Source organism: Stutzerimonas decontaminans (genome assembly GCF_000661915.1).
GTDB lineage: Bacteria > Pseudomonadota > Gammaproteobacteria > Pseudomonadales > Pseudomonadaceae > Stutzerimonas > Stutzerimonas decontaminans.
The window spans coordinates 454,134-511,047 of record NZ_CP007509.1 but is presented as its reverse complement, the minus strand read 5'-3'; the positions used below and the strand labels follow the sequence as shown (position 1 = coordinate 511,047).

At 63.6% G+C, this 56,914-nt stretch carries 52 protein-coding genes and 1 riboswitch (2 of these 53 only partly in view); of the genes, 18 read left to right on the top strand and 34 right to left on the bottom strand.

Going from position 1 to position 56,914, the window contains the following annotated elements; translation table 11 throughout:
* From lipB to UIB01_RS02265, 11 genes are all read right to left on the bottom strand, one after another.
* A protein-coding gene (gene lipB / locus UIB01_RS02315) for a lipoyl(octanoyl) transferase LipB (protein ID WP_038656499.1) crosses the window boundary here: on the bottom strand, nt 1-606 show its 5' portion. It extends 51 nt beyond the left edge of the window; 606 of the gene's 657 nt are visible here — the first part of the coding sequence; its start codon is at nt 604-606; its stop codon lies beyond the left edge, outside the window.
* A complete protein-coding gene (locus UIB01_RS02310) occupies nt 606-884 on the bottom strand; it encodes a DUF493 domain-containing protein (protein ID WP_038656497.1) in 279 nt (92 codons plus the stop codon). The genes lipB and UIB01_RS02310 overlap by 1 nt, the downstream gene beginning before the upstream one ends.
* 66 nt (nt 885-950) lie before the next feature.
* Nucleotides 951-2,108, bottom strand: coding sequence for a D-alanyl-D-alanine carboxypeptidase family protein (locus UIB01_RS02305; protein ID WP_038656495.1), 1,158 nt, complete (start codon nt 2,106-2,108; stop codon nt 951-953).
* Between the two features lie 47 nt (nt 2,109-2,155).
* Nucleotides 2,156-3,148: a septal ring lytic transglycosylase RlpA family protein gene (locus tag UIB01_RS02300; RefSeq protein WP_038656493.1), complete on the bottom strand. Its 993-nt coding sequence runs from the start codon at nt 3,146-3,148 to the stop codon at nt 2,156-2,158.
* Nucleotides 3,145-4,122 carry a lytic murein transglycosylase B gene (gene mltB, locus UIB01_RS02295; RefSeq protein WP_038656491.1) on the bottom strand — a complete coding sequence of 326 codons (978 nt, stop codon included), beginning with the start codon at nt 4,120-4,122 and terminating at the stop codon, nt 3,145-3,147. The genes UIB01_RS02300 and mltB overlap by 4 nt, the downstream gene beginning before the upstream one ends.
* A gap of 47 nt (nt 4,123-4,169) precedes the next feature.
* On the bottom strand, nt 4,170-5,315 hold the full coding sequence (gene rodA / locus UIB01_RS02290; protein ID WP_038656489.1) for a rod shape-determining protein RodA: 1,146 nt from the start codon (nt 5,313-5,315) through the stop codon (nt 4,170-4,172).
* Nucleotides 5,312-7,201 carry a penicillin-binding protein 2 gene (gene mrdA, locus UIB01_RS02285; RefSeq protein ID WP_038656487.1) on the bottom strand — a complete coding sequence of 630 codons (1,890 nt, stop codon included), beginning with the start codon at nt 7,199-7,201 and terminating at the stop codon, nt 5,312-5,314. The genes rodA and mrdA overlap by 4 nt, the downstream gene beginning before the upstream one ends.
* Nucleotides 7,202-7,210: 9 nt before the next feature.
* Entirely contained in the window at nt 7,211-7,678 is a 468-nt protein-coding gene (gene rlmH, locus UIB01_RS02280) for a 23S rRNA (pseudouridine(1915)-N(3))-methyltransferase RlmH (protein WP_014818954.1), read from the bottom strand.
* A gap of 3 nt (nt 7,679-7,681) precedes the next feature.
* Entirely contained in the window at nt 7,682-8,041 is a 360-nt protein-coding gene (gene rsfS / locus UIB01_RS02275; protein WP_038656484.1) for a ribosome silencing factor, read from the bottom strand.
* Nucleotides 8,042-8,056: 15 nt separating this feature from the next.
* Nucleotides 8,057-8,716 (bottom strand): nicotinate-nucleotide adenylyltransferase, encoded by a 660-nt coding sequence (gene nadD, locus UIB01_RS02270; protein ID WP_038656482.1) that lies wholly within the window; start codon nt 8,714-8,716, stop codon nt 8,057-8,059.
* Nucleotides 8,716-9,981 (bottom strand): glutamate-5-semialdehyde dehydrogenase, encoded by a 1,266-nt coding sequence (locus UIB01_RS02265; protein ID WP_038656480.1) that lies wholly within the window; start codon nt 9,979-9,981, stop codon nt 8,716-8,718. The genes nadD and UIB01_RS02265 overlap by 1 nt, the downstream gene beginning before the upstream one ends.
* Nucleotides 9,982-10,192: 211 nt before the next feature.
* On the opposite strand from UIB01_RS02265, the gene UIB01_RS02260 reads away from it, so the two are divergent.
* Nucleotides 10,193-11,512 (top strand): bifunctional DedA family/phosphatase PAP2 family protein, encoded by a 1,320-nt coding sequence (locus tag UIB01_RS02260; protein WP_038656478.1) that lies wholly within the window; start codon nt 10,193-10,195, stop codon nt 11,510-11,512.
* A 31-nt stretch (nt 11,513-11,543) separates the two neighbouring features.
* On the opposite strand, the gene UIB01_RS02255 is transcribed toward UIB01_RS02260, so the two are convergent.
* Genes UIB01_RS02255 through UIB01_RS02245 form a run of 3 tightly spaced genes read right to left on the bottom strand, consistent with a single transcriptional unit; the run spans nt 11,544 to nt 13,217 of the window.
* Complete coding sequence (locus UIB01_RS02255; protein ID WP_038656476.1) at nt 11,544-12,128, bottom strand: LON peptidase substrate-binding domain-containing protein; 585 nt, start codon at nt 12,126-12,128, stop codon at nt 11,544-11,546.
* Nucleotides 12,129-12,138: 10 nt separating this feature from the next.
* Nucleotides 12,139-12,858, bottom strand: a complete 720-nt coding sequence (locus UIB01_RS02250; RefSeq protein WP_080695037.1) for an LrgB family protein — start codon at nt 12,856-12,858, stop codon at nt 12,139-12,141.
* A complete protein-coding gene (locus tag UIB01_RS02245) occupies nt 12,855-13,217 on the bottom strand; it encodes a CidA/LrgA family protein (protein ID WP_038656472.1) in 363 nt (120 codons plus the stop codon). Before UIB01_RS02245 ends, UIB01_RS02250 begins: the two co-directional genes overlap by 4 nt.
* Nucleotides 13,218-13,446: 229 nt before the next feature.
* Between UIB01_RS02245 and UIB01_RS02240 the strand changes: the two genes are divergently transcribed.
* From UIB01_RS02240 to UIB01_RS02230, 3 genes are all read left to right on the top strand, one after another.
* Nucleotides 13,447-13,902, top strand: coding sequence for a MaoC family dehydratase (locus UIB01_RS02240; protein ID WP_038656470.1), 456 nt, complete (start codon nt 13,447-13,449; stop codon nt 13,900-13,902).
* 77 nt (nt 13,903-13,979) lie between these two features.
* Nucleotides 13,980-15,653 (top strand): C13 family peptidase, encoded by a 1,674-nt coding sequence (locus UIB01_RS02235; protein ID WP_038656468.1) that lies wholly within the window; start codon nt 13,980-13,982, stop codon nt 15,651-15,653.
* Nucleotides 15,654-15,672: 19 nt separating this feature from the next.
* The gene (locus UIB01_RS02230; protein ID WP_038656466.1) at nt 15,673-16,314 is read left to right on the top strand and encodes an oxidoreductase; all 642 of its coding nucleotides are present in this window, start codon (nt 15,673-15,675) and stop codon (nt 16,312-16,314) included.
* A gap of 184 nt (nt 16,315-16,498) precedes the next feature.
* Here the strand turns inward: UIB01_RS02230 and orn are convergent, their stop codons facing one another.
* Complete coding sequence (orn, locus tag UIB01_RS02225; RefSeq protein WP_038656464.1) at nt 16,499-17,041, bottom strand: oligoribonuclease; 543 nt, start codon at nt 17,039-17,041, stop codon at nt 16,499-16,501.
* 28 nt (nt 17,042-17,069) lie between these two features.
* The gene (locus tag UIB01_RS02220; RefSeq protein WP_038656462.1) at nt 17,070-17,876 is read right to left on the bottom strand and encodes a class I SAM-dependent methyltransferase; all 807 of its coding nucleotides are present in this window, start codon (nt 17,874-17,876) and stop codon (nt 17,070-17,072) included.
* A 120-nt stretch (nt 17,877-17,996) separates the two neighbouring features.
* On the opposite strand from UIB01_RS02220, the gene rsgA reads away from it, so the two are divergent.
* Entirely contained in the window at nt 17,997-19,028 is a 1,032-nt protein-coding gene (rsgA, locus tag UIB01_RS02215) for a small ribosomal subunit biogenesis GTPase RsgA (protein ID WP_038656460.1), read from the top strand.
* Between the two features lie 9 nt (nt 19,029-19,037).
* Here rsgA and motB read toward each other — a convergent pair whose 3' ends face one another.
* Together motB and motA are read right to left on the bottom strand one after the other, a co-directional pair.
* Nucleotides 19,038-20,015: a flagellar motor protein MotB gene (motB, locus tag UIB01_RS02210; protein ID WP_038656458.1), complete on the bottom strand. Its 978-nt coding sequence runs from the start codon at nt 20,013-20,015 to the stop codon at nt 19,038-19,040.
* Between the two features lie 9 nt (nt 20,016-20,024).
* Nucleotides 20,025-20,876: a flagellar motor stator protein MotA gene (gene motA, locus UIB01_RS02205; protein WP_038656457.1), complete on the bottom strand. Its 852-nt coding sequence runs from the start codon at nt 20,874-20,876 to the stop codon at nt 20,025-20,027.
* A gap of 165 nt (nt 20,877-21,041) precedes the next feature.
* Between motA and UIB01_RS02200 the strand changes: the two genes are divergently transcribed.
* The 6 genes from UIB01_RS02200 (at nt 21,042) to UIB01_RS02175 (ending at nt 29,680) form a co-directional block, all read left to right on the top strand.
* Nucleotides 21,042-22,556, top strand: coding sequence for an HDOD domain-containing protein (locus UIB01_RS02200; protein WP_038656455.1), 1,515 nt, complete (start codon nt 21,042-21,044; stop codon nt 22,554-22,556).
* 47 nt (nt 22,557-22,603) lie between these two features.
* The gene (locus tag UIB01_RS02195) at nt 22,604-23,419 is read left to right on the top strand and encodes a rhodanese-like domain-containing protein (RefSeq protein WP_038656453.1); all 816 of its coding nucleotides are present in this window, start codon (nt 22,604-22,606) and stop codon (nt 23,417-23,419) included.
* 11 nt (nt 23,420-23,430) lie between these two features.
* Complete coding sequence (asd, locus tag UIB01_RS02190; protein ID WP_038656451.1) at nt 23,431-24,348, top strand: archaetidylserine decarboxylase; 918 nt, start codon at nt 23,431-23,433, stop codon at nt 24,346-24,348.
* 144 nt (nt 24,349-24,492) lie between these two features.
* Complete coding sequence (locus tag UIB01_RS02185) at nt 24,493-26,334, top strand: cyclic-di-GMP receptor FimW-related protein (protein ID WP_038656449.1); 1,842 nt, start codon at nt 24,493-24,495, stop codon at nt 26,332-26,334.
* A gap of 61 nt (nt 26,335-26,395) precedes the next feature.
* Nucleotides 26,396-28,462 (top strand): GGDEF/EAL domain-containing response regulator, encoded by a 2,067-nt coding sequence (locus tag UIB01_RS02180; protein WP_038656447.1) that lies wholly within the window; start codon nt 26,396-26,398, stop codon nt 28,460-28,462.
* 144 nt (nt 28,463-28,606) lie between these two features.
* Nucleotides 28,607-29,680 carry an NAD(P)-dependent alcohol dehydrogenase gene (locus UIB01_RS02175; RefSeq protein WP_038656445.1) on the top strand — a complete coding sequence of 358 codons (1,074 nt, stop codon included), beginning with the start codon at nt 28,607-28,609 and terminating at the stop codon, nt 29,678-29,680.
* Between the two features lie 96 nt (nt 29,681-29,776).
* On the opposite strand, the gene serB is transcribed toward UIB01_RS02175, so the two are convergent.
* Nucleotides 29,777-30,991: a phosphoserine phosphatase SerB gene (gene serB / locus UIB01_RS02170; protein ID WP_038665322.1), complete on the bottom strand. Its 1,215-nt coding sequence runs from the start codon at nt 30,989-30,991 to the stop codon at nt 29,777-29,779.
* Nucleotides 30,992-31,192: 201 nt separating this feature from the next.
* Here serB and UIB01_RS02160 point away from each other — a divergent pair, with 201 nt between their 5' ends.
* Nucleotides 31,193-32,728 (top strand): AhpA/YtjB family protein, encoded by a 1,536-nt coding sequence (locus UIB01_RS02160; protein ID WP_038656442.1) that lies wholly within the window; start codon nt 31,193-31,195, stop codon nt 32,726-32,728.
* Nucleotides 32,729-32,912: 184 nt separating this feature from the next.
* Here the strand turns inward: UIB01_RS02160 and UIB01_RS02155 are convergent, their stop codons facing one another.
* The 9 genes from UIB01_RS02155 to UIB01_RS02115 all read right to left on the bottom strand — a co-directional run bounded on the left by UIB01_RS02155 (nt 32,913) and on the right by UIB01_RS02115 (nt 42,402).
* Nucleotides 32,913-33,620, bottom strand: coding sequence for a PqiC family protein (locus UIB01_RS02155; RefSeq protein ID WP_038656440.1), 708 nt, complete (start codon nt 33,618-33,620; stop codon nt 32,913-32,915).
* A gap of 182 nt (nt 33,621-33,802) precedes the next feature.
* Nucleotides 33,803-36,055: a DNA topoisomerase IV subunit A gene (parC, locus tag UIB01_RS02150; protein WP_038656438.1), complete on the bottom strand. Its 2,253-nt coding sequence runs from the start codon at nt 36,053-36,055 to the stop codon at nt 33,803-33,805.
* A complete protein-coding gene (locus tag UIB01_RS02145; RefSeq protein ID WP_038656436.1) occupies nt 36,052-36,579 on the bottom strand; it encodes a retropepsin-like aspartic protease family protein in 528 nt (175 codons plus the stop codon). The genes parC and UIB01_RS02145 overlap by 4 nt, the downstream gene beginning before the upstream one ends.
* The gene (locus UIB01_RS23625) at nt 36,576-37,559 is read right to left on the bottom strand and encodes an esterase-like activity of phytase family protein (protein ID WP_038656434.1); all 984 of its coding nucleotides are present in this window, start codon (nt 37,557-37,559) and stop codon (nt 36,576-36,578) included. Before UIB01_RS23625 ends, UIB01_RS02145 begins: the two co-directional genes overlap by 4 nt.
* On the bottom strand, nt 37,556-39,442 hold the full coding sequence (parE, locus tag UIB01_RS02135) for a DNA topoisomerase IV subunit B (RefSeq protein ID WP_038656433.1): 1,887 nt from the start codon (nt 39,440-39,442) through the stop codon (nt 37,556-37,558). Before parE ends, UIB01_RS23625 begins: the two co-directional genes overlap by 4 nt.
* 161 nt (nt 39,443-39,603) lie before the next feature.
* Nucleotides 39,604-40,209, bottom strand: coding sequence for a YqiA/YcfP family alpha/beta fold hydrolase (locus UIB01_RS02130; RefSeq protein ID WP_038656431.1), 606 nt, complete (start codon nt 40,207-40,209; stop codon nt 39,604-39,606).
* A 167-nt stretch (nt 40,210-40,376) separates the two neighbouring features.
* On the bottom strand, nt 40,377-41,189 hold the full coding sequence (cpdA, locus tag UIB01_RS02125; protein WP_038656429.1) for a 3',5'-cyclic-AMP phosphodiesterase: 813 nt from the start codon (nt 41,187-41,189) through the stop codon (nt 40,377-40,379).
* Nucleotides 41,190-41,341: 152 nt separating this feature from the next.
* Nucleotides 41,342-41,788 carry a DUF1249 domain-containing protein gene (locus UIB01_RS02120; protein ID WP_038656427.1) on the bottom strand — a complete coding sequence of 149 codons (447 nt, stop codon included), beginning with the start codon at nt 41,786-41,788 and terminating at the stop codon, nt 41,342-41,344.
* Nucleotides 41,785-42,402: an NUDIX domain-containing protein gene (locus tag UIB01_RS02115; protein ID WP_038656425.1), complete on the bottom strand. Its 618-nt coding sequence runs from the start codon at nt 42,400-42,402 to the stop codon at nt 41,785-41,787. The genes UIB01_RS02120 and UIB01_RS02115 overlap by 4 nt, the downstream gene beginning before the upstream one ends.
* A 214-nt stretch (nt 42,403-42,616) precedes the next feature.
* Between UIB01_RS02115 and UIB01_RS02110 the strand changes: the two genes are divergently transcribed.
* Nucleotides 42,617-43,354, top strand: a complete 738-nt coding sequence (locus UIB01_RS02110; protein WP_038656423.1) for an RsiV family protein — start codon at nt 42,617-42,619, stop codon at nt 43,352-43,354.
* A gap of 57 nt (nt 43,355-43,411) precedes the next feature.
* Here UIB01_RS02110 and thiC read toward each other — a convergent pair whose 3' ends face one another.
* Nucleotides 43,412-45,292: a phosphomethylpyrimidine synthase ThiC gene (gene thiC / locus UIB01_RS02105; protein ID WP_038656421.1), complete on the bottom strand. Its 1,881-nt coding sequence runs from the start codon at nt 45,290-45,292 to the stop codon at nt 43,412-43,414.
* Between the two features lie 100 nt (nt 45,293-45,392).
* A riboswitch (TPP riboswitch) is annotated at nt 45,393-45,499 on the bottom strand.
* Nucleotides 45,500-45,674: 175 nt separating this feature from the next.
* Between thiC and UIB01_RS02100 the strand changes: the two genes are divergently transcribed.
* Nucleotides 45,675-47,129 (top strand): TolC family outer membrane protein, encoded by a 1,455-nt coding sequence (locus UIB01_RS02100; RefSeq protein ID WP_038656419.1) that lies wholly within the window; start codon nt 45,675-45,677, stop codon nt 47,127-47,129.
* A 173-nt stretch (nt 47,130-47,302) separates the two neighbouring features.
* Here UIB01_RS02100 and waaA read toward each other — a convergent pair whose 3' ends face one another.
* A complete protein-coding gene (gene waaA, locus UIB01_RS02095) occupies nt 47,303-48,571 on the bottom strand; it encodes a lipid IV(A) 3-deoxy-D-manno-octulosonic acid transferase (protein ID WP_038656417.1) in 1,269 nt (422 codons plus the stop codon).
* A 118-nt stretch (nt 48,572-48,689) separates the two neighbouring features.
* On the opposite strand from waaA, the gene UIB01_RS02090 reads away from it, so the two are divergent.
* The 4 genes from UIB01_RS02090 (at nt 48,690) to UIB01_RS02075 (ending at nt 52,042) form a co-directional block, all read left to right on the top strand.
* A complete protein-coding gene (locus UIB01_RS02090; protein WP_038656415.1) occupies nt 48,690-49,022 on the top strand; it encodes a DMT family transporter in 333 nt (110 codons plus the stop codon).
* 60 nt (nt 49,023-49,082) lie between these two features.
* Complete coding sequence (locus UIB01_RS02085) at nt 49,083-50,258, top strand: NAD(P)/FAD-dependent oxidoreductase (protein WP_038656413.1); 1,176 nt, start codon at nt 49,083-49,085, stop codon at nt 50,256-50,258.
* The gene (locus UIB01_RS02080; protein WP_038656411.1) at nt 50,255-51,064 is read left to right on the top strand and encodes an aldo/keto reductase; all 810 of its coding nucleotides are present in this window, start codon (nt 50,255-50,257) and stop codon (nt 51,062-51,064) included. The genes UIB01_RS02085 and UIB01_RS02080 overlap by 4 nt, the downstream gene beginning before the upstream one ends.
* A gap of 90 nt (nt 51,065-51,154) precedes the next feature.
* Nucleotides 51,155-52,042 (top strand): hypothetical protein, encoded by an 888-nt coding sequence (locus UIB01_RS02075; protein WP_038656409.1) that lies wholly within the window; start codon nt 51,155-51,157, stop codon nt 52,040-52,042.
* Nucleotides 52,043-52,111: 69 nt separating this feature from the next.
* Here the strand turns inward: UIB01_RS02075 and hldE are convergent, their stop codons facing one another.
* The 4 genes from hldE to msbA all read right to left on the bottom strand — a co-directional run.
* Nucleotides 52,112-53,533 carry a bifunctional D-glycero-beta-D-manno-heptose-7-phosphate kinase/D-glycero-beta-D-manno-heptose 1-phosphate adenylyltransferase HldE gene (gene hldE, locus UIB01_RS02070; protein WP_038656408.1) on the bottom strand — a complete coding sequence of 474 codons (1,422 nt, stop codon included), beginning with the start codon at nt 53,531-53,533 and terminating at the stop codon, nt 52,112-52,114.
* 81 nt (nt 53,534-53,614) lie between these two features.
* A complete protein-coding gene (locus tag UIB01_RS02065; RefSeq protein WP_038656406.1) occupies nt 53,615-55,009 on the bottom strand; it encodes a PIG-L deacetylase family protein in 1,395 nt (464 codons plus the stop codon).
* Nucleotides 55,010-55,012: 3 nt separating this feature from the next.
* Nucleotides 55,013-55,909: a GNAT family N-acetyltransferase gene (locus tag UIB01_RS02060; protein ID WP_038656404.1), complete on the bottom strand. Its 897-nt coding sequence runs from the start codon at nt 55,907-55,909 to the stop codon at nt 55,013-55,015.
* Nucleotides 55,909-56,914, bottom strand: the 3' portion of a protein-coding gene (gene msbA / locus UIB01_RS02055) for a lipid A export permease/ATP-binding protein MsbA (RefSeq protein ID WP_038656402.1). It continues 812 nt past the right edge of the window; the window shows 1,006 of its 1,818 coding nt (coding positions 813-1,818); its start codon lies beyond the right edge, outside the window; the stop codon is at nt 55,909-55,911. The genes UIB01_RS02060 and msbA overlap by 1 nt, the downstream gene beginning before the upstream one ends.

Sequence of the window (56,914 nt, the reverse complement as noted above, 5' to 3'; positions counted from 1 at the left end):
GAGCTGCCGGACCAGTTGTTCGCGCAGTCTATCGGCCACTTGGCAGATGTCGATCGGGCCGATCAAGTCACGCATCTGGGTCATGGGCAGCCCTGCATAACCGCAGGGATTGATGCGCCGGAAAGGTTCGAGATCCATGTCCACGTTCAGCGCCAGGCCGTGGAAGGAACGGCCGTTGCGGATGCGCAGGCCCAACGACGCAATCTTCGCGCCGTTGACATAGACACCGGGTGCATCCGGTTTGGCTGTCGCCTCGACACCGTAGCCGGCGAGCAGATCGATCAGGCTGCGCTCAATGCGACTTACCAGTTCGCGCACGCCAATTCCGAGGCGACGGACATCGAGCAACAGATAGCCAACCAGCTGGCCGGGGCCGTGATAGGTCACTTGGCCACCGCGATCCACCTGCACCACTGGAATATCGCCTGGGAACAGCAGGTGTTCGGCCTTTCCGGCCTGCCCCTGGGTGAACACCGGCGGATGCTGCAGCAGCCAGATCTCGTCGCCGCTGTCTGCATCACGCGTGTTGGTGAACTGCTGCATGGCCTGCCAGGCAGACCGATATTCGATCAGACCGAGCTCACGCACACCCACTTCGTGGGCCATCACAGCACCATGTGAACACGGCCAGTGGCCCGCAGATCGACATGGATGGCCTGCAGCTGTTCGACGCCGGTGGCGGTGATCAGCACCTGCAGTGAAAGAAAGCGACCGTTACGACTGTCACGGGTGACAACGGTGGTCTCGTCGAAATCCGGCGCGTGGCGCTGAATGACGTCGATAACGACCTCACGGAAACCCTCGCCGGCGTCGCCGATCACCTTGATCGGGTATCGCTCGCAAGGGAAGTCAATCTTGGGTGCAGCATCTTGGTTATCGGTCATGGGGTAACGGACTCGTGATCCGCACGTGCGCCGCGGCGGGATCAGCCAGGGCGCACTCGAGCGTGGTCAGTTGAACAAGCTGTAGAAGAACAGGCGAATGCTATCCCAAAAACGACGGAACAGCCCACCCTCTTCGATGGTTTCCAGCGCCACCAGATCCGTGCTGCGCACCACCTTGTCATCCAGCTTGACCTCTACCTTTCCGATCACGTCGCCCTGCTGGATCGGCGCGGTGAGCGTACCGTTGAAGCTCATGACCGCCTGCAGTTTCTCTACCTGGCCACGCGGCAGGGTCATGGTCAGATCCTGCGCCAGACCGGCCTTGAGCTTGTCCTGCTGGCCTTTCCAGACCTGCGCCTGAGCCAGCTCGGTGCCTTTCTGGTAGAAGGTGCGGGTCTCGAAGAAGCGGAAGCCATAGGTCAGCAGTTTCTGGGTTTCCGCGGCACGGGCCTGCTCGCTGTCGGTGCCGAACACCACCGAGATCAGACGCATGTTGTCGCGCACTGCGGACGCCACCAGGCAGTAGCCAGCTTCTTCGGTATGGCCGGTTTTCAGGCCATCGACGGTCTTGTCGCGCCACAACAGCAGGTTGCGGTTGGGCTGCTTGATGTTGTTCCAGAAGAACTCTTTCTGCGCGTAGATGGCGTAGTGCGCCGGATCTTCGTAGATGATCGCCCGCGCCAGCTTGGCCATATCGCTAGCCGAGGAGTAGTGATCCGGGTCCGGCAGGCCGGTGGCATTCATGAAATGGGTATTGGTCATGCCCAGACGCTGGGCGGAGCTGTTCATCAGATCGGCGAAGGCTTCTTCGCTGCCTGCGATGTGCTCGGCCATCGCCACGCTGGCGTCATTGCCCGACTGAATGATGATGCCGTGCAGCAGATCGTCCACCGAAACCTGCGTATTGACCTGGATGAACATACGCGAGCCGCCGGTACGCCAGGCCTTTTCACTCACGGTGACCATGTCATTGTCGCTGATCTGCCCCTTCTGGATTTCCAGGGTGGCGATATAGGCAGTCATCAACTTGGTCAGGCTGGCGGGTGGCAGACGCTCGTCGCCATTGTGCTCGACCAGCACCTCACCGCTGGCCGCGTCCATCAGCAGGTAGGACTTGGCCGCCAGCTGAGGCGCCGACGGCAGGATCTGGGCCGCCCAGACGGTCGGGGCGGCCGTCAGCAGAGTCAGGACTAGGAAGCGTTGCACGAGGCTGGTGATGTTCATCCGAATCTCAAAGTTGGTCAGGTAAAACAGGCAAGGTTTGCAAATGGTCAGTCGGCAGCGACACGCCGCGGCTGTCCAAGATTGGCCAGGCGAACGCTCTGCTCGAGCTGCATGGCCTCATCCGGCGTGTCGATGGGTCCCAGTCGCACCCGATGCAGCGTCTGCTGGTTGTGTACCACCGAGCTGATGAACACCGGAGCAGACACCACGTCGCTCAGCTTGTCCTTCAACAACTGAGCTGCATCCGGATTGGCGAAGGCGCCAACCTGGAGAAACAGGCCAGAGGCTGCGGGCGAAGCGTTTTTTTTTGCGTCGATTTCAAGCGGCACCGTGACCGCAGCGTGCTGCTGAGGCGGTGGTGTGTACTGCTCGATCGGCTGGGCAATGCTGCTGGCGGGTTTGGCGGCGGCCATTTGCGGCTGCGCCATCATGCTCGGAACCGGCCGCCCCTGCTGCGCCCACCACTGCTCCGGATCGATCCCTTCGACCTTGACCCGCGCCGTGCCGCTTTCGGCAAAGCCGAGCTTCTTCGCCGCAGCGAAGGACAAATCAATGATCCGATCAGAGTAGAACGGGCCGCGATCATTGACGCGCAGGGTCACAGTGCGCCCGTTATCCAGATTGGTGACCTTGACGTAGGTGGGCAGCGGCAGGGTCTTGTGCGCAGCACTCATACCGTAGAGGTCGTATTTTTCGCCATTGGCGGTGGGCTGACCATGGAACTTGGTGCCGTACCAGGACGCCGTCCCGGTAGCGGAATAACGGCGCCCGTCACTGATGGGGAAGTAGGTTTTTCCCAGCACGGTATAGGGGTTGGCCTTGTACGGCCCGTAATGCGGCATTGGCACCGCGTCCTGGATCTGCGAGACGTCCACGTCCCACCAGGGCGCGCCATCCTTATGCGGTCGGGCATAGTCGCCAGGACCACTGCTGCCGGCCGACTTGCTCGGCGTGCTGCTGGGTGCCGGCGTCGACGAGCAACTCGCCAGCAATGCGCCTGTCACGCCCAACGCTATCAATCTTGTCCAGAAAGCACTCATTGTTCGCCTCGCGCTTCGGCCAGCAGCTGCGACAGCTGATGCACGGCCATGGCGTACATTACGCTGCGGTTATAGCGGGTGATGACATAGAAGTTCGGCAGGCCCAGCCAGTATTCGTCGCCGTCTGCGCCTTCCAGGCGGAATGCAGTCACGGCCGTCTCATCAGCCACGGACTTGTCGAACTGCCAGCCCAGGCTACGCATCTCGCCGGCGTTCTTCTGCGACTCGAGGCCGACGGTCAGGCCCTCCTCGAACCTTTTGCCGGACACGTTCGCGCGAGCCACGACGGGATCACCAGCCGTCCAGCCATGCTGCTTGAAATAGCTGGCCGCACTGCCGATGGCGTCGGTGGGGTTGTTCCAGATATCGATGCGGCCGTCGCCATCGAAGTCCACGGCATAGGCACGGAAGCTACTCGGCATGAACTGCGGCAGCCCCATGGCACCGGCGTAGGAGCCCTTGAGCGTCAGCGGATCGACCTGCTCCTCACGGGTCAGCAGCAGGAACTCCCTGAGCTGCTGGCGGAAAAAAGGTTGCCGCGGCGGATAGTCGAAACCCAGGGTCGACAGCGCATCGATCACTCGATGGCTACCCGTGTTGCGACCATAAAAAGTTTCGACGCCGATGATCGCCACGATGATCTCGGCCGGCACGCCGTATTCGGTTTCCGCGCGAGTCAACGCAGCGTCGTTCTCGCGCCAGAAATCGACGCCCTGGGCGATGCGCGAATCGGTGAGGAAGATCGGCCGGTATTCCTTCCACGGCTTGACCCGCTCGGCCGGCCGCGAAATGGCATCGAGAATCGCCTGCTTGCGCTCGGCCTGCTTGAACAGGTCACGCAGCTGCTCTGCAGCGAAACCGTAGTCGCGGGTCATTTCCGCGATGAACTCGTCCACGTTGGGGCCGCTGTAGTCTGCGGCCTGCAGCGGTAGGCTGCTCAGTACGGCGCCGGCCAAGCCCACGCCCCCAAGCATCCGTGCCACCCAGCCACGCCGTAATGAAGTCAACAAATTCACTCTCGTCAAACCTGCGCGATCCACTTGCGATGGGTGTGGATCGACATCAAAACCCCGAACCCTGACAGCAGGGTCACCAATGAAGTTCCACCGTAACTAATGAAGGGCAATGGCACCCCCACGACCGGCAACAGCCCACTGACCATACCGATATTGACGAAAACGTAAACAAAGAAGGTCATCGTCAACGCACCGGCCAGCAGTTTTCCGAACAATGTCTGCGCCTGCACCGTAATCACCAATCCGCGGGTTATCAGCAGGATATAGACCACTAGCAGCAGACAGACACCGACCAGGCCGAACTCCTCGGCAAGCACGGCGATGATAAAGTCAGTATGGCTTTCCGGCAAAAAATCCAGGTGAGACTGGGTACCGGAAAGCCAGCCCTTGCCGAAAACCCCACCCGAGCCGATCGCTGCCTTCGACTGGATGATGTTCCAGCCCGTGCCCAGCGGATCGCTTTCGGGATCGAGGAACGTCAGTACGCGCTGTTTCTGATAGTCACGCAAGACGAAGTACCACATCGCCACGGCAATGGGGACCACGGCGGCCACCGCACTGATGATCCAGCGCCAACGCAGCCCGCCGATAAACAGCACGAACGCACCGGATGCCAGGATCAGCAGCGCGGTACCGAGGTCGGGCTGTTTGAGGATCAGCACGAAGGGAATCAGGATCATCGCCAGGCTGATGGCGGTGTGCTTGATGCTCGGCGGCAGACTGCGCGATGACAGATACCAGGCGATGGTCATCGGCATGATGATCTTCATGAATTCTGAAGGCTGAAAGCGGATCACCCCGGGAATATTGATCCAGCGGGTGGCGCCCATCGCCGTATGCCCCACAACCTCCACCGCCACCAGCAAGGCCACCACGCCAAGGTAAGCGAGCGGCACCCAGCGCGCCATGAAGCGCGGTTCGAACTGCGCGATGACCAGCATGGCGCCAAGGCCGAGCCCGAACGAGGTCCCCTGCTTGATGACCAGGTCCCAGTTCTTGCCGCTGGCCGAATAGAGAATGAACAGACTGCCCGCCGCCAACACCAGCAAAAGCACCAGCAACAGCCCATCTATATGAAGGCGCTGCAGCAGGCTGGCGCGGCGGCGCAGCACATCCTCGCGCGACAGGGTACGGTCGAAATTACCGCTCATGGCTTATTCCCTTGGGCGGTCACCGGCGGTGCGAACTCTGGCTTGAGCCGACCTTCCTCGTCCAGCAACCAGGCGTCCATAACCTGTTTTGCCACCGGCGCAGCGACGCCGGAGCCGGACTCGCCGTTCTCGACCATCACCGCCACGGCGATTTTCGGGTCATGCACCGGAGCGAAGGCGACGAACAGTGCATGGTCGCGATGACGCTCAGCCAGTTTGGCGCTGTCGTATTTTTCGCCCTGACGGATGGCGACCACCTGGGCGGTACCGCTCTTGCCGGCAATGCGATAGACCGAGCTGTCGCCGACCTTGCGCGCCGTACCGCGGGCGCCGTGCAGCACCTGTTCCATGCCATGCGTCGCGTAGTCCCAGAAGCGCGGGTCACGCAGCTGGATATCCGGCACCGGGTCAGGGTCCACCGGAGGCTGGCCACCGACGCTGCGTGCCAGGTGCGGGCGAATCCACTTGCCGCGTGTCGCCACCAGCGCAGTGGCCTGAGCCAGCTGCAATGGCGTGGCCTGCATGTAGCCCTGGCCAATGCCAAGGATGACGGTTTCGCCGGGGTACCACGGCTGACGGTAACGCGCCCGCTTCCAGTCGCGCGACGGCATCAGCCCGGCGGTCTCCTCGTGCATGTCCAGCGAGACGCGCTGCCCCAGGCCGAAGCGGGTCATGTAGTCATGCATGCGATCGACCCCGAGCTTGTGGGCCATGTCGTAGAAGTAGGTGTCGTTGGAGCGGGCAATGGCCAGATCCAGATCCACCCAGCCGTCGCCGCTGCGGTTCCAGTTGCGGTACTTGTGCTGCACGTTCGGCAACTGGAAGAACCCCGGATCGAAGACCCGGGTGGTCGGCGTAATCACACCGGCGTCGAGCCCGGCGACGGCCATCATCGGCTTGATGGTCGAACCCGGCGGATACAGTCCGCGCAGCACGCGGTTGTACAGTGGCCGGTCGATGGAGTCGCGCAGCTCGCCGTAATCCTTGAAACTGATGCCGGTGACGAACAGATTGGGGTTGAAGCTAGGCTGGCTGACCATCGCCACCACTTCGCCGGTGTCCGGCAGCAGCGCGACGATCGCACCACGGCGTCCACCTAGCGCTTCTTCGGCGGCTTCCTGCAGATCGAGGTCGAGCGACAGGGTGATGTCCTTGCCAGGTACCGGGTCGGTCCGCTTGAGCACGCGCAAGACCCGGCCGCGGGCATTGGTCTCGACCTCTTCGTAGCCGACCTGGCCGTGCAGCTCATCCTCGTAGAACTTCTCGATGCCGGTCTTGCCGATGTGGTGCGTGCCGCTGTAGTTGACCGGATCGAGCTGCTTGACCTCCTGTTCATTGATGCGCCCGACATAACCAACCGAGTGTGCGAAGTGCGCACCCTGCGGATAATGCCGGACCAGCTGCGCAGCTACCTCGACGCCGGGCAGGCGGAACTGGTTCACCGCAACGCGCGCGATCTGCTCTTCGGACAGTTCGTACATGATCGGTACCGGCTCGAATGGCCGACGGCCCTGCAGCACGCGCTTCTCGAAAAGGCCCCGTTCCTCCTCGCTGAGCTCCAGTACTTCGACCACGGCATCGAGCACCGCCTTCCAGTCGCCGGCACGCTCGCGAGTGACCGTCAGGCTGAAGCTGGGCCGGTTATCGGCGATGACGCGCCCCTGCCGGTCGAAGATCAGCCCACGGTTGGGCGGAATCGGCTGCACATGGACGCGATTGTTCTCCGACAGGGTCGAATGATGCTCGAACTGCACCACCTGCAAGTAGTACATCCGCGCCACCAGCACGCCGATCAGCAGCAACACCAATGCAAGGCCCACGATCACGCGCCGGCGCACCAGTACGGCGTCCTTCTCGTGATCCTTGAGCTGAATCGGTTGCGGCATCTTCGCGAACTACTTGTGGTAAGGGTGGCCGGACAGCAGCGTCCAGGCGCGGTAGATCTGTTCGCCGATCAGGATTCGCACCAGCGGATGCGGCAGGGTCAACGGTGACAACGACCAGCGTTGCTCACTGCGCGCACAGACCTCCGGCGCCAGCCCTTCCGGGCCACCAACCATGAGATTGACGTTGCGCGCGTCGAGCCGCCAGCGCTCGATTTCCGCAGCCAGCTGCTCGGTGCTCCACGGCTTGCCGTGCACTTCGAGCGTGACGATGCGCTCACCCGGCTGAACCTTGCCCAGCATGGCTTCGCCTTCCTGGCGAATCAACCGCGCCACATCGGCATTCTTGCCGCGGGTGTTGAGCGCAATTTCATGCAGTTCCAGCGGCAGCTCGGATGGCAGGCGCTTGGCATATTCCTGCCAACCGTCCTCGACCCAGCGTGGCATCTTCGAGCCGACCGCAATCAGCTTGATACGCACGGATTACTCCGCGTCGTGAGCGTGCTGCGCGCGGCTCTGTTCAGCGCCCTGCCACAGACGCTCCAGATCGTAGAACTGGCGGGTCGGCACCTGCATCACATGCACGACCACATCGTCCAGGTCCAGCAGTGCCCACTCGCCGCCCTCCAGGCCCTCGCTGCCAATCGGGCGAACGCCCTGCTCCTTGACCTTTTCCAGCACGTTCTCGACGAGCGACTTTACGTGCCGGCTGGAACTGCCACTGGCGATGATCATGTAATCGGTGACGCTGGTCTTGCCACGCACATCGATGGTGGTGATGTCCTGGCCTTTCAGATCTTCCAGGGCGGCAACCGCCAGCTGGACCAACTCTTCAGTTTGCATAACGTGAAAACAACCTCAGTTCGACGCCCGGTACAGTCCGTGCGCGTTGATATAAGCCAGTACGGCATCGGGAACCAGGAATCGGACCGACTTGCCACTGGCCAGCAATTGGCGAATCTGTGTGGCGGACACCTCCAACGGTGTCTGCCAGACGAAGGCAATCTGCCCGCTGCCCCCGCTAAGCGCCTGGGGATCGGACACGCTGCGCGCGGCAAGCAGATCGCGCAGTGCCTGCGGCGCCTCGCTGCCGGCGTCCGGCCGCTGCAGTACGAGGATATGGCAGTAATCGAGCAGCTCCTCCCAGCGATGCCAGGTGGGCAGCCCGCAGAAGGCATCCCACCCCACCACCAGCAACAGCTGGTCATCCTCGCCCAATTCGGCGCGCAGCGATATCAGCGTATCGATGGTGTAGGACGGTTTCTCCCGCTCCAGCTCGCGCGCATCCACACAAAGCGGTGGCAGATCCTGCACGGCCAGGCGGACCATTGCCAGGCGATCCTGCGCCGAGCAATTGGGGGTGTCACGGTGCGGCGGCCGTGCATTGGGTATCAGCCGCAGCTCGTCGAGGCCGAACATCTCGGCCACTTCCAGCGCGCCGCGCAGGTGACCGATATGTACCGGATCGAAGGTGCCGCCGAGAATGCCGATGCGCCGGGCGCCGCTGCCTTGGCTCATCAGGTACGGACGTGGCCGTCGCCGAACACCACATACTTCTCGCTGGTCAGCCCTTCCAGGCCGACCGGCCCGCGGGCGTGAAGCTTGTCGGTGGAAATGCCGATCTCAGCGCCCAGGCCGTATTCGAAGCCATCGGCGAAACGCGTCGAGGCGTTGATCATCACCGATGCCGAATCCACTTCGGTGAGGAAGCGCCGGGCATCGCTGAAATTCTCGGTAACGATTGCATCGGTATGTTGCGAGCCGTAGCGATTGATGTGCTCGATGGCCGCATCCAGCGAGTCGACCAGGCGAATCGACAGGATCGGCGCGTTGTACTCGGTGGACCAGTCTTCTTCGCTCGCCTCCAGCACCTCTTTGCCAAGCAGGGCGCGGGTACGCGGGCAGCCACGCAACTCGACGCCCTTCTCACGGTAGATCGCAGCAAGCGGCGGCAGCACCTGCTCGGCGATGCCTGGATGCACCAGCAGCGTTTCCATGGTGTTGCACGGCGCGAAGCGCTGGGTCTTGGCGTTGTCGGCGATGCGGATGGCCTTGTCGACGTCTGCTGCCACGTCGATATAGACATGACAGATGCCGTCCAGATGCTTGATCACCGGCACGCGCGCGTCGCGACTGATGCGCTCGATCAGGCCCTTGCCGCCGCGCGGCACGATCACATCGACGAATTCAGGCATGCTGATCAACGCACCGACCGCGGCCCGGTCAGTGGTTTCCACGACCTGCACGGCAGCTGCCGGCAGTCCGGCCTCGGCCAGGCCGAGCTGGATACAGCGGGCAATCGCCTGGTTGGAATTAATGGCTTCCGATCCGCCACGCAGGATGGTCGCGTTGCCCGATTTCAGGCACAGGCTGGCGGCATCGATGGTTACGTTCGGCCGCGACTCGTAGATGATGCCGACCACGCCCAACGGCACGCGCATCTTGCCGACCTGAATGCCGGACGGCATATAGCGCATGTCGCGAATCGCGCCGATCGGGTCCGGCAAGGTGGCGACCTGGCGCAGCCCTTCAATCATGCCGTCGATCACCTTGGGCGTCAGCGCCAGGCGGTCGAGCATGGCGGCATCCAGGCCATTGGCGCGACCGCCGGCCAGGTCCAGCTCATTGGCCGCTACCAGCTCATCGCGGGCGGCGTCGAGCGCGGCAGCAGCAGCCTGCAGGGCCCGGTTCTTCTGCGCCGTGCTGGCGCGCGCAAGCACCCGCGAGGCCTCGCGCGCGGCGCGGCCCAGGCGGGTCATGTAATCGAGTACGGACTCGGTCATGGATCTAGCTGGCCTGACTGAAGGGAAAGCGGCTGATTATAGCTACCCCAGGCGCCCACGCACAGCGGCGCCGGGCGAAAGGCATCGAATGCCAGTCTGCCGAGAGCGAACGCGACCGCGCCTCACACCGCTGTAGCGGAGTTATCCTCGCCAAGGAAACCCACCGCCCTTTCGTCGGGTCGAAAGGCGTTCTCGATTCAAGGAACTGCGCATGGGCCAATGGCTCGAAACCCTCACCCAGTGGCTCGCCGCCAACCCCCAATGGTTGGGCCTGGCGCTGGTCATCGTCGCCTGCATGGAATGCCTGGCCGTGGTCGGGCTGATCATTCCGGGCACCGTCATGGTCTTCGCCATTGCCGTGTTGGCCGGCAGCGGCGTACTGACCCTGGGGCAAACGCTGCTGCTGGGCTTTATCGGCGGACTCATCGGCGACCTGCTGTCCTACGCGCTCGGCCGGCGCTATCACCAGGGCATTCGCAGCTTGCGCGGTCTGCGCGATCACCCAGAGTGGCTGTTGCGCGCGGAGCATTATTTTCAGCGTTACGGTGTGGCCAGCCTGCTGGTGGGCCGCTTCATCGGCCCATTGCGGCCCATGCTGCCGATGACGGCCGGCATGCTCGACATGCCATTCGGGCGCTTCCTGCTGGTCAGCCTGTGCGCCGCAGCCGGCTGGTCCATGGCCTATCTGCTGCCTGGCTGGAGCGCCGGAGCCGCCATGCGTCTGCCGCTGCAAGAGGGCTTCTGGAGCGAGGCAGCGGTGGTGGTCGGCGCCCTGCTGATTCTCATTGGCGCGACAGTATTCGGCAGCCTTAGGCAGATGCGCTGGGTGAGCGCGCTGTCGGCCGGGCTCAGCGTCGCCATCCTGCTCGGGCTGTTTTTTGGCTGGCACCACCTGAAGGAGCTCGACGAAGGCCTGCTAGCGGTCATCCAGGGTGAGCGCAGCGCCACCTTCGACCGCATCATGGTGGTGATCACCCGCGCCGGAGACTTCCACACCCAACTGTGGGCCGCGGTATTGCTGTGCTTGCTGCTTCTGGCTGCCCGTCAATGGCGAGCAGCAGTGTTCGCCATCCTCACGCTGCTGGGCACGGCACTGGCCAATGGCGCACTGAAGGCCACCTTCGCCCGCGTCCGCCCCGAGGTGCTGATGGAGCCGCTGAGCAGCTACAGCTTTCCCAGCGGGCACAGCTCAGCGGCGTTCGCCTTCTTTCTGACGCTCGGCGTGCTCGCCGGTCGTGGCCAGCCTCCGCGCCTGCGACTCGCCTGGCTGGTGCTGGCCAGCCTGCCGGCCACGGCAATCGCTCTCTCACGGGTATATCTGGGAGTGCACTGGACCACCGATGTCACGGCGGGCGCGCTGCTCGCCGCGAGCATCTGTGCGGCCAGCCTGGCCCTGATGCAGTGGCGCAGCCCACTGACAGCGATGGCACCAAGAGTCTGGTGGCTGATTCTGCCGGCCTGCCTGGGTCTGCTCGGCGCGTTCAGCGTCTGGGCCTTACCGACGGCGATGCAAATGTATCGGTATCAGTGATCGCCAAGCGTCGGACCGCGATCTCGCCGGGCTACGCCCCATCCTGCAATTGCTCGAGCAGGCTTTGAATCTGCTCGAGCTGCAACGCCGGCTCGTCTACACCGAGCAGTTCGATCTTCTGCCGGGCATCGAATGGCAACAGGTAGGCCAATTGACTGGCCAGGGATGCCTGATCGCTCACCGCGCCGCCCAGACCCAGGGTTTTCACCATCGGGTGCTGACCGAGCGCCGCGAGCAGCACGATCAGGTCGGCGTGTTGCTCGGCCAGTGGCTGCGGGTCGGGCTCGCTGCGCCAGGCAACCTCGGCCACGGTCAGCTGGTCGCGCAGCACCTCGGACGACTGCACATCGAAGCGGCGCCCGCCTTCCACGCGAATCCCCAGCAAGCCGTTGGGCAGTTGCTGCCAGTCGCGGATCAGCGCCTCGCATCCCACGCGGGCAAAGGACGCCGGCGCGGCGCCGACTTCGCTACCCGCGAGAATATGCACTACGCCAAAGCCGTGCCCGGCCTTGAGGCATTGACTGACCATATCGAGATAGCGTGCCTCGAAAAGCTGCAAGTCAAGGACGCAACCGGGGAACAGCACGGTATCCAGCGGGAACAACGGCAATCTCATGCGAACTCCATCACAGCAACAGGGCCACCACCAGCGGCAACAGCACCGCGGTCATCACCCCCATCAGGCTCATGGCCAACGCCGCGAAGGCCCCGCATTCGTCGCTTTCCTGCAGCGCCTGCGCGGTGCCCACGGCGTGAGCGGTCAGCCCGAGCGCAATGCCGCGGGCCGCAGGATGCTGAACGCCAAAGCGGCGCAACAGTTCCGGACCGATAATCGCGCCGAGCACGCCAGTGATCATCACGAACACCGCAGCCAGGGCCACTACGCCGCCGATCTGCTCGGCCACCAGCATGGCAATCGGCGAGGTGACCGACTTCGGCGCCAGGGTCATGAGGATCATCCGGTCGGCGCCGAACAGCCAGGCCAGCGCCATGCCCAGTGCCGTGGCAAACACGCCGGCGACCAGCAGCGTGATCACGATCGGCGCGAACAGCTCACGAATCCGCCGCAGGTTCAGATACAGCGGCACGGCCAGGGCCACGGTGGCCGGCCCCAGCAGGAGCGTCAGCCACTGCGCGCTGATGCGGTATTCGTCATAGTCGATGCCACACAGCAGGAGGATGCCGACGATCATCGTCATCGACACCAGTACTGGCTGCAGGAACACCCAGCGCGTTTTTTCGTACGCCGCGAAAGCCAGCTGGAACACCGCCAGGGTGATGCCCACACCGAACAATGGATGATGGATCAGCGCCTGCCAGGCTGCATACCAGTTCAATTCCATCATGCGGCCTCCTTGCGGCGCTGCTTGCGACGGATCAGCGCCTGCATCAGCCAACCGGTGAAGACCAGCGAAACCAGCAGCGAGATCACCAGCACGCCGACGATGGCCCAGAAGTCGTCAAGAATGGCCTCGGTATAGGCCATCACCCCTACCGCAGGGGGTACCAGCAAGAGCGGCAGGTAGCGCAACAGGCTGCTGGCGGCCAGCTGCAGCGATTCGCTGGCGCGGCCGCGCGCCAGCAGGCCGGCAAACAGCAGCACCAGGCCAATGATCGGGCCCGGCAGCATGGGCAGGAACAGCACGTTGAGCACGGTGCCGAGCAACTGGAACGCGACCAGCCAGGTCAGACCTCTGAGCAGCATGGGAGTCTCCTGGAAAATTGCGACAGTATAAGGGCCAACGCCACTAGGCGCCCGCGCTGCGCTATGGCGGGTCATTCGCGGTGCCGATGCTGGTTTGCCGGCATCCCTGCTCGTGCTGATCTAGACCGGTAAACGGCGCCACAGCCCTCCGATCGCCTCGGGCCCGACGCCGTCCCTCTCAATCCAACTGCACATCGCTGCAGCAATACAAGAACAATCAGGAGGACACATGCCACAGGTATCCGTCGCCCAACTCAAGAATTACATCGGCAAGGAACTAGGCCATTCCGATTGGCTGACCATCGACCAGGAGCGGGTCAACCAGTTCGCCGACTGCACCGGCGATCACCAGTTCATCCACATCGATGCCGACAAAGCCGCGCAGACGCCCTTCGGCGGCACCATCGCCCATGGCTTTCTTTCGCTATCGCTGCTACCGATGCTCTCCGGCGACCTGCTGGTGGTGCCGGAAGGGACCCGAATGGGCGTCAACTACGGCCTGGACAGCCTGCGCTTCATCCAGCCGGTACGCGTGGGCTCGCGGGTGCGCCTGGGGCTGACACTGATCGACGCCTACGAGAAGAACCCAGGTCAATGGCTGCTCAAGGCGCGCGCGGTGATGGAGATCGAAGGCTCGGAGAAACCGGCCTACATCGCCGAAACCCTGGCCCTGTGCATCCTCTGACCACCGCACCTGCGCAGTTGTCGCAGCCCGCCGGGTTTGCGGCATACTGCGGTCGTCTCGCCTGAGCGGATGTCCGCATGCTGCGTTTTCTTCCCTTCGTTCTGATCGGCCTGCTCACCGCCTGCGGTGAAGGCGAACCTCTGACGCCCGCCAACGCGGTACTGCCAGACGGCGGCCGCTATCGCGGCGAGATCGTCGACGGCCTGCTGCAGGGCAGCGGTCGCATCGATTATCCCAACGGCAGCTATTACCTCGGCCAGTTCAAGGACGGCCAATGGCACGGTCTGGGCACCTGGCACAGCGCGACCGGCGATCGCTACGAGGGCGAGTTCAGGCACGGCCTGTTCGACGGCCTCGGCCGCTTCAGCTATGCCGAGGGCGGCGTCTACGAAGGCGAATTCCAAGATGGCCGCATGCACGGCCATGGCCGTTTCAGCCAGGACGGCACCGTCTATGAAGGCGAGTTCCGCGACAACCTCTACCATGGCCAGGGCAGCCTGGAATATGCCGACGGCTTCAGTCATCACGGCCAGTTCCGCAAAGGCCAGCCGGATGGTCCCGGCACACGCAACGATGCCGATGGCCAGCTCAGCGGCGATTTCAGCGCCGGCAGCCTAAATGGCGAAGGCAGCTTCGTGACAACCCAGGGCGAGCGTTACAGCGGACAGTTCGAGAACGACCAGTTCCATGGCCAGGGCCGCTACGAAGACAGCGAGGGCAACGTCTGGAGCGGCACCTTCGTCCACGGCGAACTGAGCGGCACCGGCACGCATGTCGCTGACGACGGGAGCCGTTACAGCGGTCAGTTCCGCAGCTGGCGCTACCACGGTCAGGGCCGCCTTGATCGCGTCGATGGCAGCTTCTATACCGGTGGTTTCCGCCACGGACATTTCGACGGTGATGGCGTACTGACCCAGACTGACGGCACCACGCTTCGCGGTATCTGGCGCAACGACAGACGCGTGCGCGACGAGCAAGGGCGCGCCCTGCCGGACCCGCTCGAAATCGCCCTGCTTGACCAGGGCACTCTGCTCGAGAACGCCATCGAAACACTTCCGCCCTCCAGCTCAGCCCAGGAGCTTTACACGCTTACGGTTGCCGGCGACGGCCGCCAGAGCGTGTTCATGCGCGAGGCCAACTACGTGCAGCGACTACTCGCCGAGCGTTACGCCGCTCACGGCCAGCTCAGCCTGATCAACCATCGTGACCATCTGGCCGACCGCCCGCTGGCGACCCGGGAAAACCTGACACGGGCAGTTCGCGCGCTTGCCGAACGCAGCGGCGAGGAGGATCTGATCTTTCTCTACTTCACCAGCCACGGTTCGGCCGAGCACGAGCTGGTGCTGAACCAACCGCGCCTTTCGCTGGACGACCTATCCGCGGCCGACCTCGCGCAACTGCTTGCACCGCTCGCCGGGCGCAAAACCGTGCTGGTGGTCTCTGCCTGCTATTCCGGCGGTTTCATTGAACCGCTGAAAAACGAGCACACGCTGATCATGACCGCTGCGCGCGCTGATCGCGTGTCCTTCGGCTGCTCCGAGCAAAGCGATTTCACCTACTTCGGCCGCGCGCTGTTCGCCGAAGCGCTGCAGGAAACCGACGATATCGTGCAGGCCTTCACGCTGGCCGCAGCAAAGGTTGCCGAACGCGAGCAGGCCGACGACTATCAGGCATCGGAACCGCAATTGTGGGCACCGGAACCGGTCGTCCAACGCTGGCAGGAGCTGCGGCAGCAGCGTGCCACCCAATGATCGCCACAGGAGCAAGACCATGTATTTGACGCCCCAGCGCATTTTGCTTGCTGGCGCCACCGGACTCACTGGCGAGCACCTGCTCGATCGACTACTCAACGAGCCCACCGTAGAGCGCGTGCTGGCACCCACGCGCAGACCGCTGGCGGCCCATCAGCGCCTGGAAAACCCGGTCGGAGAGCTGCTGACGTTGCTGCCAACGCTGAGCGGCGAGATCGACACGGCCTTCTGCTGCCTGGGCAGCACGCTCAAGCAGGCCGGTGGCCAGGAAGCGTTCCGCGCCATCGACCACGACCTGGTATTGGCATTCGCCCGCCGGGCGAAGGAGATGGGCGCCCGCCACCTGCTGGTGATCAGCTCGCTGGGGGCCAATCCGGACAGCTCGATCTTCTACCTCAAGGTCAAAGGCGAGATGGAAGCGGCACTGCAGCAGCAGGACTGGCCGCAGCTGACCATCGCCCGCCCCTCGCAGCTGATCGGGCCGCGCCTGGAGCCGCGGCTGAGCGAGCGCATCGCGGCGCCGCTGTCGCAGTTGCTGCCGGGCAAATACCACGGCATCGAAACCTGCACCCTGGCCCGGGCGCTGTGGCGGCTGGCGCTGGAAGAAGGCGACGGGGTGCGTATCGTCGAATCGGACGAGTTGCGCAAGCTGGGGAAATGACTTGCGGCGCCCGGCAGGCGCCGTTTGACCGCAGGATGAGCGACGCTACGGTGCCGTCCTTGCGCTGCTCATCAGTGACGTAGGGTGGATGTCGCTTTTTACATCCACCCGCCTCGGCCGGAAGAATCGGTGAAGCGTGATCCACCGGCCGATCCGCAAGCGCGTCAGGCGTTAACGCCGCCTTTCAGACTTTGATGAAATGCTCGCGGTAATGGCGCAGCTCGGCGATGGAGTCACGAATGTCGTCGAGCGCCAAGTGTGTGCCGCTTTTCTTGAAGCCTTCCATGATCTGCGGCGCCCAGCGTGCCGCCAGCTCCTTGAGCGTCGATACGTCCAGGTTGCGGTAGTGGAAAAAGGCTTCCAGCGCCGGCATCTGCCGATAGAGAAAGCGCCGGTCCTGGCAGATGCTGTTGCCGCAGATCGGCGACTTGCCCTTGGGCACCCACTGTTCAAGGAACGCTAGCGTCGCCTGCTCGGCCTCGGCGGTGGAAATCTTGCTCTCACGCACGCGCTGGGTCAGGCCCGAACCGCCATGCTGACGGGTGTTCCACTCATCCATGCGCGCCAGCGTTTCATCGCTCTGGTGCACCGCGATCACCGGCCCCTCGGCAAGCACGTTGAGCTGGCTGTCGGTGACGATGGTCGCCATCTCGATGATGACGTCGGTGTCCGGGTCCAGGCCGGTCATTTCCAGGTCGATCCAGATCAGGTTCTGCGGGTTCTGCATGGCGGGCTCCTTGGCTGTGCGGCGCAGTTTAGCCGCTCGTGTCGGTGCCGTCAGGTGTCGCGCCACCGGGGTACCAGACCAGCAGCCGCGAGCGACGCCAGTCCCCCAGCTCCTGTACTTCGACCGGCTCGACCCCTGGCACTGCGAAACTGTTGCTGATCAGCAACGCACCGGGGCGCATCTCGGTGCAGGCCTTCTCCCACAGAGCCGGCATTGGTGCCGGCGAGAGGAAGCAATAGACCACGTCGTAGTCAGCAAGATCGACCCGCCACAGGCTGAGCAGGCGGATATGGCAGTTGCGCCGCGGCAGACAGCGCAGCCAGGACAGCGCGAAGGTCAGCGGCGCGGTTTCCACGCCGATGAACTGTGCCGCCGGAAAGTCGCGCGCCAGGCGCGACAAGCTGCCAGCCAAACCGCTACCCAGATCGATAAAGCGAAAATCCGCCGGCAGCTCGGTCAGCCGGTTGCGCAACTGGCGCTCGGCTTCGCGGCCAGTCAGATAGAGCGGTACGCGCTCGGTGAAAGCATTCCAGTTCAACAGCAACAGCAACGTGAACGCGCCCAGCGGCAACCAGCCCGGTACGTCGAGATCACGCAACAGCACCAGCCCCGGAACGAACATCAGATTGATCGCCAGCCACCAGACCGACAACCCGAGCCGGGCTCCAATCAGTGCCGCCAGACAACCCTGCGCCAAGGCGGCGGCGACAAGGCTCGGGCGCATTCCAAAGGTGCCGGCCAGGCCGAGCAACAACAGCCAGACCGCCAACAGCGCTAACAGCTGCGCCAGCAGCGCACGGAGGATGGGCAGGCGAGTAAAAAAAGAGGCAGGCATGACCGGCAATCGACAGGTAGCGGGGTACCAGTCTAACCCCCCCGCTTCGACGCCACAGGCGGAAGCCGTCAGGTTGCAGCGTGCTAGACTCGCTCACCAACCTCAGAGACAACCGAATTCATGGCCAAACGCCAACTCAACCGCCGGCAGAACTGGCGCATCGAGAAGATCCAGGAAGAACGCGCTGCCCGTGCTGCCCGCCGTGAAAACCGCGCCCTCGAAGAGCTCGAGGGCGGCGATCTCGGCCCGGAACAGACCGGACTGGTGATCGCGCATTTTGGCGTGCAGGTCGAGGTCGAGGCACTGGAAGGCGAACAGAGCGGGCAGGTTTTCCGCTGCCACCTGCGTGCCAACCTGCCGGCGCTGGTCACTGGTGATCGCGTGGTCTGGCGCCCTGGCAACCAGGGGATTGGCGTCATCGTCGCGCAGCTGCCGCGGAGTTCGGAACTCTGCCGCCCGGACACCCGCGGCCAACTCAAGCCAGTCGCGGCGAACGTCGATCTGATCGTCATCGTCTTCGCGCCGCTACCCGAGCCACACGCCAATCTGATCGACCGCTATCTGGTCGCCGCCGAGCATGCCGGCATCACGCCGTTGCTGCTATTGAACAAGGTCGACCTGATCGACGAACAGAACGAGGCCGCGCTGAATCGCCTGCTGGAGGTCTATCGGCAGCTGAACTACCCGCTGCTGGAAGTCTCGGCCCATGGTGGTGGCGGCATGGGCGCACTCAAGGCGCGCCTCGACGGGCACGTCAGCGTCTTCGTCGGGCAGTCTGGGGTGGGCAAGTCTTCGCTGGTCAACAGTCTGCTGCCGGGCGTCGACACGCGGGTCGGTGCGCTATCGGAAATGACCGGCAAGGGCACCCATACCACCACCACCGCGCGCCTGTTCCACTTCCCCGGCGGCGGCGAGCTGATCGACTCCCCCGGCATCCGCGAATTCGGCCTCGGCCATGTCAGTCGCGCCGACGTGGAAGCGGGCTTCATCGAATTCCAGGATCTGCTAGGGCGTTGCCGCTTCCGCGACTGCAAGCACGATCGCGAACCCGGTTGCGCCCTGCTCAAGGCGCTGGAAGACGGGCACATCCAGCCGCAACGCATGAGCAGTTACCGGCACATCCTGAGCAGCCTGCCCGACCCAGACTACTGAGTCCGGCGCTCAGCGAGCGTCGGGCTGACTGAACTGCAGCACGCCATCCTCGAAGATGTTCAGCCGCTCACGTAACTGGGGTGCCTGCAGCGGCTCCTGCACGGCAGGTGCGGCACTCTCGGCCGGCGGCGCCTCCGCTGCGTCAGACTGTTCGCCTTCGATGGAGCGCTGCGCTTTTTTGGTCAGCACCAGGATGTCGATGCGGCGGTTGACCGGGTTGAACGGGTCGTTGCGGTCGAACAGCGCCGACGAGGCGTAACCAACCACCCGTGCGATCTGCTCTTCCGGATAGCCACCGGTTACCAGCGTGCGGCGCGCGGCGTTGGCACGGCCCGATGAAAGCTCCCAGTTACCGAAATCACCGCGCCCCGAATACGGTTTGGCATCGGTGTGGCCGCTGATACTGATCTTGTTCGGCACCGCAGCGATGGTGTCGACCAGCGCCAGCAGGATGTCCTCGAAGTACGGCTGCAATTGGGCGCTGCCAAGGGCGAACATCGGCCGATTCTCGGCATCCATGATCTGGATGCGCAGACCATCCTGAGTGATCTCGAAGAGGATCTGGTCCTTGAACTTCTGCAACTCGGGATTCTCGTCAACCTTGTTCTGCAGCTCCTGCAGCAGCAGCTCGAGGCGCTCGCGCTCCAGCTGCTCGGCGAAGGTTTCCACCTGACTGCTGTCGATCTGCGCTTCGCTCTGGGCCGGCTCCAGCTCCGGATTCAGCGTGCGGTCCGGCGACGGCGTCGGCGTACCGCCCAGATCGATCACATGCGGACTGGCACTCTCGGTGAAGCCGATCGGATCCTGGAAATAGCCGGAAATGAGTTTCTTCTGTTCTGGTGTGGCTGAGCTCATCAGCCACATCACCAGGAAGAACGCCATCATCGCGGTGGCGAAGTCGGCGAAGGCGATCTTCCAAGCGCCACCATGGTGGCCGCCCGCGACCTTCTTGACCCGCTTGACGATGATCGGTTGAGTGTTGTCCATGGCGGGCCTTTAGCTGCCGCGCATGGCTTGCTCGAGCTCGGCAAAGCTCGGGCGATGCGCCGGGTAAAGGACCTTGCGCCCGAATTCGACGGCAAGCGTTGGTGGCATGCCGGATGCCGAAGCGACCAGCGTCGCCTTGATCGCCTCGTAGACATTCAGCTCTTCCTTGGCGTCGTGTTCCAGCGCCGCGGCCAGCGGCCCGAAGAAACCGTAGGACGCGAGAATGCCGAGGAAGGTACCAACCAGGGCCGAGCCGACCTTGTAGCCGATCATGGCGTTATCGGCTTCGGCGAGGATCGACATGGTGATGACGATACCCAGCACCGCCGCGACGATACCCATCGCCGGCAGGCCGTCCGCCACCTTGCTGACCGCGTGGGCGGGATGATCGAGCTCTTCCTTCAGGCTGTTGAGCTCCATGTCGAACAGACCTTCGAGCTCGTGCGGCGCCATGTTGCCGGAGGACATGATGCGCAGGTAATCACAGGTGAAGGCGGTCATACGCTCGTCCTGCAGAAAGCCTGGGTACTTGCTGAACAGTGGGCTAGCGGCCGGATCTTCCAGGTCGGCTTCGATCGCCATCATGCCTTCACGACGGCTCTTGTTGAGGATCGCGTAAAGCAGGCTGAGCACTTCCAGGTAATAGGTGTGGGTGAAGCGTGTGCTGAACATCTTCAGCGACTTTTTGAACACCAGCATGGTGGTGCTGGCGGGGTTGGCCTGCAGAAAACCACCCAGCGCCGCACCGCCGATGATCATCACCTCGAAGGGATGGATAAGCGCGCCGATCTTGCCGCCAGAAAGCACGAACCCGCCCAGCACGCTGGCGAAGACGACGATAATTCCGATTATTTTGACCATAGGAGGTACGTCTAAAACCTGGTTACGAGCCGTCGAATCAAGGGCAAACAGGCGCCCCGAATCGCCGCCAGACGGCCCTGCGAAAGGAATGTTGGAAGAATTGTTCTGGTTATCGGAACTTTTGCGCCAGACTAAAGGCCATCCCGATGAAAAGCTAGTTCGGCCATGACCACCACACCTCCGCTGCCCCGCACCATACCCGCCTGGATCAAAGCCCTCGACGATGCCCCACTGCCCGCGTTTGCCTCGGTTCACGGCAAGGTGCGACTGGCGCTGCGCGACAGCAGCAAGTCGATGCGCCAGATCGCCGAGCTGATCCAGGACAGCCCGGTGCTGGCGCTACGCTTCATTCAGGAAGCCAACCGTGGCATCGGCGACGGCCAGCCGGCCGAAAGCCTGGAGGTCGCGCTCAGCCGGATCGGGCTTACGCGCGCAGAAACGCTGCTGGCCCGCATTCCGGCCATGGAGCCCGCCGACATGCCGCAGCCGCTGCGGCAACTGGTCCTGATCAGTCGCCACGCCAGCCAGCAAGCCAACGGGCTGTTCGCCGCCCGCCTCGCACGGCTGTGGCAGGACATCCACTGGGGTAGCCTGCTGTTTCTCGCACCCGTCTGGGCGCTGGTCGGCGCTTATCCGCATCTGCTGGATAGCTGGGAGCAACGGGTGTTGGTCAAGGGCGAACCGGCCAGTCGAGTCGAGCGCGAGCTGCTCGGCGTTTCGCTGCTGGAGCTGTGCCTTAAACTGGCCGAACACTGGCGCCTGCCGGATTGGGTCATCCAGGGCTATCGCCTGCTCAGCGGCGATCGACGCATGCTGATCAAGGCACTGCATATCGCCCGCGACAACGAACATCCTCTGCACCAGCAGCAGATGCTCGATGCCGATCCCGAGCTGCGGCGCTGGGTGACGCTGCCGAGCAATACCATCGTCCTGGCCAACGGCTTGGCACTGTCTTCGCACCACAGCTGGGGGGGCGTGCACAGCCTGCGCTGGCAGCGCCTGGCAGGCTTGTATCTGCAGGTTTCGCTGGGTGAATTGCAACAGATGGTTCACCAGCAAGCCGTGATCAGCGCCCGCGCATTTGGCCCTACCGATCTCTGGCACCCAGCCCAGGGCCTGCTGTGGCCCTCCGATAGCCGCTTCCAGGCCCTGCGCGCAGCACCCCAGCCCAACGAGGCTGAGCTGGCCGAATGGCGCGAACACTGCCGTCGCCTGCTCAGCGAGCCAACGCCGTTCAGCAACGTGCTGCAGCTGACCGCCAGCGCCAGCCAGGCCATGGCCTGCGCCGGCATGCAGCGCTCACTGATCATGCTGGTCGACCGCAAGCAGAACCGCCTCGTCGCCCAGCAGTGCGTTGGCCTGCCGGGCGATGCCGCGCGACTGACCCTGGCCGCGGAACAGAGCCAGATCCTGCGGCGGCTACTGGAGAAGCCAGCGCAGTTGCGCCTGCAACCGGCCAACATGGCGCAGTTCTCCGCGTTGCTGCCCGGCGCGCTGAAGATCCTGTTCGCCGGGGAACATCTGCTGCTGCGCTCACTGGGCATTGACGGCCGCGTGCTGATGCTGATCGTTGCCGATCAGAACGGAGCGGCGATTTCCGATGCTGCGCTGCAAACATTCGCTAAAACATCGCAGTGCATCGAACGGGCGTTGAGTATCTTCAGCAGGCGCGGGGCCTGAGCTTTTTCGCTAGACTTCGCCTCTTCTACGACTAGTCGAGGCCTGCCGTGTCTGTCTTTTCCAACCTGCCGCTGGTGATCGAGCCCGCCGACCTCGCCACGCGCCTGGACGCGCCCGAGCTGATCCTGGTCGACTTGACCAGTGCTTCCCGTTACGCCGAAGGCCACCTGCCTGGCGCTCGCTTCGTCGATCCCAAACAGACGCAACTCGGTCAACCACCGGCGCCCGGACTGCTCCCAGAGCTGGCGCAACTGGAGCGACTGTTCGGCGCACTGGGCCATCGGGCCGACGCCGTCTACGTGGTGTACGACGACGAAGGCGGCGGCTGGGCCGGCCGTTTCATCTGGCTGCTCGACGTGATCGGCCATCACCGCTATCACTACCTCAACGGCGGACTGCATGCCTGGCTGAGCGAGGCACGCCCGGTAACCCAGGAAGCGCCAGAGGCAGCGTCAGGCTCACCGAGCCTGACGCTCGACGATGCGCCCACGGCAACCCGCGGCTATATCGAAAGCCGTCTCGGCGCCGAGGATCTGGTGATCTGGGACGCGCGTTCGCCGGCCGAATATCGCGGCGAGAAACTCTTCGCGGCGCGCGGCGGCCACATTCCCGGTGCAATCAATTTCGAGTGGACCGCTGCGATGGATCCGACCCGCGCACTGCGCATCCGCGAAGACATCGCCGAATGCTTGCTGGCGCTGGGCATCACGCCAGACAAGGAAATCATCACCCACTGCCAAACCCACCATCGCTCCGGCCTCACCTACCTTCTGGGCAAGGCACTGGGCTATCCGCGTATCAAAGGCTATGCCGGCTCCTGGGCCGAATGGGGCAACCTGCCTGACACCCCGGTACAGCAATGAAAAGGTCAAACATGAAAGATCGTCTGTTCGTCATCAGCCAGTACGTGCTGCCCCATCATCTGATTTCCCGTCTCGCCGGCTGCCTGGCCGAATGCCGGCTGCCGTGGGTGAAGAACACCTTCATCAAATGGTTCGTCCGTCACTTCCAGGTCGACATGCGCGAAGCGCAGACCGAAGAGCCCACTGCCTATGAGCACTTCAATGCCTTCTTCACCCGCGCGTTGAAGGATGGGGCTCGCCCGCTGGACTCCACGCCCGGCGCCATCCTCAACCCCTGCGACGGCGCGATCAGCCAGCTGGGCCGAATCGAGCAGGGCCGCATCTTCCAAGCCAAGGGGCACAGTTTCAGCGCCATGGAACTGCTCGGCGGCGATCATGAACGTGCCGCACCGTTCATGGGCGGCGCCTTCGCCACTGTCTATCTCTCGCCCAAGGACTACCACCGCGTGCATATGCCGGTCAGCGGTACGTTGCGCGAAATGGTCTACGTGCCGGGGCGGATCTTCTCCGTCAACACCGTCACCGCGCAGGGCGTGCCGGAATTGTTCGCACGCAATGAGCGGGTGGTCTGCCTGTTCGATACCGAGCACGGCCCCATGGCCATGGTGCTGGTCGGCGCAATGATCGTCGCCAGCATCGAAACCGTCTGGGCCGGCCTGGTCACCCCTCCCAAGCGCACCCTCAAGAGTTTCCGCTATGACGAAGCGGCGCGTGCGCCCATTCACCTGGAGAAGGGCGCCGAGATGGGCCGCTTCAAGTTGGGCTCGACCGTGATCCTTTTGTTCGGGCCGGACCAGGTGCGCTGGGCCGAACAGTTGGGGCCGCTGAGTCCGGTAAGCATGGGCGAAGCACTGGGGCAAGCTGGCACTAGCACAGTCGCCGAGCTGGTCGAGCCAATCGATCCAACCGAGCCGACCGAGGTGAAATAAGGAGGCGGGCGCGACAATTCGGCATTAACGGGTGCCGAACGTCGGGTAGCATCATCGAGCCATCATTTAGTCCTGCCCTGCGCGGCAGATATTGATAGAGTTCACATTTACCTATGCCATGAGCCACCGCGGAGCCCTCCCGTTTTGGATAGACAGAGCCATCATCTGCTGTTGCGCGCGCCCGCACCGACTCGGCAGAGCCTGTCCTTCTGCGACGCCAGCATTCGCGGGATAACGGGCTGGTTAGCCGGTTTGCCCAAGGCCAACATCGGCGAAACCGCCCGACAGCTCTATCAGGCGCTGATTGAGCTCAACCAGCTGCGCGTCGCATCGGAAACGCGCCTGCAGCTGCTGGAGCTGCTGCGACCAGACGTGCACTTCGTCTGCACTCAGCTGGAAAAGCACTACGTCAACCAGCCCATCGTCCTCAGCGAGCGACCACGCAAAGTCGCCGGGCTCTGCCAGGCGCTGCAAAACCATCTCGCGGTCGGCTACAAGCTGATCGTCGTACGGGTAGTCTCCCAGCCCGAGCGCGACCGCCAGCAGTTGCTCTCCGTCGCCCTGCAACGAGCCATCCACAGCCTGGGTGATCTGCTGATCCGCTCTACCCAGCTCTATAGCCCAGCCGCTCCGGGCCTGTGGCTCGAGCTGCACCAGCTCTATCAGCTGGCGGTCGAACAGGGAACCGAGCGTCTTCTGATCCGCGATCCGCTGGCGCGCCACGCCCAGGGATTGAGCGCGGAACAAAGCTATCTGACATCGCTGCTGCTCGGCTGCGCCCGCTGCAACCAGATGCGCCAGCAGAGCATCGTCAAGCTGGCTGCTGCGCTGGAAGCCTGGAGCGCGATGGCACACATCCGGACGGCCAGCGCTCCAAGCAGCCTGTTCCTGTTCTCGCCGGCGGTCGACGGGCCACCACGCTACCGATCACTGTTTCCGGCCCGCGAGCAGCACAACCTACTCGGCATCGATACCACGATGCTGGTGCAGGTCATCGAGGAACACCTGCGTCTGGCAGCCGAGAACCGTCAGCTCACTCGCCTGCCCGCCGCGACGGGCTTGGACGACGACCTGCTGCGCCATCTGAGCTCAGCCTGGGGCGACATTTCCGAACGCACCTTCCAGCGCATTCCGGCACAAGGCACGTTGACCCTGTGCATAGGGATGACCGCATTGCACTATCAGCTTGCCGGTCAGCGCCCGTTCAACGAGGTGCTCGAACTGCCGCACAGTTCCAATTGCGCCGTGTTCAAACTGCACAATGGCGCAGCGGACGTCTGGGCTAATGCATTCGATGCGCAAAGTGGTAGCGGCGAACCATTGCCGACCCACGACCACATCGAGTTCGTCAGGCCCAACCTGCCGCGCGCAGCGCCGGCCACCCACACCAGCGCAGCCGCCAGCCAGCCGAGCAAGCGACCGGCCACAACGGAAAGCTATCCCACCTATCAGATCCAGCTGGTGGACCACAGTCCAGGCGGGTACTGCCTGGCATGGGATGGTGAAGTGCCAAGCCAGTTGCAGACCGGCGAGCTGCTGGGACTGCGCGAAGGCGGTGCGCAGAGCTGGAGCATTGCCGTGGTGCGCTGGATTCGCCAGGTGCGAGGTGGCAGCACGCAGATGGGCGTCGAGCTGATCGCACCCCAGGCGCAGCCATGCGGCCTGCGCCTGCTGCGCAAAGTCGACCAGGGCAGCGAATACCTCCGGGCCCTACTGCTGCCGGAGATCGCAGCGATATCCCAGCCGGCGATGCTGATCGCCCCGCGCCTGCCGTTCCAGGAAGGTCACAAGGTGCAGATCAACCGTAACGGCGAGGAACAGCGCGCCGTACTGGACCGTCGACGGGTAAGCATGGGCAACTACAACCAGTTCGAATACCGCACCGTCGGCCAGGTTTCAACAGAGCGAGAGACCCCGGTCACAGGCTGGAAAGGCCACACGGCGAGCACGGATGAAGATTTTGACTCGCTCTGGAAGTCGCTGTAGATTGCCGACTCTCGCATTCTTGCCTGCCCGCGCCATTCCAGCGCGCACTTAAGCTGTTGCCATGGCCCTGCAAAAGAAAACTATCCGCCTGCTGATCCTCGAAGACTCGCAGAACGAAGCCGAGCGTCTGGTCAGTCTCTTCCGCAATGCCGGACAGGCGACCCGAGTGCATCGTCTCACCTCCAGTGACGATCTGGCTGAAGCCCTGAAACAGACCTGGGATCTGCTGATCAATGCACCGCAGAGTGAAAATCTTGACCCCAGCGAAGCGATCAGCGCCATTCGCCGGCAGGCCAAGGACATCCCGATCATTCAGCTCACCGCCGCTAATGATGCCGAAGCGATCACCGAAGCGCTGATGCTCGGCGCGCAGGATGCGCTGCCGCAGGGCGAGGATGAATGGCTGCTGCTGGTGGCCAATCGCGAACTGGCCAACCTTGAGGAGCGCCGGGCGCGCCGCTCGGCGGAAGTAGCCCTGCGCGAAGCGGAAAAACGCTGCCAGCTACTGCTCGACAGTTCTGTGGACGCGATTGCCTACGTTCACGATGGCATGCATATCTATGCCAACCGAGCCTATCTCGAACTGTTCGGCTACGAGGATGTGGAAGACCTGGAGGGCATGCCGATGATCGACCTGATCAGCGGCAGCGATCAGAGTACCTTCAAGGCGTTCCTGAAGAATTACCAGACCCTTGAGGGTAGTGCCGAACTCGCCTGTGGCGGTGTTAGGGCCGATGGCGAAACGCTCAAGATGCGCATGCACTTCTCCCCCGCCGCCTACGATGGCGAGCCCTGTATTCAGGTGGTCATACGGGCCGAGAACGACAGCGCAGAACTGCAGAAGCTGCGCGAAATCAGCACTCAGGACCCGGTGACCGGCCTGCTTAACCGCAACAGTTTCCTCGACGTGATGGACGCCGCAGTGGAGCGCGCGGTCAACGCCGGTCAGGCGGCCAGCCTTGCCTATATTCGTGTCGACCGGTTCGCTGCGTTGCAGGCCGATATAGGCCTGACCGATTCCGACCAACTGCTCAGTCAGCTGGCCACCTTGCTGCGTGGGCATTTCCCCGTCGAAACTCAGCTGGCTCGCTTCGCCGACGACGTCTTCACTGCATTACAACCGGGAGTCGTTCCCCTGCAGACCGAGCCGGAGCTGCGCAAATTGCTGAGCAAGGTGGAAGGCCATCTACTCGATGTCGGTGGGCGCACGGTGCAGACCACCTTCAGCATCGGCGTTGCCGGGCTGGACGAAAAGACCGCCAAGGCCCAGGACGCCATCGAACGTGCACACCGCTGCGCCGATGAACTGAGCGACGGCAATGCGCTGAAGATCTACGATCCGGCAGACGAGCTGGCCGCGGCAGCTAACCGCGGCGATATCGCCGCGATGCTCAAGCAGGCGCTGGAAAACAACAGCTTCCGCCTGCTGTTCCAGCCGATCATCAGCCTGCGCGGCGACAGCTTCGAACACTATGAAGTCCTCCTGCGCTTGCTTGACCCGCAGGGAGCGGAGGTGCCGCCGAACGAGTTTCTCAGCACCGCCGCGGATGTCGGCCTGTCCACCAAGATTGATCGCTGGGTGATCCTCAACTCCATCAAGCTGCTGGCCGAGCACCGCACCAAAGGGCATCGCACGCGCCTGTTCCTGCACCTTTCCGCCGCCAGCCTGCAGGACCCCAGCCTGTTGCCGTGGCTCGGCGTGGTACTGAAAGCCTCGCGCCTTCCCGGAGACTCTCTGGTGTTCGAGCTCGGTGAAGCCGATGCCGTTGCGTATCTGAGGCAGGCCAAGGCACTGACGCAGGGACTGGCAGCTCTCGGCTGCCATATAGCCCTGGCCCAGTTCGGCTGCGTGCTTAACCCCTTCAACACGCTCAAGCATCTGGAAGCCGGCTTCATCAAGGTCGATGGCTCTTATACCCAGGATCTTACCCGCCAGGAAAACCAGGAAGCGTTGAAGACGCTGCTCGCCGATCTGCACGCGCAGCAGAAGCAGAGCATCGTGCCCTTCGTCGAAAGCGCCACTGTGCTTGCCACCCTCTGGCAGGCGGGCGTCAGCTACATCCAGGGCCACTACCTGCAGGGCCCTAGCCAGTCGATGGACTACGACTTCTCCTCCGATGAGGAGTGACCTCGCGGCGGGGCTCGCCTGAGCCCTGCCCATGGCATGCCCGCTCCCCCGCGTTAATCAACTGCAGCTTGACCGCGGTCATCCATCGGTCGTGCCGCTGGGCTAGAGTGTTCGGACGCCTTCAAATCCAAGAGGAGTCGCACCATGGCCATGATGAAAGCCGCCGTGTTCGTTGAACCGGGCCGCATCGAGCTGCAGGACAAGCCCATCCCCGAGATCGGACCTAACGATGCCCTGCTGCGCATCACGACGACCACGATCTGCGGCACCGACGTGCACATCCTTAAGGGTGAATATCCGGTCGCCGCGGGGCTGACCATCGGCCATGAGCCGGTCGGCGTCATCGAGAAGCTTGGCAGCAACGTCAAGGGCTATCAGGAAGGCCAGCGCGTGATTGCCGGCGCGATCTGTCCGAGCTTCACCTCCTACGCCTGCCAGGATGGCCTGCCCTCTCAAGATGGCGGTTGCTCATGCCACGGCTACAAACCCATGGGCGGCTGGCGCTTCGGCAACACCATCGACGGCACCCAGGCCGAGTACGTCCTGGTCCCGGACGCCCAGGCCAACCTGGCACCAGTACCGGACGGCCTGACCGACGAGCAGGTGCTGATGTGCCCCGACATCATGTCCACCGGCTTCGCCGGTGCCGAAGCCGCCAATATCAAGATCGGCGACATCGTGGTGATCTTCGCCCAAGGCCCCATCGGCCTCTGTGCCACCGCTGGGGCCAAGCTGCGCGGCGCCGGCACCATCATCGCCGTGGACGGTGTCGATGCACGGCTGGACATCGCCCGCAAGATGGGCGCCGACGTGACGCTCAACTTCCGCAACGTCGACGTCGTCGACGAGATCATGAAACTGACCGGTGGCCGCGGCGTCGATGCCGCCATCGAAGCGCTGGGCACTCAGACCACCTTCGAGCAGGCGCTGCGCGCGCTCAAGCCGGGCGGGACCCTGTCCAGCCTGGGCGTCTACTCCAGCGACCTGACCATTCCGCTCGGCGCTTTCCATGCAGGCCTGGGCGACAACAAGATCGTCACCTCGCTGTGCCCCGGCGGCAAAGAGCGCATGCGCCGACTGCTGAATGTCGTGGCGTCCGGGCGCGTCGATCTCGGCCCACTGGTCACTCACCAATATGCGCTGGATGACATCAGCAATGCCTACGACCTGTTCGCCAACCAGCGCGATGGCGTACTGAAGGTGGCAATCAAACCCTGACGCGGTTTCAAGCCATAAGCTTTAGGCAACAAGTAAAAAGCCCTGGGCCGTAGTCGACCCAGGGCTTCGCTTTTCCGGAAGTTTGCCGTTCTGCTCTTACTCAGAGCCTTCGCGATCGCGAAAGCCCAGCAGATAAAGGATGCCGTCCAGCCCCAGCGTGGAGATCGCCTGTTTCGCCGACTGCTTGACCAGCGGCTTGGCGCGGAAGGCAACGCCCAGCCCTGCCAGACCCAGCATGGGCAGATCATTGGCACCGTCGCCCACAGCGATGGTTTGCTCCAGGCAAAGGCCTTCCTGCTCGGCCAGCTGGCGCAACAGATCAGCCTTGCGCTGCGCGTCGACGATGGGCTCCACCGCCACACCGGTCACCTTGCCGTTCTCGATCTGCAATTCGTTGGCGAATAAATAGTCAATGCCAAGCTTGGCCTGCAACTGCTTGGCGAAGTAGCTGAAGCCTCCGGACAGGATCGCCGTCTTGTAACCCAAACGTTTCAGCTCAGCGAACAGCACCTCGGCGCCTTCGGTCAGACGCAGGCTCGCGCCGATATCGGCAAGCACGTCTTCCGACAAACCCTCTAGCAAAGCCAGGCGCTCCTTGAAGCTGGCGCGGAAATCCAGTTCGCCGCGCATCGCCCGCTCGGTGATCTCGGACACCTGCTCGCCAACGCCCGCGGCCTTGGCCAGTTCGTCGATCACCTCGGCCTCGATCAGTGTCGAATCCATGTCGAACACGGCCAGCCGACGGTTGCGCCGGTAGACCGAATCACGCTGGAAGGCAATATCGACATTGAGCTCCTGCGCCACGCTGAGAAATTCGGCGCGCAGCGCTGCGGTATCGGCCGGCTCACCACGCACCGAAAACTCGATGCAGCCCTTGCCCAGCTCCTCCGGCATGTCCAGCGGCATGCGCCCGGACAGGCGGTCGATATGATCGATATTGAGCCCGTACTTGGCGGTGATCGAACTGACCCTTTGCAACTGCTCGGCAGTGACCTTGCGTGTCAGCAGCGTAACGATGTGCCGGGGCTTGCCCTGCCCAGCCACCCAATGCTGATAGTCGGCCTCGGCCACCGGGGTGAAGCGCACCTGCTGGTCATGCTTGTAGCCCATGAACAATACGTCCTTGAGCACCGATGAAGCCCGCTCGTTATCCGGAATCTCGATCAGGATGCCAAACGACAGGGTGTCATGGATCACTGCCTGGCCGATGTCGAGAATGTTCACGCCCCCCTGGGCGAGCACGCCGGTGATGGCCGCGGTCAGGCCCGGGCGGTCTTCACCGGTGATGTTGATCAGGACGATTTCGCGCAAGGCGCAGCTCCCATGGCAGGCAATGAAGGCCGGCATTCTACATCAGCTGATCAAGCCGCTGGGCAGCCGGCGCGGCGGCGCAATCCGGCCGAGCGTCCATGGTTTCGACGCAATTCGTCAGCTTGCAGCGGCAGACCTTCAGCGCCCCCTGCGCTTTCCGTATACTGCTCGGCAATTTCCCGACGAGAAGAGCCGCGCTCTGTGAACCGGCCCGCATCCGTAAAGCCAGACAATTTCTTCCTGATGGTCTATCGCGCAGTGCGCCAGCATCGTGTCCCGCTGGTGTTGCGGATTGCCAGCCATACGCTGCTGCTGGTCGCCCTGGCGCTGATCATCTATGCGTGGGTGATCGGCATGCAGTTCAAGCACGCCATGGAGCAGCAAGCCGATGCCCTGGGCCAGAGTCTGGTCACCCAGACAGCCGCTTCGGCCACCGACTTGCTGGTGGCCAACGACATCCTCAGCCTCAACGTGCTGCTGAGCAATCTGGTGAAGAACCCGCTGGTGGCCCACGCGGCGATCTACAGCGTGGACAACCGCGTGCTTGCCGAGTCGGGCACACGCCCTCAGCATGGTCTGCTGAGTGACGACAACGGCCTCTACTCGACGCCGATCAGCTTCCAGGAAGTGATTGCAGGGCATCTGCGCGTCAGCCTGGACATGCAGCAATTCCAGCAGCCGATGACCATCAGCCTGCAAAGCATGGGATTGCTCAGCCTGATCCTGCTGGCCCTGACGCTGATCCTCAGCCTGCGGCTGGGGCGGCAGCTGGCGACACCGCTGATGCAGCTGCGCCTGTGGCTGCGCGACCCGGATGATCCCGCCCCGGGCGCCGGACGCCAGGATGAGATCGGTGATCTTGCTCGTCAGCTGCAGGCCCGCCTGGTGCCGGAGAAACCTGAACCGGAGCTGGATCTGAGCGATGCGCTCGACGACGACTACTTCGACCAGGATGACGAGCGCGACAGCGGCGAGCCGTCCTCGGTGAGACAAGCTGATCGCTTCGATATCGAACTGGGCGATCAGCCGCAGCACCCGCCACGCTTTTCAGCCGCCATCGATGATGACGATCTGGAGTTGCTCGATGACGAGGCGCCATTCGAGACCCAGTCCACTAGCACTCGGGCCGCGCAACCGGCATCTACGCCGCCGCAACCAACCCGCAGCGCGGTACTGGCCATCCAGCTCGGCGGCCAGGATCAGTTGCGCCGGCTGCCGCGGCCGCGCCTGACGGAGTTGCTACAGCGTTATCGCGACTGCCTGCAACAGGCCGCCACGCTCTACCAAGCCGAACTGCATACGCTCAACGACGGCAGTAGTCTGATGCTGTTTCATAGTCAGGACGACGAGCAGAACTACCTGACCCACGCGATTTGCTGCGGCGAGCTGATGCGCGCCCTCGGCCATGCCTTGCAGATCGACGTTGCCGACATCGGCATCACCCTGCAGCTACAGCTCGCTCTGACTCAAGGCGACCACTTGTACGGTCTGAGCCAAGGCGACCTGCTGCTCAGTGAGCCGGCCCAAACGGCTCTGGATATGTCGCTGCACAGCCGCAACCTGCTGCTGGTCGAGCGCAGCATCAGCGAGGATCGACTGATCCAGCAGCGCGCCCGCATTCGCCCGATCGCTAGCCCGGAAGGGGCATGCTGCGTCGAACGCCTGATCGACCCTTACCCATCGCTGCTGGAACGCCAATTAGCGCGCATGCACGAACTGCGTAGCCGAGCGCTCTGACAGCTGCCGCGCGGCAGAGTCGCTCTCAGAACCACCCTACCCGCCCGGCAACAGGTAGAGGTAGAGGTAGAGGTAGAGGTAGAGGTAGAGGTAGAGGTAGAGGTAGAGGTAGAGGTAGAAAGCAAAAAAGCCCGATCAGACTGACTGATCGGGCTTTTTAGTTGGAGCGGCGGCGCTCTCAGGCTTAGAAGCGGAACACTTCCATATCAGTCCGGATCGGCTCGGCGGCCGGAATACGCGGTGCAGGCGCCTCGGCCGAGCGGTTTGTCTGTGGCTTGGCCGGGGCGGGTTTGGCTGGGTTTTTGGCGACCAACGCAGGCTCGACCGCACCAGCAACCATCTCGCTCAGGCGCTGCAGCAGTATGCTCTGCGCACGCACCTGGTCGGAGGCGCTACCCTGGTGCTCCTCCTGCAGACGCACCAGGCGGCTCCCTAGGTGCTTGCCCGCCTTGTCCCGCAGGCGCCACTGCGCTTCAAGCACTGCTGGGTATTCTGGGCCGGAATCGAGGCGCGTGATAGACAACTCGATCTGCACCTCCGGCGCGAAGCCTTCATCAGGCGGGCCAAGCACCAGGCTCTGGGTATCCAGGCGCCACGCCAGTTGACGCAGCAGCAGCTGTTCGATGTCAGCCTTCAGGCTGCCCGCCCAGCGCGCCTGCTGATCGTTGGCAGCCAGGCTTCCATCAGCCAGCCGCTGGAGCAACGCGTCGCGCTGCAGGTAATCGGCGAGGGCGACCGGCGCCAGCAGCACGGCGGCACCGTCGGTACGCTCCGGCACCTCTGACGTACCACTGTCGAGCCGATACATCGGTGCCGGCTGCAGGCCGATACAGCCCGTCAGGCCAATGCTGACGAGCAACAAAACAGTCGGAACACGCAGCAAATTCTTCATTACCGTCATCACACCACAGTTCAGGCCGCTCACGACCCATAGCCCAACGAAGCCTTGCGCTCAAAGCGCCAAACAATCGACCTCGCCGACGCAAAAGAAAAGCACCGGGCCAAATGCCGCAGGCTGGAAAGGCCGCTATCTTCCGTGAAACCGGCCATCGATTCCAGCACCAATGCACATTGTCACACTTCGACCAACAGGCCTTCGACCCGCTGGAAGCCCCGCGGCAGCTTGTTGCCGCGCCTGCCCCGCTCGCCCTTGTAGTGCTCCAGATCCTCGGCCTTCAGCGACAATGTGCGCTTGCCCGCCTGCAGTACCAGAGTGGCACCAGCCGGCAATACGGCGAGGTCGATCAGGTATTCCTCACGGCTGGCGACCCGCTCGCCGGGGATGCCGATGATCTTATTGCCCTTGCCCTTGCCCAGCTGCGGCAAATCGCGCACAGGGAACACCAGCAGGCGGCCTTCGGTGGTCACGGCAGCCAGCCAATCATCATCACGACTGGCCAGCGGCCGCGGCGCAACGACCTTGGCGCCTTTCGGCAACGACAGCAGCGCCTTGCCGGCCTTGTTCTTGGCTTGCAGATCCTCGCCCTTGACCACGAAACCGTAGCCGGCATCCGAGGCGATCACGTAGAGCGCTTCATCCTCGGGCAGCAGCACGCATTCGAAGCTTGCCCCCGGCGGCGGCGTCAATCGGCCGGTGAGCGGCTCGCCCTGACCGCGCGCGGAAGGCAGCGAGTGCGCCGCCAGCGAATAGCTGCGCCCGCTGGAATCGATGAACACGGCGTACTGATTCGAGCGACCGGCCGCAGCGGCCTTGAAGCCATCGCCGGCCTTGTAGGAAAGCCCGGCAGCGTCGATGTCGTGGCCCTTGGCGCAACGCGCCCAGCCCTTGTCGGAGATCACCACGGTGACCGGCTCGGACGGCAGCAGCTCGTTCTCTGACAGGGCACGGGCTTCGGCGCGCTCGACGATCGGCGAGCGACGGTCGTCGCCGTAGGTTTCGGCGTCCTCGATCAGCTCCTTGCGCACCAGCTTCTTCAGCTTGGCTTCGCTGCCGAGCAACGCCAGCAGCTTTTCACGCTCCTTGGCCAACTCGTCCTGTTCGCCACGGATCTTCATCTCTTCCAGCCGCGCCAGCTGACGCAGGCGAGTATCGAGAATGTAATCGGCCTGCAGCTCGGAGAGTTCGAAGCGCGCCATCAGCACCGGCTTGGGCTGGTCCTCGGTACGGATGATGTGGATCACTTCATCAAGATTGAGGAAGGCTACCAGCAACCCTTCCAACAGGTGCAGACGTCGCTCGACCTTGTCTAGGCGGAACTGCAAACGGCGCCGCACAGTGCCGATGCGATAGGTGAGCCATTCGCTGAGCAGCGTGCGCAGGTTCTTCACCTGCGGACGACCATCGAGACCGATGACGTTGGCGTTGACCCGATAACTGGACTCCAGCTCGGTAGTGGCAAACAGGTGCTGCATCAGCCCTTCCACGTCGACCCGATTGGACCGAGGAATGATGACGATGCGGCACGGGTTCTCATGATCGGATTCGTCACGCAGGTCAGCCACCATCGGTAACTTCTTGGCCTGCATCTGGCCGGCAATTTGCTCGAGCACCTTGGAGCCGGACACCTGATGCGGTAGTCCGGTGACCACTATGTCGCCATCCTCGACCCGGTAGATCGCGCGCATGCGGACCGAGCCACGCCCGGTTTCGTAGATCTTCAGCAGATCCGCGCGCGGGGTGATGATTTCCGCCTCGGTCGGAAAATCCGGCCCGAGCACATGCTCGCAGAGCTGCTCGACACTGGCGCTCGGCTCGTCGAGCAGACGTACGCAGGCTGCGGCCACTTCGCGCAGGTTGTGCGGCGGCACATCGGTAGCCATGCCCACGGCGATGCCAGTGGTGCCGTTGAGCAGCAGGTTGGGCAGCCGCGCTGGCAGGGTCGCCGGCTCGTCAAGGGTGCCATCGAAGTTCGGCACCCACTCCACCGTGCCCTGCCCCAGCTCACTGAGCAGCACTTCGGAATAGCGCGACAGGCGTGCCTCGGTGTAACGCATCGCGGCGAACGACTTCGGATCGTCCGGGGCGCCCCAGTTGCCTTGGCCGTCCACCAGCGTGTAGCGATAGCTGAACGGCTGCGCCATCAACACCATGGCTTCGTAACAGGCGCTGTCGCCATGCGGATGGAATTTACCGAGCACGTCACCGACGGTACGCGCGGACTTCTTGTGCTTGGCATCGGCGTTCAGGCCGAGTTCGCTCATCGCGTAGATGATTCGCCGCTGCACCGGCTTCAAGCCATCGCCGATATGCGGCAGCGCGCGATCCATGATCACGTACATGGAGTAGTTGAGGTACGCCTGCTCGGTGAAATCGGCGAGGGAGCGACGCTCCACGCCGTCCAGGCTCAGGTCGAGGGATTCGCTCATGGTCGATCCGTTACATGCTGGCGCAGCACCAGGGTGCCGGCGCGCTGGGTGAATTCAAGTTGTTTCAGGGCGCTCATGCCGAGCAGCACCTGTTCGCTACGAAAGCCGGGGGCGACGATGGCACGCACATCACGCAATGTGATGTCTCCAAGGTCGAGGCTCGACAGCACGGTGCGATAGCCGGTGGTCTGGCCGTTGGCGGTGTGCAGCATCACCGGCGCACCATGTTGCAGACCCAGCCGCTCGGCCATTTCCGCGGGAATAGCGACATCGGTGGCGCCGGTGTCGAGTAGAAACGTCACAGCTTCGCCATTGATACGCCCACTGGCGACGAAATGCCCCTGAGTGTTGCCGGCCAGCTGCACCTCGATCTGCTCGCCGTGCACCTGAGAGACTGGCTGGCGATTAGGGTTGAGCCGATCCTCTTCCCATGCCGCGAAGAAGCGAGTGGCCAGGAACAGGCCAGCGCCCCAGGCCAGCACCAGCATCACGCGCCCGGCACGACGCCCGGCAGTCTGGCTCACGGCCGGGCCATCCAGCCGCCCTCCGGCGCTGCAAAGCGCCAGATGATTGGGCGCTTTTCGCCATCGCCACGGGCCTTGCCGTTGTTGTCGACACCGATCCAGGCGCCTTCGGCATCGACCCAAAGCGCCTCCGCGTTGCCGTAGGGCTCACCGTAGCGGCGCTCCTCGGTCAAGGCTTCGCCAGCGAACGACCAGCACCGCTCGACCGCACCGGTCGCCGGACTACGCCGGCAAACCCGATAGGCCGAAGGCTCAAGAACGAACAGCTTGTCGCGAAAGAACGCCAGCGCCGAGAAACTGCGCGGCACGGGCATATCGCCCAGCGCGGCAGGCGGCTGCTGATTACCGCCCTGCGCCATCAGCACGCAGCCACCGGTGCACTGCCAACTGCTCTGCTTGCGATGCAGCACCAGCAGCCCGCGGCGCTCGCGCTCGGCCGCAAGCCACATGCGCTCAGCCCTCGGGTCGACTGCGATCCCTTCGAACAGCGCATTGAAGTGCCAGAGCATCCCGCTGGCGCGCGCCTGCCGAACCAGCGAATCGGGCAGGCGAAGCCATTCTGCCGTGCCAGCAGGGCTCACCCGCAGCACCGCGGCATGGGACTCGCTGACCACATAGCGGTTGCCCGAACTGTCGCAACTCAGACCTTCGAAATCCAGATGACCGCCACGCACATGACCACTAACCCAGGCGCGCATGCGCATGCCCCAGGGCAAGCCACTGTCCGGTGGTGGACCCACGTCGAAGCGCTCTGGCTCCGCCTGCCAGGGCGAGACACTGGTATCCAGACGGTATAAGGCATCATCCACGCGATCGGAAACGGCCCACAGCGCATCACCGCACCAGGCCATCCCGGAGAGGTTACCGCCCGTCATGCCCGCTATCGGATGCTCGCTCAGCAGTTTCAATTCAGGCGCCGGCTCGTTGGCCCAGAGCGGTGCCGAAGCCAGACCCAGCAGCATCAGCCAGCGGCGGATCAAATCAGCACCTCCGCCAGGTTGCCCTTGGACTCGAGCCAGCTCTTGCGATCGCCGGCGCGCTTCTTGGCCAGCAACATATCCATGATCTCGCGGGTTCCTTCGAAGTCATCCAGGGTCAGCTGCACCAGGCGACGGGTGTTGGGGTCCATGGTGGTCTCGCGCAGTTGCGGTGGGTTCATCTCACCGAGGCCCTTGAACCGCGTGACCTGAGGCTTGCCGCGGCGCTTCTCGGCAACCAGGCGCTCAAGAATGCCGTCGCGCTCGGCCTCATCCAGCGCATAGAAGATGTCCTTGCCCAGGTCGATGCGGTACAGCGGCGGCATGGCGACATAGACATGGCCGGCCTCCACCAGCGGGCGGAAATGCTGGACGAACAAGGCGCAAAGCAGTGTCGCAATATGCAGACCATCGGAGTCGGCGTCGGCAAGGATGCAGATCTTGCCGTAACGCAGCTGCCCCAGATCGGTGGCCCCCGGGTCGACGCCAATCGCCACGGCGATGTCGTGAACCTCCTGACTGGCAAGCACTTCGCCGCCGTCAACCTCCCAGGTGTTCAGGATCTTGCCGCGCAGCGGCATGATCGCCTGAAACTCCTTGTCCCGCGCCTGCTTCGCCGAACCACCTGCCGAGTCGCCCTCGACCAGGAACAGCTCGGCGCGCATCGGGTCCTGCCCGGCGCAGTCGGCCAGCTTGCCGGGCAGTGCCGGGCCTTGCGTGATCTTCTTGCGCTCGACCTTCTTGCCGGCCTTGAGCCGGCGCCCGGCGTTACTGATCGCCAGCTCGGCCAGTTGCATGCCCAGCTCCGGGTGGGCATTGAGCCAGAGGCTGAAGGCATCCTTGACCACGCCGGAGACGAATGCAGCCGCCTCGCGGGACGACAGGCGCTCCTTTGTCTGCCCGGAAAACTGCGGCTCCTGCATCTTCATCGAGAGGACGAAGGCGATGCGCTCCCAGATATCTTCCGGCGCCAGCTTCAGCCCGCGCGGCAACAGGTTGCGGAACTCGCAGAACTCGCGCATGGCATCCAGCAGCCCCTGGCGCAAGCCGTTGACGTGGGTGCCTCCCTGCGCCGTAGGGATCAGGTTGACGTAGCTTTCCTGGACGCTTTCGCCGCCTTCCGGCAGCCAGAGAAGCGCCCAGTCCACCGCCTCGGTGTTGCCGGCGAGCGTACCGACGAAGGGCTCGTCGGGCAGACGCAGGTAATCACTGACCGAGTCGACCAGGTATGAGCGCAGGCCATCCTCGTAATGCCACTCGACCTTCTCACCGCTGCCCTTGTCCTCAAAGCTGACGCTCAACCCCGGGCACAGCACGGCCTTGGCCTTGAGCACATGCTTCAGGCGACTGATGGAGAATTTGGGGGAGTCGAAGTATTTCGGATCGGCCCAGAAACGCACACTGGTGCCGGTGTTGCGCTTGCCGACGCTGCCGATGACTTCCAGATCGGTAGCCTTGAAGCCATCGGCGAAGCTCATGCGGTATTCGCTGCCGTCACGCTTGACGGTCACTTCGACCCGTGTCGACAGCGCGTTGACCACCGAGATGCCGACGCCGTGCAGGCCGCCGGAGAACTGATAGTTCTTGTTGGAGAACTTGCCGCCCGCGTGGAGCTTGGTGAGGATCAGCTCGACGCCCGGCACACCCTCCTCCGGATGAATATCGACCGGCATGCCGCGGCCATCGTCGATCACTTCCAGCGAATTGTCTTGATGCAGGATTACCTGGACCGAGCGGGCATGGCCGGCGAGCGCTTCGTCGACGCTGTTGTCGATGACTTCCTGCGCCAAATGGTTCGGCCGCGAGGTATCGGTGTACATGCCCGGGCGCTTGCGCACCGGATCGAGGCCGGAAAGAACCTCGATGGCTTCTGCGGTATAAGACATCTGTCTGGCACTGTCCTTATGTTCTGAACAAGCAGCCCTTACAGGCTGTGAAAAAACCAGCGAGCCGGCCGGGATGAAACGGCGGATCCGCGCTCGTGAAACAAGCCGGGACGCTACTGCATGGCGCGGGTAAGCGTTGTGCCGAACCGCGCATCAGCCTCTCAGAGCTGTTCCAGCCAAATCTGCGGCTCAAAACCGGCAAAGGCCAGTAGTGCCGGCAAGCGCTCGGCGAACCCCTGAAAGCCATGATCGCCGCCGGCCTGAATACGCAGCGCACAGCCACGATAGAACTGAGCGGCATCACGGTAATCCAGCGTTTCATCGCCCGCCTGCAACCAGACCTGATAACGCTCTGCGTCCTGCGGCGGTGCGGTTTCGAGCTCCGCCAACGCCGCCACGTGATCCTCGGTCAGCTCCCAGATTTCCCCGCTATACAGGTTCGTCTGCGGACCGAGGTAACCGTCGAAGCGGCGGTGCGGTGTCACCGCCGGATTGATCAGCAATGCCCTCAGGTCATGCCGCTCGGCGAGGTGCGTCGCATAGTAGCCGCCAAGCGAGCTGCCGACCAGCAGCGGCCGCCCGAGCTCGACGACGCACGCCTCGAGCTGGGCTATGGCCTGTCGTGGGTGATGATGCAGCGCGGGAACCCGGAGCCGTTCGGCCATGCCGAGCTTGCTCAACGCAGCGGACAGCTGACTCGCCTTCTGCGAAAGCGGAGAGCTGTTGAGACCGTGGATATAAAGGATTGAAGGCGAATCACTGGACATCGATACAGCCCATAGAAAAACCGCAAGGCTACAAGGCACACGCTGTCATCTGCAAGCAGACCGGCAAAGAGCGCTGCAAGAGTGTCGACGCGCAGGAAACACGCAGAAACGCTTCGCTGCAGCCCGGCACCCTGGCTCGCCGCACTCTCTCACCTGCTGCAGGGCCCTCAATAGCCTTTCACGCTGTAATCGATTTCGAACTCGATACCGCTGACGCGGGAAACCGCTGTTTCCAGCCGCCCATCGTTATGCAGCCGCAACCAGCGATAACCCGGCGCCACGCTGTCCACTTGGAAATCTTCACTCTGCGGAGTGAACTGCACGCCGGTGGATGGCGACGCCAGCAGGCGCACGCCGTTGCGCCAGTGATCAAACTCCTGGTGAATATGGCCCCAGAGCAAGGCACGTACGTTGCGGTGACGATCGAGCACCTCGAACAGGGCATCAGGATTGCGCAGCCCGATGGTGTCCATCCAGCGGCTGCCAATGGACACGGGATGGTGGTGCAGGCAGATCAGATGATGATGGTCAGGCGCCTCGCTCAGCGCACGATCGAGCAGCTCCAGCTGGTCGCCGCGGAGCATGCCGAATACCGAGCCAGCCACCAGCGTATCGAGCATTACCACCCGCCAGCCGCCGATCTCCAGCAGCGGCTCCATCAGCGCACTGCCACGGCAAGCCTCACGCATTGCCGCCAACTCATCGTGGTTCCCCGGGCACCAGCGCGCTGGCGCTTCGATGCGCTCGGCAAGCCTGCGAAACCGCTGGTACGACGCCACTGAGCCATCCTGCGACAGGTCGCCGGTGGCCAGGATCAGGTCGATGCGTGGCTGCTCGTCGATGGCCAGCTCGACCACCCGTTCCAGGCTGTCACAGGTATTCATGCCCAGCAGCTTGCCGTCCGCTTCGGCAAACAGATGGCTGTCGGTGAGCTGCACCAGCAGAACCGAATCTTCAACAGTCAGGGACGCACCAGGCAATGCCCTTCTCCTTGAGCTAAATCGCAACGGAATTATGGTGGGAGCCCGGCGGGGGGGTAAACCTCGGAAGCGGGCCTGGGTCACAGAACCGCGCGGCATACCTTCAAGGAGAGCGATGCGAACAGCGGTCCGCTATGCGTGGCGAAGGGAAATCAGAGTACCGGTTCAAGTTCGTGCCCGCAGGCCAGACAGTGGCCCAGCCACTCGCCGAGGAACAGATTGAGCTGGTTCTTCTCGTCCGGCTGGTGCATCTGCGCGTTGGGGTAGTGATAGATGCCGCGGAAACGCCGCGCATTCTCGGCACGAATGACTTCGGCCATGCGTGCATCGTGATATACCCGCACCTCCATCTTCGGCACCGGCAACCAGGTCAGGCAATTCTCCTGACTGACCTGCAAGGTCGTGGTGTAGGGACAGCTCTCAAGCACCTCGAGCACCAGCACACCGAGCAACATGTCGCCCTGGCTGATGGCGATGCGGCGTGCCTCGCAGCCGTTGCGCATGCTCGGCAGCAGGCGCATCAGACGCAGGTAATTGGCCTCGCATGCCGACTGCAGTTCGAGCAAGTCGACTCGGTATCGCTCGCGCGTCTTTCTCATGTCCACGCCCCCCGCACCTGCTCGCGATTCAAAGCCAGCCACTGCAGTGCAATGATGCTGGCCGCATTGTCGATACGACCCTCATTCACGGCGCGGAGTGCCTCCTGCAGCGACCAGACATGCACCCGAATGTCCTCGCCCTCTTCCGCCAGGCCAAACACTCCGTCGGCCCCGGCACTGTCGCAACGACCGACATACAGGTATACCCGTTCGTCGCTGCCGCCAGGTGACGGAAAGTACTGACTGACGGGCCAAAGCTCGCCCAGCTCCAGCCCGGCCTCTTCGATCGCCTCACGTCGCGCGACCTCTTCGGGTGATTCATCCTTGTCGATCAGTCCTGCCACCAGCTCGATCAGCCAGGGGTTCTCGGCCTTGCCCAGCGCACCGACGCGGAACTGTTCGATCAATACCACCTGGTCGCGCTGCGGATCGTAGGGCAGTACGCAAACAGCATCGTGACGCACGAACAGCTCTCGGCTCAGCTCTGAACCCATGCTTCCGTCGAACTGCCGATGACGCAGATGCAGCCGCTCCAGGCGGTAGAACCCGCTGAAGCATTGCTCTCGTCGGAGGATATGGACATCATCCGGGCCGGGTTTGAAGGTCTCGCTCATGGGCACCACTCATATCGGTTTGATCCGCGCCGAGCACGGCGGCGAACGACTGCAACCGTCACATCGTGAGCGGTTTTGCCGTCATCCTAGCGCGGCGTTGTCTCTGGCGCAGCCCTTTGCAGACCACCGTAACCGAAGAAGGCTCCACCAGCCGGAAACACGAACTTCGGGTGGGACCGGCACTCGAAAGCGCACTGCCATGTCTGGAAGAACCATGATTCCCATCAGATACATCCGCCATCTCATCATGCTGAGCAGCCTTGTCGCGCTGCTCGGCGGCTGTCAGCACTTTGCATCGGAACGCCCGGTAGAGGTCCGCCAGACCGTCACCGAACAACGACCCACGGGTTGTGAAGGGGAAAACTGTCCGCTGGTCAACATCGACACCCTGACCTTCGCCGACGAGCCCGAACTAGATCGCCTCATCGACGCGCGCCTGCGCCGGATGACCATCAATGGCCCGGATGATCGGCTGCCCGAGACGCTGCAGAGCTACCAACAACGCTTCTTGAGCACGGCGGAACCGGGCTGGAGCAGCTACCTGCAAGCCAAGCTGCGTGACCAGCACCGCAACATTCTGATCGTCGAGCTTTCCAGCTATCTGTATGTCGGTGGCGCCCACGGCATGCCTGGGCGCGGCTTCATCAATTACGATCGCGAGCAGAACCGCGAGCTGCGCCTGGAAGACCTGCTGATTCCGGGACAGGAAGGCAGCTTCTGGCGCGTCGCGCGCCAAGCGCACCAGCGTTGGCTGGTGGAGAACGGCCATGCCCAGGACGCCGAGTTCGTCGACTTCTGGCCCTTCCAGCAGACCGCAAACATCGCACTACTGAAAGACAGCGTGCTGCTCAAGTACGACGTCTACAGCATTGCACCCTACTCGAGCGGTCACCCCGAGCTGTTCATTCCCCATGAACAGCTCAAGGGCATTCTGAAGCCGGAATATCTCTGAGGATACGAAGCGGGCCGGCATCTGCCGGCCCGCTTCGGCTCACCTACAGGCAGCTGGTCACACCTGCTTGTAGATCACCGAACCCTCGTCCTTGAAACGCGAGGACTGCTCGGCGAAGCCGGCCTCGATGGCCTTCTGCTCGTCGGTCAGGCCGTGCTCGGCGGCGTACTCGCGCACTTCCTGAGTGATCTTCATCGAACAGAACTTCGGTCCGCACATGGAGCAGAAGTGCGCCACCTTGGCAGACTCCTTCGGCAGCGTCTCGTCGTGGAAGGCACGCGCGGTGTCCGGGTCGAGGCCGAGGTTGAACTGGTCTTCCCAGCGGAACTCGAAGCGCGCCTTGGACAGCGCGTTGTCGCGAATCTGCGCGCCCGGATGGCCTTTGGCGAGGTCGGCGGCATGGGCGGCGATCTTGTAGGTGATGATGCCGGTCTTGACGTCATCCTTGTTCGGCAGACCGAGGTGCTCCTTCGGCGTGACGTAGCAGAGCATGGCGCAGCCGAACCAGCCGATCATCGCCGCGCCGATGCCGCTGGTGATGTGGTCGTAACCGGGGGCGATGTCGGTGGTCAGCGGGCCGAGGGTATAGAACGGCGCCTCGTCGCAGCATTCCAGCTGCTTGTCCATGTTCTCCTTGATCATGTGCATCGGCACGTGACCCGGGCCTTCGATCATGCACTGCACGTCGTGTTTCCAGGCGATCTTGGTCAGCTCGCCGAGAGTTTCCAGTTCGCCGAACTGCGCGGCGTCGTTGGCATCGGCGATCGATCCCGGACGAAGGCCGTCGCCCAGCGAGAAGCTGACGTCGTAGGCCTTCATGATTTCGCAGATTTCCTCAAAGTTGGTGTAGAGGAAATTCTCCTTGTGATGCGCCAGGCACCACTTGGCCATGATCGAGCCACCGCGCGAGACGATGCCGGTGACGCGCTTGGCAGTCAGCGGCACGTAGCGCAGCAGGACGCCGGCGTGGATGGTGAAGTAGTCGACGCCCTGCTCGGCCTGTTCGATCAACGTGTCGCGGAACAGCTCCCAGGTCAGGTCTTCGGCAACGCCGTTGACCTTTTCCAGCGCCTGGTAGATCGGCACGGTGCCGATCGGCACCGGCGAGTTGCGGATGATCCACTCGCGGGTTTCGTGGATGTGCTTGCCGGTGGACAGGTCCATCACCGTGTCCGAGCCCCAGCGGATGCCCCAGGTCAGCTTGGCCACTTCCTCTTCGATCGAGGAACCCAGCGCCGAGTTGCCGATATTGCCGTTGATCTTCACCAGGAAGTTGCGGCCGATGATCATCGGCTCGAGCTCGGTGTGGTTGATGTTGGCCGGGATGATGGCGCGACCGCGGGCCACTTCGTCACGCACGAATTCCGGCGTGATCTCCTTGGGGATCGAGGCGCCGAAGCTATGCCCGGCGTGCTGATCCTTCAGCAGTCCAGCCTCGCGTGCTTCGGTCAGCTTCATGTTCTCGCGGATGGCAACGTATTCCATCTCGGGCGTGATGATGCCCTTGCGCGCATAGTGCATCTGGCTGACGTTGTGCCCGGCCTTGGCCCGCCGTGGATGGCGTACATGTGCAAAGCGCATGGCGGTCAGCTCCGCGTCGTTGAGGCGACGCTGGCCGAACTCGGAGGTCAGCCCCGGCAGCTTCTCGGTATCGTCGCGCTCCTCGATCCAGGCGCTGCGCACATCCGCCAGGCCCTTGCGTACGTCGATCTGCACGTTCGGGTCGGTATAGGGGCCGGAGGTGTCGTACACGGTGACCGGGGCGTTGATCTCGCCGCCGAAGTCCGTGGGCGTCACGTCCAGGCTGATCTCGCGCATCGGTACGCGGATGTCCGGGCGCGAACCCTGCACATAGATTTTCTGCGAACGCGGGAAGGGTTGGATCGACTGCTGGTCGACCTGGGCGGATTCACTCAGGTTCTGTTGTTCTACACGCATCAGGCTGGCTCCTAGAGAATTGTCGGAGCGAACCTGAAAACACGGATGGCAAGGGCATCGGGCGCGCCGGGACTGGCGCCGAGAGAGCTGGCCGAACGACTGGCGAGCACATCTTGTTCCCTACGCAGGCCTTAACCTGATCAGGTTCAACGGGATCCGGAACTTTCCGATCTCAGCCTTCGCTTCAAGGCACCCCGACAAGAACGCCATCGAGTCTAATCAAGACCCCGTAGGAACGCCATGCCAAGGGCGAAAGTAGTCGACCGTTCGGTCATTTCGGCCGGCCACAACCGGCATCTGACGCCGCCCCGCACACGCACCTTGACCCCCCGTCAGCTGCCGCTTAGCCTTGCCCATCAGCTCTATTCAGGATGGACCCAACATGCTGCGCAGACTCCCCCTGGCTCTCGCCGTGGCCTCCCTCACCGCCGGAGCAGCCTGGGCACAGGAAACCGTCCCGCTCGCCAGCAAGACCGACCTGGTCAGCGTCTATCAGCAAGCCGTCAACAACAACGCCGATCTGGCTGCAGCGCGCGCGCAGTTTCGCGCCCGCCAGGAAATCGTGCCGCAGGCGCGGGCCGGGCTGCTGCCCAACCTCAGCGCCGGCGCCGAGCTGAGCGACACCGAAACGGACGTTGACACCAGCATGGGCTCCACCTCGCTGTCGCGCAGCGGCACCGCCTATCAGGCAACGCTGAGCCAGCCGATCTTCCGTGCCGACCGCTGGTTCCAGCTCAAGGCTGCGGAGGCTGTCAGCGAGCAGGCTGCGATCGAATACTCGATTGCCGAACAGGACCTGATTTTGCAGAGCGCCCAGGCCTACTTCGCCGTGCTGCGCGCGCAGGACAATCTGGCCGCGGTAAAGGCCGAGGAAGCCGCGTTCAAGCGCCAGCTCGACCAGGCCAACGAGCGCTTCGAAGTCGGTCTCTCCGACAAGACCGACGTGCTCGAAGCCCAGGCCGGGTTCGATACCGCCCGGGCCAATCGCTCCATCGCCCAACGCCAGGTCGAAGACGCCTTCCAGGCGCTGTACACCCTGACCAACCGCGAATACATCGCCCTCGAAGGCATCCGCCACACCCTGCCGGTGCTGGCCCCGGTGCCGAACGAGGCCAAGGCCTGGGTAGATACCGCGACGCGGCAAAACCTAAACCTGCTGGCGGTCAATTACGCGGTGACCGCGGCCGAGGAAACCCTGCGCCAGCGCCGCTCCGGCCATGCACCGACGCTCGATGCAGTGGCGTCCTATCGCAAGGGCGACAACGACGCACTGGGCTTCAGCAACAGCCAGAACATCCCGGGCTTCGACATGCCGCGCTACACCGGTGACGTCGAGCAACGCAGCATCGGCCTGCAGCTGAACATCCCGCTCTACAGCGGCGGCCTGACCACCTCGCAGAGTCGCGAGGCCTATTACCAGCTCAGCCAGAGCGAGCAGCAGCGCGAGAGCCTGCGCCGCCAGGTGGTCGAATCCACACGCAATCTGCATCGGGCGGTGAACACCGATATCGAACAGGTCGAGGCTCGCCGGCAGTCGATCATCTCCAACCAGAGCGCGCTGGAGGCGACGGAGATCGGCTATCAGGTCGGCACGCGCAACATCGTCGACGTACTCGACACCCAGCGCCGCCTGTACGCCGCCGTTCGCGACTACAACAACGCCCGCTACGACTACATCCTCGACAACCTGCGCCTGAAACAGGCCGCCGGCACACTCAACCCGGACGACCTGCAGCAGCTGGCGGCGTACCTGAAGCCCGACTACAACCCGGACACCGACTTCCTGCCGCCGGACCTGCCGCAGACCATCGGCCAGCCGGTGCGGATCGATTACTGAGCGACGGAGGAGAAACAGGTGCATGATCGGCCGGGCAGCGTAGCGATACCTTCATGCACCTGTGCGAGAGCCCAACGGTTAAAACTCTAGCGTTGAGCTGCCTGGGGCGGGAAAACTATCAAAAGCATCCCGCGCCGAACATGGCGGCCTGACGCCGAATCCGCCCGGTCAAATTACCTAAGCAGCCGCCCTAACCCGGCCAGCAGCCGCGCCAGAGCACCCTGATTGGCCTTGAGCACGCCGAGACCGGCATCGCGCATCGCTTGAGTTCCGCCTGGATCGCCCCAGAGTTCACTGACCGCCTGCGCCAGTTGCGCGGCATCCTGCACTTCACGCAGGGCGCCAGCAGCGCGCAACTGCGCCGATATCTCGAGAAAGTTGAACAGGTGCGGGCCACTGAGCACCGGCTTGCCCAGCGCTGCGGGCTCGAGGAGGTTGTGCCCGCCGTTGGGCACCAGGCTGCCACCAACGAAGGCGATATCCGCCAGCGCGTAGAGAAACAGCAGCTCGCCCATGGTGTCGCCGACCAGCACCTGGGTGCCGGCGCCGACCGTATCCCCCGTCGAGCGCCGTACGGCTACGAACTCTTCCTTGCACGCAAGCTCGTACACTGACGTGAAGCGCTCCGGGTGCCTGGGAACCAGGATCAGCAGCGCCCGCGGATGGTTGCTGAGCAGCTGGCGATGCGCAGCCAGAATGATCTCGTCTTCACCGGCGTGTGTACTGGCGGCGATCCACAATGGCCGTTCCAGCGCCGCCCACTGCTGGCGCAATTTATTGGCACGCTCCAGCAGTGCCGGGTCGATGGTCAGGTCGAACTTGATCGAGCCAGTCACCTCGACGCACTCATCGCGCGCACCGAGCTGACGAAAGCGCTCAGCCTCAGCCTCTGTCTGCACAGCGATCAGGCTCAACTCGGCGAGCATCGGCGCGGTCAGCCGGGCGAAGCGTGCGTAACCGCGGGCCGAGCGCTCGGACAGGCGCGCATTGGCCAGCGCCACCGGGACGCCGCGGCGGGCGCACTGATGGATATGGTTGGGCCAGAGTTCGGTCTCCATTACCACCGCCAGCTTCGGCCGCACGCGGTCAAGAAAGCGCGCCGCCGCCCAAGGCAGGTCATAGGGCAGGTAGCAGTGCTGCACGCTGTCGCCGAACAGTGCCTGGATACGCTCCGAGCCGGTTGGGGTCATGCAGGTGACGGTGATCGGCAGATGCGGATAGCGCGCCATCAGCTCGCGGATCATCGGCGCCGCGGCGATGCTTTCGCCGACCGATACCGCATGCACCCAGATGCCACCCGGACGAAGCGGCGGCAAACCAAAGGCGAAACGTTCGCCGATACGACGGGAGTAGGCCGGCGCGCGCCAGGCGCGCCAGAGCAGGCGCAGAAATACCAGCGGCAGGCCGAGGTGGAACAGCAGGGTATAGAGGGTGCGATTCATGGGCGCGGAGCTTAGCAAGCCGCCTGCCGGCGAGCCACAACCGCCACGACTGGCGAACTAGTTGGCGAGGACGCGACCGAACGAAGTTGACCCTTCCAGTCCCCGATCAGGATTTCCCATGTCCGGTTACGTTTACCTGGCCATCGCCATCTGCGCCGAAGTGGTCGCCACCACTTCGATGAAAGCCCTCGCCGGCTTCAGCCGCCCGCTGCCACTGTTGCTGGTGATTTGCGGCTACAGCCTGTCGTTCTGGATGCTGGCGCTGGTGGTGAAGACCATTCCGGTGGGGATTGCCTATGCCATCTGGGCGGGCCTGGGCATCGTGCTGGTCAGCATCGCTGCGGCGCTGATCTATGGCCAGCACCTGGACCTGCCGGCGGTGCTCGGCATGGCGCTGATCATCGCTGGCGTGGCGGTCATTCAGCTCTTCTCCGGCAGCACCGGCCACTAAGCGCCCCGCGAACTGCATGCAGTTATACTGCGCGTCCGTTTCCCCGTATGAGGTCTGCACATGCCTGAATCCCTCAGCACCGACGTCCTGATCGTTGGCGGCGGCGTCGCCGGCCTGTGGCTAAACGCGCGCCTGCGCCGACAAGGTTTTGCCACGTTGCTGGTGGACAAGGGAACGCTGGGCGGCGGGCAGAGCGTGAAGTCCCAGGGCATCATTCATGGCGGTACCAAATACGCCTTGAGCGGCGCCCTCACCGGCGCGTCCGAAGCCATCGCCGACATGCCACGGCGCTGGCGCGAGGCTCTTGAAGGCAAGGGCGAGCTGGATCTCAGCGGCGTGCGCCTGCTGTCCGATGCGCATTACCTCTGGTCGCCCGGCACCCTGGCCGGCAATCTCACCAGCTTCTTCGCCAGCAAGGCGGTGCGCTCGCGGGTTGGTCAGGTCAAGGGCGACGAACTGCCACCCGCTCTGCAACACCCGAAATTCAAAGGCAAGGTCTACCGCCTCAGTGAGCTGGTGCTCGATGTGCCCAGTCTGATTACCCGCCTGGCCGAATTGGCCGGCGACAGCCTGCTCGCCGGGCGGCAGGTCGAGCCGCTGCTTGATGGCAACGAGCTGGTCGGCCTGCGCGTCGATGGCCGCGAGATCCGCGCCCAGCGCATCGTCTTCAGCGCCGGTGGCGGGACGGCGGAGCTGCTCGCTTCGCTCGGCTTGCAACAACCGGCCATGCAGCGCCGCCCGCTGCACATGGTCATCGTCAAGGCGCCGACGCTCAAGCCGCTCTACGCCCACTGCCTGGGCGGCGGCACTAAGCCGCGCATCACCGTGACCAGCCATCCGGCGGCGGATGGTGAGTGGGTCTGGTATCTCGGCGGCGACCTGGCCGAAGTCGACGGCGTGGCGCGCGACGAAGCCAGCCAGATCGCCGTAGCGAAAAAAGAGCTGGCCGAACTGGTGCCCTGGATCGACCTGTCTGCCGCGCATTGGGCCACGCTGCGCATCGACCGCGCGGAGCCAGCGCAGTCGGCCCTCGCCCGGCCGGACAATGCCTTTCTCGCCGAGCAGGGCCGCCTGCTGGTCGGCTGGCCAACCAAGCTGGCGCTGTCGCCGGATTTTTCCGACCGCGTCGAAGCCGCCCTCGCCCGCGACGGCATTCGCCCCGGCCAGCATCCCGTACTACCGGAACTGCCGCGGCCACCGCTGACCGGGCCGTTCTGGGAAGGGCTGCTGCCATGAACGCAACGCTGCACGAACTGCACCGCCCGTTGGGCAGCACCGGCCTGCGCATTTCGCCGCTGGGTCTGGGCACGGTGAAGCTGGGCCGCGACCAGGGCGTGAAATACCCCAGCGGTTTCGCCATTCCCGACGATACCCAGGCTAGCCAGCTGCTGGCTCTGGCCCGCGATCTGGGCATCAACCTGATCGATACCGCCCCGGCCTACGGCGTCAGCGAGGAGCGGCTCGGTCCGTTGCTGACCGGCCAGCGCGAGGAGTGGGTGATCGTCAGCAAGGTTGGCGAGGAGTTCGAGAACGGCCAGTCGCGCTTCGACTTTTCTGCCGCCCATACGCGCTTTTCGGTCGAACGCAGCCTCAAGCGTCTGCGCACCGACCGCATCGAGCTGGTGCTGGTGCATTCCGATGGCAACGATCTGGACATCCTGCAGCACGCCGAGGTCTACCAGACCCTCGCCGAACTCAAGCGCGAGGGCAAGATTCTCGGCTACGGCCTCTCCGGCAAGACTGTGGACGGAGGACTGTTGGCGCTGCAACAAGGCGACTGCGCGATGGTCACCTACAACCTCAACGAGCAGGCCGAGCGACCAGTGCTCGACTACGCTGCAGCCCACGGCAAGGGCATCCTGATCAAGAAAGCCCTGGCCAGCGGCCACGCCTGCCTCAAGCCAGGCGACGACCCGGTGCGCCGCAGCTTCGAGTTGCTGTTCGGCCACCCTGGGGTCAGTGGCGCGATCATCGGCACTATCAATCCGCAGCATTTGACGGCTAACGTACGGACTGCTGCTGCCGTTCTGACCGGCAACTGAAGCGGTCCTGGCGGCAACATTCATCCGCTGCGCGGGCGCGCATTACGCTGATGCCGCGCGGTTACTTTCTTCGCCGCAAGGAGAAACCGAATGCCAAGAGTTCTGGTGCGCAAGAGCCCTGCCGCATTCAAGACCCTGCCGCTCTACGTCGAGGCCAGCCAGGACCACCTGAGCTACCAGAGTCTGGGCCGGCCGTTGAACTTCAGCGAAGTGATCGAACGCCGTCGCCCGGTGGAGGTTTCCGATCCGGGCCGTTTTGCCATCGAACTGGCCAATCTCGGCGTTTCGGTGCGTCTGACCATGAGCTGGCAGGGCCGCGAATACTGGGTACTGGTCCGTCAGCAGCGGCCGGACCGTGGTGACGTGGTCCTCAAGCTGATTTCCGGCTACATCCCGGCCCATGAGCTGAACCTTCCGCTGCTCACCGCCATCCAGGAAATCGCCGAAGAATGCCTGCTGGAAACCCCTGAAGGCTGGCTAGCCGGGCGTTTCGGCGATACCTGGCTGCCCACTCCGTACCAGGCCAGCCTGCACTACCGCGAGGCGGTGCACTTCAAGCTCGCCTCGCAATCCGGCGCCACGCGCCCGGTGCAGTGCGGCAACATGGTACTGATGGAGCGTCCTCGCGCCTATGTTCACCTGCCTACGGCATCGTTGCAGCTGGTCTATGACATGCGCATGGAACTGCCGAAGGAAGCGCGTCAGCTGAGCCTGTTTCATGTCGACGAACGCCTGGAAGACGGTCAACTGGTTGCGCGTCTGGAGCGCAGCCGGCCCGACATCTACCTGATACCCGTGCATCAGGGCCAGCCGCAGGATCAGCTGCTGCAACTGCGCAATGGCCAGTTCAGCCCGGTGAACACTCGCGGCCTGTGGCTATCGGAAAGCTTTGCGCCGCAGGAAGGCTGGGTGGTGCGCGACGAGCGGGTTCGCTGGCGGGATTGGTGGGCGGCACGGCCGGTGGCGGCAGCCCGGTGAAGCAACGTGGATCGCCGCGGAAAGCGGCTATCCATTTTGACTGACGATACGCTGTCGACGTATCCAGACTCAGCGGCTGCGGATCTTCTCGACGATGGCGGTGGTCGAGCTGTTTTCCACCAGACCCAGCACCTTCACCACCCCACCGTACGCCTTGACCAGCTCAGCGCCGACCACCTGGTCGACGCCGTAGTCGCCGCCCTTGACCAGCACATCGGGACGAACCTGGGCCAGCAGGTTTTCCGGCGTATCCTCCGAGAAGCACACCACCCAGTCCACCGCTTCCAGACCCGCCAGCACCGCCATACGGCGATCCACCGAGTTGATCGGCCGCCCCGGCCCCTTCAGGCGGCTGACCGAGCCGTCGTCGTTGACTGCCACGACCAGACGATCGCCTTGCGCGCGGGCCTGTTCCAGATAGGTCACATGGCCGGCATGCAGGATGTCGAAACAGCCATTGGTGAAGACGATTTTCTCGCCTTCCGCACGGGCGTCCTCGACCGCAGTCAGCAACTGCTCGACGGTCATTACGCCACGCTCGGAGCCTTGCTCACGCTGAACCGCCCGGCGCAATTCGGGTGCGCTGATGCAGGCAGTACCCAGCTTGCCGACCACGATGCCGGCCGCCAGGTTGGCCAACGCCACCGCCTGCGGCAGCTCCTCGCCAGCAGCGATGGCCGCTGCCAAGGTGGAAATGACGGTATCCCCGGCGCCGGTGACGTCGAAGACTTCGCGGGCGCGCGCCGGCAGGTGTAACGGCGCCTGATCCGGCCGCAGCAGGGTCATGCCATGCTCACCGCGGGTGACCAACAATGCTTCGAGCTCCAGCGAGCTCATCAGCTCCGCACCTTTGCTCACCAACTCGGCCTCATCGGCACAATGCCCGACGATCGCCTCGAATTCGCCCAGGTTCGGCGTGATCAGCGAAGCGCCGCGATAAATCTCGAAGTCTTTGCCCTTGGGGTCGGCGAGGACCGGAATCCTGCGGCGCCGCGCGGCCTGGATCAGTGCCTGATGGTTTTTCAGCGCGCCCTTGCCATAGTCAGACAGCACCAGCACCTTGACCCCAGCCAGCAAGCTCTCCACTTCGGCCAGCAGTGCGGCCGGGTCGGTATCGAATGGTTCTTCGAAATCCATGCGCAGCAGCTGCTGATGGCGACTCATCACCCGCAGCTTGACGATGGTGGGCTGATCTTCGATGCACTGGAAATGTGTCTTAACACCCGCCGCGGCGAGGCTGTCGGCCAGGCTCTGGCGCGCTTCGTCTTCACCGGTCACCCCCACCAGTGCCGCCGGCGCACCCAATGCCGCAATGTTCAGCGCCACGTTGGCCGCACCACCGGGCCGATCCTCGATCTGCTCGACCTTGACCACGGGCACCGGCGCCTCAGGCGAGATCCGCGAGGTACCGCCATGCCAGTAACGATCGAGCATGACGTCACCGACCACCAGAACGGCGGCTTGGTCGAAACGGGGCATGGACAGCTTCATGAGGGCTCCAGCGAGGAAGAGAAAAAACGGCGGGATAATAACACTGTGGAAAATGCCGGCCTGTCCAGCGCGGCAAAGCTGCTACAACTTACGCACCCAGAACAGCTCGTGGCGACGCACGGCCTTGCGGAAAAACTCGTCGTCGCCGCTGGCAGGCCAGCGGCGACCGGCTAGTGCCGCCTGGATCAGTCGACGCAGGCGCCGCTTGAACGGCAAAGGTCCTTGCAGGTCATGCTGCATGGCCAGTGCCATGGCCTTGTTCAGCCGCGCGTCTGCATCCAGCGTCGGGCTCCACAGATGATCGATCGGCAGCGGCTCGATGGCGGGAGGCAAGGCCACGCCGCCGTCAGCCGGGCCCATCGGCCAGCGATCATTATCATGTAGATGGTTAGCATAGAGCAGTAACGTTTCTGGCAACCAATCACCCTCTTCCATCGCCTGACAGAGGGCTCGCGTGGCTGCGACGTGATCGGCGTGCGGATCGAGTTCAGGATGCGGCGTCACCACCACTTCGGGGCGAAAGTGCGTCAGCAGCGCGCGCAGGTCAGCCTGCAGGTTGTCCCAGCTCGGCAAGCCATCCACATCAGCCGGCAACGCCAGAGGATTGTGCTGACGTACGCTGCGGGTGTCCTGCTCGCCCGATTCCCGCGAGCCGAAGGCGTGAGCCGGCTCCTCGGCCATGGCCGGCAGCTGCAGGCAGTAATAGCCGAGCTGCACGCATTGCGACTGCGGCACGCCGCCCCAAAGCGGTATCGCAAGGCTGTCCCAGCTGCGCAACCGGCCCTTCAAACGAGCCGCAGCGGCCTGGTCCAAACCCAGGCGTTGGTAGTTCTTCGCCTCGATTTCCCCCTGAGTCAGGGTAACGATGGCGACCTCACTCGCCCGGCTGTACAGGCCGAAGGCGGCCAGCTCGGCATCGTCGGCATGGGGAGCGATGATCAGGATCCGACGCTCGGCGTAGTCCGGATTACGCATCGCATAGAGGGTCGCATCGCTCGACAGCCGGCAGAACCGCCCGCGAATGTTCAGCCTGCCCTGGGCGAGCAGCTCCTGCTGACCGGACAGATTGAGGTAACGCCGCCCCGCGACACCGCGCTCGAAGTCCTGCCGGTCCTCACCGATCCATACCTGCGGATCGCGCCAGCGCCCTAGCCAGCTGGCCTTCAGATTGACCTCGAGAATCAGCGTATCCGCAGGCTCGAAGCCATCCGACAGCACTAGACGGCCGTCCTCGACACGCACCGGATAGCGCTTGGCATCTTCAGAAAAGGCGTAGCGGTAGTCGTCCTGCGGCCGGTAAAACAGATGATCAGCGAACCATGCCTCATGGGCGATCCAGCCGAGAACCACCAACAGCGGCAGCAGCCACCAACTGGATAGCGCGCCAATCAGCAGCAGCACAACGAGCGCGACGAGCAGCGCGATGCGCTTGTGCTGGCGGTGACGTTTAAGCAGCTGCTGCTTGCGTGCACTCATGGCTCACACCTGATAGACCGGGACGCGGTTGCACCAGCGGTCCTTGTACTCACGGTCCGCACGACCGAAGGAATAGCGCAGCGGTTTGCCCAGCGCTCGGGCGTCGGCCCAGGCCGCCTGGGTGTTGACGAAGCTGAGGACGCTGCCGGGGCTGAAATCGCGCTGTTGCGGATCGACACCGCCGTTGATGTATTCGATGGACACCCAATTCGGTGCTTCGACCCGATAAAGCACCTGAATGGCGATGGGCTGCTCGTCGAGCAGCACCACCGAGCCGGTCATGAACTCGCGAAGTAGCGTGAAAACCTCTTGCAGATGCCCCTTACCGGGCGCTTCGAAGTGCCAGCGGCGCTGGAACAAATCGGCATACATTGCGGCTTGTTCGGTCGGCGAGAAATCCTGCATCGGACGCAAGACGCCACCAGCCTCTTCCAACAGGCGCTGCTCGCGACGCTGGTTGTAGCGAAATTTCTTCGAATACTCCTCCGGCTCGCGCGCCAGCGCCAGGCCCTCTGGCTGCTCGCGCAACGTGCTGATCGCGGTAGCATTGAGCTCGGATACGTAGCGCATACGCTGGCGTACCGGCACCTCAGCCCGTTCGGCAACCGGCAGAATGATCTCCGCGTTGCCCATATCGAACAGACCGCGCTTGCCGGTCTTTTTCAGCACATCCTTGGAAAGCGCCAGATGCCGCCCCCAGCAAGGAACCGCCGCAATCAGTTCACCTTGCTTTTCCCAGCCCAGATAGCGCACCGGAATACCAGCGAGCTCAGCCAGCCGCTCGATGACCTCAGGGTGAGTCGCAACGCTGCCGCCGTAGCGCTGCCAGACCTCGGCATACGTCGCTGCGTCGATAACGCACCAGCCACGCTCGCGCCAGCCCTGCAAGAACTGCAACATCAGGATTCCTGCTCGCCGGGCGCTTCGTCCTTGAACTGCGTCGCGTGGAGCCTGGCGTAGGCGCCGTTCGCGGCCAGCAGCTCGGCGTGGGTACCGCGCTCGACGATGCGGCCCTGCTCCATCACCAGAATCTGATCGGCCTTCTCGATCGTGCTCAAGCGGTGCGCGATGACCAGCGTGGTACGGCCCTGCATGACGTGATCCAGCGCGCCCTGGATGTGCCGCTCGGATTCGGTATCCAGCGCCGACGTCGCTTCGTCCAGAATCAGCACGGGCGAGTTCTTCAACAATGCACGAGCGATCGCCAGGCGTTGACGCTGACCGCCAGAAAGCAGCACGCCGTTTTCGCCGACCAGCGTCTGATAACCCTCTGGCATCTGCTCGATGAACTCGTCGGCGTAGGCATCACAGGCCGCGCGACGGATGTCGTCCAGCGGCGCGCCAGCCAGATCGCCGTAAGCGATGTTATTGGCCACCGTATCGTTGAACAGCGTCACCTGCTGAGTCACCAGCGCGATGTGCCGGCGCAGATTGCGCAACGTGTAGGACTCGACATCTGCACCATCAAGCAGTATCTGGCCTGCTTCATGGTGATAGAAGCGCGGAATCAGGTTCGCTAGCGTGGACTTGCCGCTGCCTGAACGTCCGACCAGCGCCACCATCTGCCCCGGCTCAATGGTGAAACTAATGTCGTGCAGCACGCGCTTGTCTGTACCCGGATAGACAAAGTCGAGGTTGCGCACCTCGAGATGGCCGCTGACGGCTTCGCGTTCGAGCGTGCCCCGATCAATTTCTGGCTCCTCGTCGAGCTGCTCGAAGATGCTCTCGGCGCCAGCCACCCCCTTTTGAATCGTGGAGCTGACTTCCGAGAGCTGACGGATCGGTTTTGGCAGCAACCCGGCCAGCGTGATGTAGGCGACCAGATCGCCAGCAGACGCGTCACCTCGGAGCAACAACACCAGGAACATCAGCACTGCCATGGCGCTATAGATGACCAGCTGCAGA

Excerpts from the sequence above, each read along its gene's own strand:
- waaA (WP_038656417.1), bottom strand. The coding sequence starts at position 48,571 with ATGAATCGCACCCTCTATACCCTGCTGTTCCACCTCGGCCTGCCGCTG.
- mrdA (WP_038656487.1), bottom strand. The coding sequence starts at position 7,201 with ATGCCGCAACCGATTCAGCTCAAGGATCACGAGAAGGACGCCGTACTG.
- rsgA (WP_038656460.1), top strand. The coding sequence starts at position 17,997 with ATGGCCAAACGCCAACTCAACCGCCGGCAGAACTGGCGCATCGAGAAG.
- thiC (WP_038656421.1), bottom strand. The coding sequence starts at position 45,292 with ATGCGTGTAGAACAACAGAACCTGAGTGAATCCGCCCAGGTCGACCAG.
- UIB01_RS02305 (WP_038656495.1), bottom strand. The coding sequence starts at position 2,108 with ATGAACATCACCAGCCTCGTGCAACGCTTCCTAGTCCTGACTCTGCTG.
- UIB01_RS02060 (WP_038656404.1), bottom strand. The coding sequence starts at position 55,909 with ATGTTGCAGTTCTTGCAGGGCTGGCGCGAGCGTGGCTGGTGCGTTATC.
- UIB01_RS02175 (WP_038656445.1), top strand. The coding sequence starts at position 28,607 with ATGGCCATGATGAAAGCCGCCGTGTTCGTTGAACCGGGCCGCATCGAG.
- UIB01_RS02065 (WP_038656406.1), bottom strand. The coding sequence starts at position 55,009 with ATGAGTGCACGCAAGCAGCAGCTGCTTAAACGTCACCGCCAGCACAAG.
- UIB01_RS02180 (WP_038656447.1), top strand. The coding sequence starts at position 26,396 with ATGGCCCTGCAAAAGAAAACTATCCGCCTGCTGATCCTCGAAGACTCG.
- UIB01_RS02115 (WP_038656425.1), bottom strand. The coding sequence starts at position 42,402 with ATGAGCGAGACCTTCAAACCCGGCCCGGATGATGTCCATATCCTCCGA.
- rsfS (WP_038656484.1), bottom strand. The coding sequence starts at position 8,041 with ATGCAAACTGAAGAGTTGGTCCAGCTGGCGGTTGCCGCCCTGGAAGAT.
- orn (WP_038656464.1), bottom strand. The coding sequence starts at position 17,041 with ATGCAGAACCCGCAGAACCTGATCTGGATCGACCTGGAAATGACCGGC.
- UIB01_RS02130 (WP_038656431.1), bottom strand. The coding sequence starts at position 40,209 with ATGTCCAGTGATTCGCCTTCAATCCTTTATATCCACGGTCTCAACAGC.
- UIB01_RS02090 (WP_038656415.1), top strand. The coding sequence starts at position 48,690 with ATGTCCGGTTACGTTTACCTGGCCATCGCCATCTGCGCCGAAGTGGTC.
- mltB (WP_038656491.1), bottom strand. The coding sequence starts at position 4,122 with ATGCTTGGGGGCGTGGGCTTGGCCGGCGCCGTACTGAGCAGCCTACCG.
- UIB01_RS02250 (WP_080695037.1), bottom strand. The coding sequence starts at position 12,858 with ATGATGGAATTGAACTGGTATGCAGCCTGGCAGGCGCTGATCCATCAT.
- nadD (WP_038656482.1), bottom strand. The coding sequence starts at position 8,716 with ATGAGCCAAGGCAGCGGCGCCCGGCGCATCGGCATTCTCGGCGGCACC.
- UIB01_RS02155 (WP_038656440.1), bottom strand. The coding sequence starts at position 33,620 with ATGAAGAATTTGCTGCGTGTTCCGACTGTTTTGTTGCTCGTCAGCATT.
- UIB01_RS02245 (WP_038656472.1), bottom strand. The coding sequence starts at position 13,217 with ATGCTGCTCAGAGGTCTGACCTGGCTGGTCGCGTTCCAGTTGCTCGGC.
- UIB01_RS02235 (WP_038656468.1), top strand. The coding sequence starts at position 13,980 with ATGCTGCGTTTTCTTCCCTTCGTTCTGATCGGCCTGCTCACCGCCTGC.
- UIB01_RS02230 (WP_038656466.1), top strand. The coding sequence starts at position 15,673 with ATGTATTTGACGCCCCAGCGCATTTTGCTTGCTGGCGCCACCGGACTC.
- UIB01_RS02310 (WP_038656497.1), bottom strand. The coding sequence starts at position 884 with ATGACCGATAACCAAGATGCTGCACCCAAGATTGACTTCCCTTGCGAG.
- UIB01_RS02100 (WP_038656419.1), top strand. The coding sequence starts at position 45,675 with ATGCTGCGCAGACTCCCCCTGGCTCTCGCCGTGGCCTCCCTCACCGCC.
- UIB01_RS02255 (WP_038656476.1), bottom strand. The coding sequence starts at position 12,128 with ATGAGATTGCCGTTGTTCCCGCTGGATACCGTGCTGTTCCCCGGTTGC.
- parE (WP_038656433.1), bottom strand. The coding sequence starts at position 39,442 with ATGTCTTATACCGCAGAAGCCATCGAGGTTCTTTCCGGCCTCGATCCG.
- UIB01_RS02220 (WP_038656462.1), bottom strand. The coding sequence starts at position 17,876 with ATGCCTGCCTCTTTTTTTACTCGCCTGCCCATCCTCCGTGCGCTGCTG.
- UIB01_RS02260 (WP_038656478.1), top strand. The coding sequence starts at position 10,193 with ATGGGCCAATGGCTCGAAACCCTCACCCAGTGGCTCGCCGCCAACCCC.
- motB (WP_038656458.1), bottom strand. The coding sequence starts at position 20,015 with ATGGACAACACTCAACCGATCATCGTCAAGCGGGTCAAGAAGGTCGCG.
- asd (WP_038656451.1), top strand. The coding sequence starts at position 23,431 with ATGAAAGATCGTCTGTTCGTCATCAGCCAGTACGTGCTGCCCCATCAT.
- UIB01_RS02080 (WP_038656411.1), top strand. The coding sequence starts at position 50,255 with ATGAACGCAACGCTGCACGAACTGCACCGCCCGTTGGGCAGCACCGGC.
- UIB01_RS02200 (WP_038656455.1), top strand. The coding sequence starts at position 21,042 with ATGACCACCACACCTCCGCTGCCCCGCACCATACCCGCCTGGATCAAA.
- UIB01_RS02300 (WP_038656493.1), bottom strand. The coding sequence starts at position 3,148 with ATGAGTGCTTTCTGGACAAGATTGATAGCGTTGGGCGTGACAGGCGCA.
- UIB01_RS02240 (WP_038656470.1), top strand. The coding sequence starts at position 13,447 with ATGCCACAGGTATCCGTCGCCCAACTCAAGAATTACATCGGCAAGGAA.
- parC (WP_038656438.1), bottom strand. The coding sequence starts at position 36,055 with ATGAGCGAATCCCTCGACCTGAGCCTGGACGGCGTGGAGCGTCGCTCC.
- UIB01_RS02120 (WP_038656427.1), bottom strand. The coding sequence starts at position 41,788 with ATGAGAAAGACGCGCGAGCGATACCGAGTCGACTTGCTCGAACTGCAG.
- UIB01_RS02075 (WP_038656409.1), top strand. The coding sequence starts at position 51,155 with ATGCCAAGAGTTCTGGTGCGCAAGAGCCCTGCCGCATTCAAGACCCTG.
- rodA (WP_038656489.1), bottom strand. The coding sequence starts at position 5,315 with ATGAGCGGTAATTTCGACCGTACCCTGTCGCGCGAGGATGTGCTGCGC.
- hldE (WP_038656408.1), bottom strand. The coding sequence starts at position 53,533 with ATGAAGCTGTCCATGCCCCGTTTCGACCAAGCCGCCGTTCTGGTGGTC.
- UIB01_RS02085 (WP_038656413.1), top strand. The coding sequence starts at position 49,083 with ATGCCTGAATCCCTCAGCACCGACGTCCTGATCGTTGGCGGCGGCGTC.
- motA (WP_038656457.1), bottom strand. The coding sequence starts at position 20,876 with ATGGTCAAAATAATCGGAATTATCGTCGTCTTCGCCAGCGTGCTGGGC.
- UIB01_RS02110 (WP_038656423.1), top strand. The coding sequence starts at position 42,617 with ATGATTCCCATCAGATACATCCGCCATCTCATCATGCTGAGCAGCCTT.
- UIB01_RS02265 (WP_038656480.1), bottom strand. The coding sequence starts at position 9,981 with ATGACCGAGTCCGTACTCGATTACATGACCCGCCTGGGCCGCGCCGCG.